This is a genomic window from Lachnoanaerobaculum orale (assembly GCF_003862485.1).
GTDB lineage: Bacteria > Bacillota > Clostridia > Lachnospirales > Lachnospiraceae > Lachnoanaerobaculum > Lachnoanaerobaculum orale.
Window position 1 is genome coordinate 205,278 of record NZ_RRCM01000002.1, and the last position, 57,671, is coordinate 262,948.

The window sequence follows — 57,671 nt, forward strand, 5'->3', positions numbered from 1 at the left end:
TATATCGGGGAAGTACCGTCATAGCTTTTTTCAAATTTATTGTAAAGTCCTGTAATCATATCCACATAGTCAATATTTATTGTTCTTTTGGATGTGACTATATTGCCGCTTGAGCCGCCAATTTTCTTTGTATCAAATACATCCGCATCCTTTGACTTTATTACCACCATAGGTACCTTAGTCATGGCAAGTCTCAAATCATCTTTTGCAAGCACTATTATCCCGTTTGTACCGTTATCTTCTTCAGACTCTATCAGCTCTTTTTGACTTGCACTGCCGAGTGTAAGAAGGTTTATATCAATGTTATATCTCTTTGCGGCATCATCCACACCCTTTTTCAGATTGGAGTACTCGCCCTCATTCTCACTGTCAAGAATAAGTGAAACCTGATACACCTTAGGCGAACTCTCCTTAAGTATAAGGTCGGTCTGTGACAGTATAAAGAGTAAAACTATTGAGAGAAACCATGCTGTCCAAATATATATCTTATTTATCTTCATTTTTCTCTCCGTAAACTATAGCAGGCAGGTGAATAGTAATCTTGGTTCCTTCATCAGGCTCGGACTCTACAAAGAGTCCGTATTCGGCACCGAAGTACAACTTTATTCTCTCATTCACATTCTTGACTCCTATACCTGAACCTCTCTTACTTGGTACAATATCCTTACTTAAAAGTGTAGCCACCACATCCTCACTCATGCCAAGACCGTTATCGGTTATTGTAAAATAAAGCTCATCGTTTTCTTTGAACACTCTTACATCTATTTCACCGTCACCGTCCATAAACTCCATACCGTGGTATATTGCATTCTCTACAAGAGGCTGTAACATAAGCTTAAGTGACGAATACTCCGACACATCCTCGTCCACTTTGATACTGTATTCAAATCTGTTTTTAAAACGCATACTCTGTATCATAAGATAGTTTCTGACATGCTCCACTTCATCTCTTACAGTGATGATATTTTTGCCCTTACTAAGTGATATTCTGAAGAACTTTGCAAGTGCGGTCACAATGCTTACCGCCTTATCGGGCTTTTCATTCTCAATCATCCACACTATTATATCCAAAGTGTTATAAAGGAAATGCGGGTTTATCTGAGACTGTAAAGTATCAAACTCGCTTTTTCTTTTGGCATTGTGTTCCGCCACCAAATCGGACATCAATACCTTTATTCTGCTTAACATATTCCTTATGGAATTGCCCAGATGCTGCACCTCATATGAGCCGCTCGGCAATATCTCCACATTAAGATTGCCGCTTTCTATCTCCCTTACACTGTTATCAAGACGGCTTATAGGATTTGATATTCTGTTTGAAATATAGGCATTTACCATTGCCAGTAGGAATAGAAATAAATCCGCCACAAACAGTACAAACAGTCTAAACTTCATACTGTCCACATTGATTGCGGCGCTTCCCGTTACTCCGACAAGTTTCCAACCTGTATATCCTATAGTCCTTACATTGACTGTGAGTTTCTTTCCGCCTATATTCTCAATACTGATACCGTCTTTTAAACCTGCCGCATACTTGTTGTTTTCCGTAAAGCGCCCTGCATATATCTCATTTTGTCTCGGATGCCAGATAATATCTCCCTTATCGTTTATCAGATAGATATAACCTCCGTTTCCCAGATTTACATTGGAGAACAGCTCCTCAAAGAACATATAGTTTAAGTTTATAAGCAGCACCGCCTGTGTCGCCTTACCCTCACTTGTCACCTCTACGGCTCTTGACATCGACATCACCCATGAGTAGCTGTTTTCATTTTGGTCAAACAGATTTCTGATATGCGGCATTGAAAAATAAATATATTCGCTCTCCGCCATACTCTTTTTGAAAAAATCTCTTTCAGACACATTGATACCGTCTTTAAGTCTAAGCGCCGGCATAGACTCTATAAGAGTGCCGTCTCCGGCTATCAAAGCGATGTCGTCAATCATATTGTCATTGTTGACATATAGCAAATTCATTCCGTTTTTTATATCGTCATCTGATATATCCGTGTTCTTGATTACATTGTAGTAGATGGAATCCGAAATCTTCATAACATTTCTCAGATATGAATCTATGGACTCACCTACCTGACCTATGATACCTGCATTCTCCTCGATAATTGTCTTATTAAGGCTGTCCGTGAACCTTTGAAACATTATAAGGCTTATAAGTGCTATGGCGATAATGGCCGTCACCGTAAAGTATATAAAGATAGAGCTTCTGATACTGAGGTTTTTATTACTGAACTTTTTTATAATTAGTCTCCTGTTCATATCAGCCTTGCTGCCTGTACTTTGACGGTGATACGCCGTACTTTTTCTTGAATACATAGCTGAAATAGTTCTGGTCGGCATAACCTACTTTTTCAGCTATAATATAGGTCTTTTCATCTGTAGTTTTTAAAAGTTCCACAGCCTTTTGCAGTCTCAAATTGGTAAGAAAGTTCACATAGGATATGCCCATTTCTTTTTTAAAGTTTGTAGAAAATCTTGCAACAGATACATGAAGATACTTGCAAAGCTTTTCCAATGAAAGCTCTATATCCGCATAGTTTTCTTCAATATAATTTTTTGCCTCGTCAAGTACTTTCTTTGAGGTTGTGACTCTGTCCTCTCTTATCCTGTGCGCTATATTTATACTGGCCTCAAGCAGCCACTCTCTGAAGCCTCCGGTATCCTTTATCTTATCAAGGAGGTCTATATAGTCTGTAGCCGTCTTTGTAAGTACTGAAAGTTCCAGTCCGTAGTCTTGCACCATACTGATAATAACATTTATTACATTTATCATATATGACTGGTACTGACTTGAATGTGCCTTGGACTCCTTAAGCTTTGAGAAAATTTTTTCCACATAATCTACTATGCTTTCATCACTTCCGAACTTAAGTATATTTATATATTCCTTGGCCTCTATGTCCTCAAACCTGAGTCGTAACGCCTCCACAGGTTGCATATCCTTTATATATATGACTTCTCCCGTGCCTACAATACCTCTGTACCCAAGTGCTTCCTTTGCAAGAGTATATGACTGATGCAACTTTGTAATATCATCCACACTGATTCCGAGCCCTATAGTCAGATTCACTCCTATTACTCTTATAACATCCTTTATCGCCTCAGAGAGTACGGACATTATATAGTTTTTTGACATCTTATCGGGCAGTCCCACTATTACCGCTATACTTGACTCGGAGTACATGGAAAATACTTCCGCCTGTAACTTGTTTTCAAGGTTTTCTATCAAGTTGACCTTTACGGATATCGGAATCAGCTCCTTATTAACTATTGCACTGTCCGTATCATCTATATGAACGGTAGCCACAATATATTTGTCCACATCTTTCAGATTTATATCATACTCGACAAGTGCATAATCAATCTCGCTCTTTCCGATATTTCCATGTATCAGTCCGTTCAAAAACTGCTCTCTGAGTATAGGAATACTTGCAAGATAGCTGCTCTTAAGCTTTTCAATATCTCTTTTTTTGTCCAGCTCGTCATCCAGAGTCTTATGTACTTTCCTAAGTATCTCCGTCAGTTCTACTGCGGATACCGGCTTTAATACATATTCTATTACGCCCATCTTTATAGCTTCTTTGGCATAGTCAAAGTCGTCAAAGCCTGAGAATATAATGGACTTTATAAGCGGATATCTTATATTTATTTCTTTTATCAGCTCAAGTCCGTCCATATAGGGCATTCTTATATCTGTAAATACAAGGTCGGGGTTCAGATTTTCTATCTTTTCAAGTGCCTCCACTCCGTTTTCGGCATCTCCGACCACCAAAAATCCTTCTTCTTCCCAGTTTATCTTCTTTATGATACTCTTTCTGACTTCTTCCTCGTCGTCCACAAGCAGTATTTTATAATGCTCCTTCATATCAGAGTTCCAATACTATGGTAAAAGGTCCGTCGTTCTCAAGTGATACCTTCATATCCGCACCGAAGACTCCGCATTCGGTATGTATATCTGAACTTTTTCCGAGATCAACCATATATTCATAAAGTCTCTTTGCTTCATCAGGCGATCCTGCACCTATAAAGCTCGGTCTGTTGCCCTCTTTGCAGTTTGCAAGCAGCGTAAACTGTGATACCAAAAGCAATTCTCCGCCTACATCTCTTAACGATAAATTGGTTTTGCCGTTTTCATCTTCAAATATTCTAAGCTTTACCAATTTGTTAAAGTATTTTTCCACAACCTTTTCATCGTCGTCTGCGGCTACTCCGACAAGTACCAAAAGCCCTTTATTTATCTTTCCTACTTCTTTTTTGTCTATCTTTACATCCGCATAGTTTACTCTTTGTATTACTAATTTCATATTCCTCCTAAAATGACCTTATATCATCGTCTTCTTTGTTTATTTCAATGGACATTATCTTTACAAAATATCCTCCGTCACCTACAGGTACTTTTACCCTGTCTCCTTTCTTCTTGCCTACTATGGCCTTACCTATAGGAGACTCTATACTGAGTCTGCCCTCAAGTGAATCACCTCTGATAGATGTGACTATTTTGAATTTTTCACTTTCATCGTCGTCTTCAAAGTAAAGTTCCACTTTCTTACCTATTCCGACCTCGTCATCATTTGTCTTATCTTCATATACATGACAAAACCTTAGCATTCTCTCCAAATAGTTGATTCTGCTTTCATTTTTGTTCTTTTCTCTCTTGGCTGCGTAGTACTCAAAGTTCTCAGATAAGTCGCCCTGTGCTCTGGCTTCCTTCACAGCCTCTATAAGCTGCGGTCTTAGCACAAGCTTTCTCTCTTCAATCTCAGCTTCTATCTTTTTTATATCCTCTTTTGTAAGCGCCTCTGCCATAAACCCATCCGTAATATTTTTCTATAAAACAAAAGAGTAGTAAAAAACTACTCTTTTTTAAAACCCAAAGTGACGGCTTTGCTTATTGACGCCTAGCAGAGCTAGGTGGGTTACCTCACCCTGATATCTGTCTTCTACCTATAGCAGCCTGACATCCAAACAGAGCTCTTTGGAATCCCATAAATCATAATGTAGGTTCAAAATTGGCAAAGTTATCGCTCACCCCAGGATTTTTATCTATACTCAGATTATAATACAAATTATAAATTTTTCAATATATTTGACACTGTATTTTGAATTTTCTTTAAATTATTTGAAACAAAAAGGGCCGGAAGCCATACTCAAAGTATTTCTTCCGACCGTAAAATCATAAATTGATAATTCTTCAGATTAAATTATGATTTTTTCTTTTTGAAGATACATAATGCGGCCAATGCGCTTGAGATAAGCATCATCAGTCCGTAGATAGGGGTCTTATCGTCATCCTGTGTCTTCGGAACCGATAAAGCCCTTCTTGTAGCGGATATCGAACTCTTAATATCTCTATTCAGATTTCCCTTATCCGGCTGCGGATTCTTATCCTGAGTATTAGGCTCATCAATAATAATCTGCGGCTTTTCTATTGTATTATTTGTATCCTGAACGGTAACGGTCTTTGTCGGTCTCACACCCAAGGTTCCGTCTGAAGAACCGCCGCCGCTCTTTCTTCCGTTAGATCCTGTAGCTATTGAAGGTGTTGCTATAGGTCTGTTAGGTCTTATTACCAGATCCTGTTCTCTTCCCGGTGTAATAATCTGACTTGGTGTAGCTATTCTACCCGGTGTAATAGGACTCGGTGTCAAAGGATTTATAGGTGTAACAGGGTTTATAGGGTTGATCGGATTTATAGGATTTATAGGGCTTGGTGCTATCGGTGTAGGTGTTACAGGCGGTACCGGTGTGATTACCACACTTGGGTCCTTTCTGTAAATATATGTAACCTCTGTTGTTCCGCTTGTGAACACACCTGTTTCACTTCCCTGTACCAGATATAGGCTGTATCCCGGTATGGTCTTTGCACCTGTTGTATACGGAAGTCCGAGCTTCCTTGTTCCGTCAAGTACTTCATCACTCTCTATAGGAAGTCCTGCAGTATTTACATAATGGGCTATTACGTTTCCTGCATCTTTTCTGCGATATACATATGTCACAGTCTGAGTTGTGCTTGTAAATGTTCCGTTGGCATTACCTGGTACACTTACAAGGTCATAGTTGTCAAATGATTTTGAACTTGAGGTATAGTTATCACCTAATCTCTCGGTACCGTCAAGTACTTCAGGAGTATCAAGAGGTACATTTCCGTCTTCATCCACATGCTCTATTACAACATTTCCGGCATCCTGACGCTTATAGATATAGTTCACTGTTATTGGGCTTACAGTGAATGTTCCGTTTGCGTTACTTGGCACTGTTATAAGAGTGTAGCCCGGAATGTTCTTAGGTGTTGTAGTATAAGGTAATCCTACATTATCCGTTCCCGTAATATTATCCGGTGTCTCAATCCTGTTTCCATGACTGTCAAGATAATTTACTGTTACTCCGCCTGACTGCTTTCTCTTATAGAGATATGTTACACTTTGGCTTCCGTTTACAAATGTTCCTGTAGCGTTAGAAGGCACTGTAGCTATCTCAAAGTCAGAGTAAGTCTCAGGGGTTGTGGTATAAGGCAATCCGAGCTTTCTTGTTCCGTCAAGCACTGTAGGCGTACTTAAGTCGCTGTTGTCATATACCGACTTGTGGTAAACCGTCACATCTCCGGCATCGTTTCTTCTGTAAACATAAGTTACAGTCTGCGGTCCCGGTACGAAGGTACCGTTTTCATTGCTCGGTACGCTTACCAATGTGTAGTTAGGTATTGTCTTTCTTGTAGTTGTATACGGAAGTCCGAGCTTACCTGTACCGCTTTGTGTCTCAGGTATATCTATCTGATTTCCGTCTTCATCTACATAGACGCTTGTAACATCTCCGGCAGGTTTTCTTCTGTACTCATAGATTACAGTCTGCGGTGTGCTTGAGAATGTACCGTTTTTGTTACTTGGCTGTGCTACCAATTCATAATCGGTAATATTCTTCTCCGTTGTAGTATAAGGAAGTCCGTGTTTTCCTGTTCCTCCAAGTACATCGTCATTTGAAAGAGGTGTTCCTGTTCCATGTTCCACATACTTAACTGTTACATTTGCCGCGTCTTTTCTCTTGTAATAGTAATTAACTCTCTGAGTTCCGCTTGCAAAGGTTCCGTTTGCTGCAGGGCTTACAGATACAAAGTCAAAATCATTGATATTCTTTTGTACTGTTGTGAACGGAAGTCCGAGCTGACCTGTTCCGTCAATATTCTCTTGATTAGCTACAACTGCATTTGTACCTTGCTCAAGATAATTTACTACTACATTTCCGGCATCATTTCTTCTGTAATAGTATGTTACAGTCTGATTTCCGGTTGTAAAGGTTCCGTTTGCATTGCTCGGTACGCTTACCAATGTGTAGTTCGGAATATTGTGGTCTGTAGTTGTATATGGAGTTCCAAGCCTTCCGGTACCGCTCAATGTTACATCAGGTACCAACTGTGTTGTTGTACCGTCTATATAGTGATGTACTATAACATTTCCGGCATTCTTTCTCCTGTACTCATACACTACCGTTGTTGTTCCTGTCGCAGGATAGGTTCCTGTGTGGTTTGCAGGTGTCACTACAAGGTCATAGTCCGGTATAGTCTTCGGTGTAGTTGTATATGTAAGTCCCGACTTGCCTGCTCCGCTCATTGTGGTAGGTGTATCAATAGGAGTATTGCTACCCTGCTCTACATATTTTACTACAATATCTCCTACATCCTTTCTCTTGTAGTAGTAGTTGACTGTCTGTGTTCCGCTTGTAAACGTTCCGTTTGCTGCAGGACTTACAGATACAAAATCATAATCATTGATATTCTTTTGTACTGTTGTAAACGCGCTTCCAAGCTTATTAGTTCCGTCAAGTGTCTCCTGAGTTGCAAGTACCGCATTTGTTCCCTGCTCAAGATAATTTACCACTACATTTCCTGCATTCTTTCTCTTGTAGTAGTAGTTGACTGTCTGTGTTCCGCTTGTAAACGTTCCGTTTGCTGCAGGACTTACAGATACAAAATCATAATCATTGATATTCTTTTGTACTGTTGTAAACGCGCTTCCAAGCTTATTAGTTCCGTCAAGTGTCTCCTGAGTATCAAGCACAGTATTTGTTCCCTGCTCAAGATAATTTACCACTACATTTCCCGCATTCTTTCTTCTGTAATAATAGATTACAGTCTGAGGTGTACTTCCGTTTGTAACAGTCGTAGCACCTGTAGAACTTGGTGTTGTAGCTGAACTTGCTCCGCTTACGTCCACACTTACATACTCGTAGTTGGCTATATTTGCCTCCTCGTTGTTAAGGTTTTCGCTCTGTCCGAGTCTTCCGCTACCGTCTATTACAACAGCACTTGGAGAAGTTGATCCTGTAGGTGTAAACAACTCGGTTGTTGTTCCCACTTCATAGTGGTGTACTGTAATATTTGCCGCATTCTTTCTTCTGTAGTAATAATTTACCACCTGATTTCCTGCAACATATGTCACAGTTGTAGCACCGTTTGCAGTATTAGGTGTACTTGCTCCCGCTGCTCCCGTCACATCTACATTCACATACTCGTAGTTGGCTATATCCGCAACTTTGTTTGTAATGTTTTCAGTTAATCCAAGCTTCTCGTTACCGTTAAAGTTCTGAGCACTTGGTGTGCCTCCCGGTGTAGGTGAATACAGCTGTGTGGTTGTTCCCACCTCATAGTGGTTGACTGTTATATTTCCCGCATTCTTTCGTCTGTAGTAGTATGTTACAGTCTGATCTCCTGTAGTAAAGGTTCCTGTAGCGTTTGTCGGTGCAGGTGTCACAAGCTCATAATCACTGAGTTCAGGTACCGAAGTTCTGTCACTTGTTGTATAAGGAAGTCCCAGCTTACCCGTTCCGTCAAGTTCTTCAGGTGAAGGTGATGTCTTTCCTGCCGGTGTATAAAGCTCTGTTGTAGTTCCCAACAAATAGTGATGTACCGTCACCTTTCCTGCATTCTTTCTTCTGTACTCATACACTACCGTTGTTGTTCCTGTTGCAGGATATGTTCCTGTATGGTTTGCAGGTGTCACTACAAGTTCATAGTCTGTTATGGTTTTCGGTGTAGTTGTATATGTGAGTCCCGACTTGCCTGCTCCGCTCATTGTGGTAGGTGTATCAAGAGGAGTATTTGTACCCTGTTCTACATATTTTACTACAACGTCTCCTACATCCTTTCTCTTGTAGTAGTAGTTGACTGTCTGAGTTCCGGTTGTAAATGTTCCGTTTGCTGCAGGACTTACAGATACAAAGTCATAATCATTGATATTCTTTTGTACCGTTGTAAACGCGGTTCCAAGCTTATTTGTTCCGTCAAGTGTTTCCTGAGTTGCAAGTACCGTATTTGTTCCCTGCTCAAGATAATTTACCACTACATTTCCTGCATTCTTTCTCTTGTAGTAGTAGTTGACTGTCTGGGTTCCTGTTGTAAAGGTTCCGTTTGCTGCAGGACTTACAGTTACAAAATCATAATCATTGACATTCTTTTGTACTGTTGTAAATGCGCTTCCAAGCTTATTAGTTCCGTCAAGTGTCTCCTGAGTTGCAAGTACCGTATTTGTTCCCTGCTCGAGATAATTTACCACTACATTTCCTGCATTCTTTCTTCTGTAGTAGTAATTTATCACCTGATTTCCTGCAATATATGTAACAGTTGTAGCACCGTCTGCAGTATTAGGTGTACTTGCTCCCGTTGCTCCGGTTACATCTACATTCACATACTCGTAGTTGGCTATATCCGCAACTTTGTTTGTAATGTTTTCACTTAATCCAAGCTTCTCATTACCGTTAAAGTTTTGAGCACTTGGTGTGCCTCCCGGTGTAGGTGAATACAGCTGTGTGGTTGTTCCCACTTCATAGTGGTTGACTGTTATATTTCCCGCATTCTTTCGTCTGTAGTAGTATGTTACAGTCTGTTCTCCGCTTTGGAATGTTCCTGTAGCATTTGTAGGTGCAGGTGTTACAAGTTAATAATTGCTTAGTGCAGGATCCGATGTCTTATCGGTAGTAGTATAAGGAAGTCCCAGCTTACCCGTTCCGTCAAGTTCCTCAGGTGAAGGTGAAGTCTTTCCTGCCGGTGTGTAAAGCTCTGTTGTGGTTCCCAAAAGGTAGTGGTGTACCGTTACTTTTCCCGCATTCTTTCTCTTGTAATAATATGTAACTTCCTGTACTCCGGTCGTAAATGTTCCTGTAGCGTTTGTAGGTGCAGGTGTTGTAAGCTCAAAGTTTTGAATATCGGCTTCCCTGCTCTGTGTAGTATAAGGAAGTCCGAGCTTCTCGGTTCCGTCAAGCTCCTCAGGTGAAGGTGATGTCTTTCCTGCCGGTGTATAAAGCTCTGTCGTATGTCCTACTTCATAGTGATGTACTATTACCTTTCCCGCATTCTTTCGCTTGTAGTAATAATTCACCGTCTGCTCTCCTGTAGTAAAGGTTCCTGTAGCGTTTGTAGGCCCCGGTGTTACAAGTTCATAATTGCTGAGTGCAGGGTCCGATGCTTTATCGGTAGTAACATATGGAAGACCGAGCTTATTTGTTCCGTCAAGTTCCTCAGGTGAAGGTGATGTCTTTCCTGCCGGTGTATAAAGCTCTGTTGTGGTTCCCACAAGATAGTGGTGTACCGTTACTTTTCCCGCATTCTTTCTCTTGTACTTATAGACTACAGTGGTATCTGTGGTCGCATAAGTTCCTGTCGCATTGGTCGGAAGTTGTGTTGTATCAACTTCGTAGTTCGGGTCTGTTGTAATCGGTGCTGTAGTATAAGGAGTTCCCACACCTGCAGTTGTAGTCACTTCAGGTACAAGTGGATTGTTGTCATCTTCCTTAATATGCTGCACTTTCAAGTTTGAAACATTGTTCTTCAAACCGAGATTCTCAACAGCCTTATGTTTTACCTTGGTTAATGTAAGGTCTTTTTTTGCCCAAGTACTTGTCTGTCCGCTAAACATAGTTGAGTTGTCCGACTGTGTGGAGTCGAAGTCCTGTCCTATAGTGCTGCCTACACTTGGATTTGAGGCGATCATTGTATCGCTTGTAAGCATTTCCGCTACTACAGTGTAACCTCCGGCATTGGTAATCTTGTTTTTGAAAACATAATCACCGTTTGCATCGGTTGTAGTCTCTGCGATTACAGTGCCGTCCTTTATAAGTTTTACAGGTCTGTTTGCTATAAGCACATCTCCCGTATCATACTTTCCGTCATCATTGACATCATAGTATGCTTTTCCGGATACCTCATATTTGATGATTCCGACCTTTGAGTTGATGTTCTCGTTTGCACCGTCTATGTTGTTTCCATACCATGTGGCAATTGAGTTGTTACTTGTATCGTTCTCATCAAGGTTTGATGTATCAGGCATCTTTACTTTATAAGTAAAATACTGTCTGTCATCTCTTGACAGTTTCACTCCCGGATTCATCTCGGCTTTGAACATGGTTACCTGACTCCAGTCGGTAATTGCCGACTCCGATACCCAGTTATTTGCCAAATTCTCAGGAAGTGTTCCCTTAGGTGTATCTGTGGAATAGTACATTGTATATCCCGCAGGAGCCGTCACAGGTCCCTGCAATATGGTTGCAAACTTTGAACCTCGGTCTACATAGTTGCCTGCATAGTCCTTTACCACATTCTTATCTCCCACATACGGGAAGACATCAATGAAGTGTAGGTCCGATGCATCCGCTCCCGAGTTGTTGTATGCCATAATACGATACTGTACTATTTCATCTTTTTCAGCTTTCATCTTTGCACGATATGCACTGTCCGGCTCGGACTCAAGCTTTTCAAGCTTGTTTATGATTACGGACTGCGGAGGTACGAAGTTAAACTTCCACTCGATTCTTGAGAGTCTGTCTGTTGTACTTCCGTTTTCGTTGGAATCATAAATATCAAGATAATTTGTATTGTCTTTTGAATATACGGTATGCGGATCCTTGCTTGTAGGCCTGTCTGTATTATTGCTCCAAGAAAGTATCGCCTCTACCTTATGTTCTCCCGGTGAAAGACTTGAATCAGGCTTAAAATTAACCTTTATGTTGTCTCTCTTAAATATTGACTGCTGTTGCTTCTTAAATGCAAAATTGTTTAAGTCAAATATATAAGCTTTCTTACCTGTACCTGCGTAGTTTGCCACTTCGGTAGGATTTGCATCCAAATCAAAGTATGCATTGGCACCCACTGTGATACTCTCAAAGTTAAGCTCCGGATCTACCAGCATAATAAGCTTGCCGTCTACAACATCTCTGTCCTGACTGAATATGAATGAATTGTCATAATTTACAGTCATCTCATACTGCATTGTATTTCCCGCATATGTAATACTTGATGAAGTACTTCCGTTAATAGTCTGACTGAGCTTATCAAGCTGCATATTTGCATACTCTTCACGCATGATATAAACAGCGTTTGAGCTTATTGTGGTCCAAACACCATTTGAATATGACTGTACTTTACCTGTATTGGTCACATTTGTGGAGCTTGGATTCGGATTGGCCGCCATATTGTTTTTAAGTCTTGTAAACTCCGCATTTGTAAGCTTTGTTTCAAGTACAAGACCGATGGCATCCTGACCGTACTTGGATATCGTCACCTCATCATCAAATATGAGTTTAATACTCTTATAATACTTCGGTGTCATAGAAATCGGCACCGTGTCGGCCTTCATCTGTGTAATATTATTTACAGTCTCAAAAGGTACATTTGCCTGTATAACTTCTTCACTTCCGTCATCATTGACACCGATCAGTTTATTTTGACTGATTTTTGCAAGATTTGCGGCATCAAAGAAGCCGTCCATTACACGTATACCGTAACCTGTAAATTCGGTCTTCTCCCAAGGCTCATCTATAATAGTGTTGATAATTGTTGTAGTATTTTGAGCTACTGTAGGTCCCCAATACTGTCCGCCTGTAATCAAATATTTATGTCTGTACTCAGGATCTACCGGTACGGAATAATTATATTTCAGGTGATACTTGGTTCCCTTTAATTTTTTTACATACTCGTACTCTCTGTATACCTTACCGTTTCTTTCAGTGGTAGGGTCTGTAGTACCGTCATCATTTACAAGTATAGTTTTTACAGGAAAGTACTGTGTAGCCACTGTAGTGTTGGTACCGTACTTCATTGTAATGGTTGTATCAAAGTATGGTAATGTTCTTGTAAAATCTTTGGTAACAGTATTGTCTGCTGCATTGTATGTCCAACCTGCATTGTTCGGTAAAGACGGATCCCATACCGAAGTGCCGGGCAAAGTGATGGTGACCCTTACAGGTCTCCTGTCTACACCTTCTGTAGGTCTGTTTGTAACTTCACCGTTGGTGAGATTCTTTTTACCGTTTTGTATAGTGAACTTTATATCACTTTGAAAATCAGGTGAAAACTTGGTATGTGTGGAATCCACATCACTGTCTACCAGAAATTCTTTAAAAAGATACATCCTCGGATTTGTTACACCGTTATCCGGTGCTTCAATACCTGCCACATAACCTGATTTTGTAAAATTCTCATCATCGCTTGTAAGTTCAACTCCGTCTTTGTCAAATAAAGCTGTCTTAATAGTAAACTGCTCTCCTGCTGCATTCCTTAAGTTCTTAAGTGTAGCACTGAACGGGAATTTCTTAGGCGGACCTGCCGTCAAATTCTTATAGGTTACCTTAATCTTATAGTACTGTGCATCGGAACTGTCTATACTTACGCTCTGTATAAATTCCGCAGGCGATACATCCGACTGTGACGGCTGTTCAAATATATTCTTATCCAAATATATTATTGAATACGGCAGAGTATAACTGCCCACAGTTCCCGATATACCGGTCTGTATACTATAGGACTCTCTCTTACCTATAAGCGAAGAGCTCTGAGTTACCGAATATCCTATTGATGTTGTAACTTGACTACCTATACCTGTAGCATGTGCGTCGATAGGCACCGAGGTAAAGGTAAACACAATTGCCAATAAGAATGACAGTATTCTCATTATATAATTTCTTGTTCTGTTTATAGTTGTTCTCCTTTCATAATAGATTTTATGATCTACCCTATAGCATATGGGCAGTATCACATTATTAAATATAGTAGGCGAAAAATATTTAACAATTCATTATTATACTTTGTATCTTTATATAATTCTATTACTTTTAGTTTAAATCATAAAATTTCATAATAATCACAATGCAATAATAGTAATCATTCTTTATTTTGTGATTATATATAAAACATTAACATATTCTTTCATAAGGCAAAATAAAAAGGTATGTAAACCGCCTGTTTGCATACCTTTTTACATTATTTATCTCTTTTTTTAATTCTATTCAGGATATATCAATCTGTCCTCTTTGATATCTTTCAGTACCTCGTCAAGATACTTTGCAGCCACATACTTTGCCATAGGCAGGTTAATATCAAGGTAATTGCCGCAGTCCTTTGCACAGGCTCCGGGTACTTCACCCTCAAAGTCTTTGATAAATGTAAACATCTCCTTAAGAAGTGACACTATATCCTTTGACTCGTAATCTCCGTTTAAGAGCAGATAAAAACCTGTCCTGCATCCCATCGGCCCGAAGTAGAGTATATTTCCTCCCCACTCCTTATGGTTTCTAAGGAATGTGGCTCCAAGATGCTCTATTGCATGAAGCTCTGCAGTATTGATAACCGGCTCAAAGTTCGGTCTGGTCATTCTTATATCAAATGTCGTAACAACTCTGTCTCCGACCATATCTTTTCTTGATACATATACACCCGGCAAAAGCCTCAAGTGGTCTATTGTAAAACTTGTAATTTTCTCCATATAATCTCCAAACTATATATTTTCTACCTGTAGGTTTCTCATTGCATTGATTATGCAAAGTACGGTAACGCCCACATCTGCGAACACCGCTTCCCACATAGTACCAAAACCTATGGCTGCAAGCAATAAGAAAATCACCTTTACACCTATAGCAAATGCAATATTTTGCTTTGCGATACTCATTGTTCTCTTGGCTACCTTGATACCTCTCACCATATTGTCGAGGTTGTCATCCATTATCACCACATCTGCAGCCTCTATAGCCGCATCCGAACCTATACCGCCCATGGCAATACCTACATCTGCTCTTGCAAGTACCGGAGCGTCATTGATGCCGTCGCCCACATAGGCAAGAGTGTTCTTTTCTGCAAGTATCTCTTCAAGCTTGTCCACCTTATCCTGTGGCAAAAGCTGTGCATATGCATAGTCAAGCCCCACTTCTCTTGCTACGATATCTGCAACTTCTTTTGTATCTCCGGTAAGCATAACATTTTTTTGTATACCGATATTTTTAAGTGCGGCAAGACTTTCCTTGGCGCTCTCTTTTATCCTGTCGTTGATTACTATGGTTCCGAGGAACACATTGTTCCTTGCTACATATACTATAGTTCCGAAGTCGTCACATTTTTCAAACTCGATATTGTTTGATGTCATAAGCTTGTCGTTACCTACAAGCACCGTTTCACCGTCAAGTTTTATACTGATACCCTGACCTGCAACCTCGGTTAAATCACTAAGTCTTTCTGAGAGATTGCCGTCTGAGCCATCTTCTTTAAGCTCCTCATAAGCTTTTTTGATTGAAACCGCTATAGGATGTGATGAATATTCCTCAGCAAATGCCGCATTTTCAAGTAATTCCGCATCCGATACATTGTTCGGATAAATCTTTACCACCTCAAACACTCCTGCCGTAAGAGTACCTGTCTTGTCAAACACAAAGGTCTTTGCACCTGATAAAAGTTCAAGATAATTGCTTCCCTTTATCAGTACACCTATCTTTGATGACGCACCGATTCCGCTGAAGAAGCTGAGCGGTATTGCTATAACAAAGGCACATGGACAGGAAACAACCAAAAATGTCAAGGCTCTGTAAATCCAAGTGGTAAACCCTGTATCCGGGAATATAAAAGGCGGAATAATCGCAAGTGCCAATGCCGCAAAAACCACTATCGGAGTATATACACCGGCAAACTTTGATATGAAGTTCTCAGTCTTTGACTTCTTTGCCGCCGCATTCTCCACAAGATCAAGTATCTTACTTGCGGTAGACTCGCTAAACTCCTTTGTAACCTCAAGACTTAGCAGTCCGTCCTTATTTATACTTCCGCTGTATACATGGTCTCCTACATTCACACTTCTCGGAACCGACTCACCTGTAAGTGCTGAGGTATCAAGCATGGCTCTTCCCGATACCACGATACCGTCAAGCGGAATTATCTCTCCGGCCTTTATCTGTATCTTAGCCCCAATCTCCACATCATACGGATCCACGGTTTCCACGCTGCCGTCTTCTTTTATAAGATTGGCATAGTCCGGTCTGATGTCCATCATATCTGATATTGACTTTCTGGATTTGTTGACTGCAAGTGACTGTAAAAACTCACCCACCATATAAAACAGCATAACTCCTACCGCCTCAGGGTACTCACCTATTATTATGGCACCTACAGTGGCAATAGTCATAAGGAAGTTTTCATCAAAGACCTTTCCTCTTTTTATATTGGAAAACGCCTTCAATAAAACATCTTTTCCTACTATTATATATGCGACTATAAATACTGCAAAGCTGACCCAATGTGAATATTGAAAGCCAAGCTTTGAAATTATGATTGCAATGATATAGAACACCGCAGCCACAATTATTTTCCTTAACATCTTCTTTTGCTTATCGTTCATAATACCCTTCTATATGATTAAGCTTTATGCTCTCTTTACTTCTACATCAGGTTGTTCAACCTTTATTATCTCCATAGCCTTCTCAATGATTTCATTCATCTTCTCAGCCTCGGCTTCCAATGTGCACTTTAATGTCATGAAGTTGATATTTGCACTTGTAATACCCTCAATAGCAGCAAGCTTTCTCTCAAGCTTTGCCGCACAGTCTGCACAATCTAAACCTTCCAACTTATAAACTCTTTTCATTTTCTTTCTCCTTTTTGATGTTCTTTACATATATGAGTTACATGTATGATACCTGTTTCAAATATCTCTTTTACATGTTCATCATCCAACGCATAGTATACTTCTTTACCTTCTCTTCTGGCTCTTACCAACTTGGCTTCTTTTAATGTACTAAGCTGATGTGATACCGCCGACTTTGTCATACCCAATACTTCACAAATATCCAGTACACAAAGTTCGTGTGCATTCAATGACCAAAGTATCTTTATCCTTGTGGGATCTCCAAATACCTTAAACAGCTTTGAAAGTGATTCAATTATCTCAGAGTCAAGCATATCGGTTTTTGCCTTACCTACCGCTTCTTCTCTATCCAAACTTTATACTCCTTTACCTCCTTTAGTTGAATATATACTCAACTGTTATGTCACTATTATAGTTGAATATATGCTCAACTGTCAAGAGGAATTTAAAAATTCCCAAAAAATATAGGCCTTTATTAAGAACCTGAATCCTGAAATAAAAACCTATATATTTTAATATTACTTTGAGAATCTCTCAGCCTGTGACCTTATAAGCTCCACATCGTCAAAGTAGTTTATTCTCATAGCCGCCTTAACCTCTGCAAGTGTATTTGCAGCTTCGTTTCTTGCTATTTCACAATTTTTCTTTAACATCTCATAGATAGCCGGAATATCCTTCTCAAACTCGGCTCTCTTTGCTCTGATAGGTGCCAAAGTATCTTCCATGACATTTGCTAAAAACTTCTTTACCTTCATATCTCCAAGACCGCCTCTTGTATAATGCTCTTTTAGCTCATCAAGTGACTTATACTCCGGTAAAAACTTTTCAAAATCCTCAGGCTTTGAGAAAGCTTCAAGATATGTAAATACGGTATTGCCTTCAAGATGTCCCGGATCGCTTACCTTAATATGAAGCGGATCTGTATACATGGTCTTTATAGCCGCAGCTACAGTTTTCTCGTCGTCGGACAGATAGATACAGTTGCCAAGTGACTTACTCATCTTTGCCTTGCCGTCAGTACCCGGAAGTCTCTTCGCCGCTTCCTCACTCGGAATAAGCGCTTCAGGCTCAACCAAAGTTTCACCGTATACCGAATTGAACTTTCTTACTATCTCTCTGGTCTGCTCAATCATAGGCAGCTGATCTTCACCTACAGGCACTGTAGTCGCCTTAAAAGCCGTTATATCCGATGCCTGTGATATAGGATATGTAAAGAACCCTACCGGTATACTGTTTTCAAAGTTTCTAAGTCCGATCTCGGCCTTAACTGTAGGGTTTCTTTGAAGTCTTGAAACCGTAACAAGATTCATATAGTAAAAGCTCAGCTCTGTAAGCTCAGGTACCATTGACTGTATAAAGATGGTTGACTTTTCAGGGTCAAGTCCGCAAGCCAGATAGTCAAGTACCACCTCTATAATATTCTGTCTTACCTTCTCAGGGTTCTCCATATTGTCGGTAAGTGCCTGTGCATCCGCCACCATTATAAAAATCTTTTTGAACTCTCCCGAATTTTGGAGTTCAACTCTTCTTTTCAGAGAACCTATATAATGTCCCACATGCAGCTTGCCTGTAGGGCGGTCTCCTGTAAGTATTATCTTATCCATTTATTATATCTCCTTTATCTCTAAGTAATGCCACCGTCAATCCGAAAAATATCCACAAAAGCGGTGTCACTACAGGTAAATTCAGGTTTACAACAGCCTGAGTGGCATAGCAGATAACCGCTATTGCAGATGCATACAGATACGGCAATGAAGAAGGATCTCTCAAATCTGTCATCTTGGTTCTAAGCGCCTTCACACTTGGTATTATAAGTCCCAATATATATGCAACAGTGGCTATAGGTCCCAGTGTAAATAAAAACTGTATATACTCATTGTGAGTCGCATCAAAAATCTGTCCTGTAACCGACTGCATCTCTTCATTCCTAAGAAGACTTATATATATACCGAATGTATCCGGACCGCTTCCTACAATCTTATGTAAAAGCGGAAACTTCATATATTCCTCGATAGCGGCTCTCCAAATATAACCTCTGAATGTACCCCATGAATCATTGAATATAAAGTAGTTTGCAAGTGAACCGTATTTGGCAGTAGCCTCGGCTACATTTGAATTTATCTTTACACCTAAGAATATAAGCCCTAAAAATACTACAACCAGTATTCCCAACCATATATATCTGAGTGTCTTTAAAAGTGCTTCATTATCTTTAGCATTTTTCTTATTCTTATAAGCTGCAAAGTACATTGCAATCACCGCTATAAGAAGCAATACTATCACCAAATCCAGATATTTGAAATCGCTGATAAAATCATAAAGACCTGAGATTCCAAGCACCTTATCTGAATATACTGTATTGATAAGCTTTATTATTCTTATTCCCAGCAGGTAGGTAAATATCGTAAGTACAAATCTCCTTACACCTTCCATACTTCTGAAAGCTACAAAAGGCATAATACCGAAGAATGCAGCCAATGTAAGATAACCGTTATCCGATGTACCCATTGCAAGCGCAATAAAGTTCATCAGCATTATCAGGTAGTAAAATACAAGCTTGCCCACAGACTCACCCTTATTCTTGCCGTTATCAAGAGGTGATGTGATAAACAAAGTTCCGGATATCGCAATATAGAATGCCAAAACTGCAGTATATGTATTTATATTTCCGATTGTGGATGTAAATATCGGCCACTGAGCGGCATCTATATTCTCCTTAAAATGAAGTATATCCATATTGAAGTAATCTGTATATCCGAACAGACATATCGGAATACTTATCGCAAGAAATACTGTAAAATACACCTTACTGAATGAGAAGAGTCTGCTTAATATAAAATATATGGCGACATACAGTGATATAAGAAAAAGTCCCGAGTATCTACCGTTTTCTCCCGTTACAGCCTGTCTTATAAACTGCCCTGCAAATAATGTTGACAGTACGGTCATAACCATAAACACCATTATACATATATCCCATATGTCAAACTCTTCTTTAAACCAAGTAAAAAAGTCCTTTGAATTCAGCTTGTCAAAAAAGGTTTTAAAGCCGCCGCCGAATCCGCTTATCACTATCAGAGCAAGTATCATAAGGACGGTCAGTATCACTACAGTATAGAATTTTGTCTGTAGTATATCATAGTAATAATAATTGTAGACCAAAGGGAAGATGGTAAACATGGCAAGCAGCCAAAGTCCAACTATCACATTTGATGCGTTAAGTAATTTTCTCTTAGAATTCATATATCCTCCACATCTATAGCATAAGGAATACCGCTATGGGATTCAGTCTTGATAAAAATACTAAAAACGGACTGCACTCTATCATTGCCGAAAGGCTTGCTCCCATCTTGGTGGTCGAAAATGCGATAATAAAGATACAGACAATCCAATATATTATCAGTCCCGTAGCAAATCCCGCTATTGCACCGAATATCTGGTTGAGTCCTCCAAGTACCGGCAGTCTCGTAAGAAGCCTGTTCCCCTTAAAAAGTATCCCAAGCACCAGCCATACGAATATGAACGATCCTGCAAAACTTATTGCATTTACAGTCATCTGTGTAACATAGCTTGCTATATAGTCTGAAAATGTATACACACCCAGCTTTTCATAGAATTTTCTGTCATCGTTTTTCTTCAAAACATCCTTTACCTTTGTAGGTACATTGAGCTTATCTATTGCCATACTCCTGCCCATATCGGACTCCGTATCGCCCTGCATATTTTGAAGTCCTATCTTTTCATAGATTGTAGTCAAAACAAATTGATTTATCTTAGTATTTTCCTGCAACTGATTTCTTATATATGGATTTACTACATTCAGAGCAATCACACTTGATAACAGCGCCAAGAGGCCTATTGAAAGTTTCAACAGTCCTCTTTGGTATCCGCGCACTATCATCAGAAGTAAGAAGAAAAACACCGATACTTCCAAAAAACTAAAACACATTATATTTTAAAATGCTCCTCTCTCAGTATCAATCTGCCTTCCTTGTCATACTTAGGCTTGAATATCGACTTGAATATTCCCGCCTTTTCCGCCATATCTGCAGCGTGGTCAATCAAGCTTCTGGCATTTTTCTTGTTTAGCGGTGTGCCGTCTTCAAGCATATAGTCGGCTCTTTCTTCTATAGCTTCCATTGCCTTGCCTTCAAGCACACATTCAATCTCTTTTATATAGTCGGCAGCGTACAAAATGAATTCATTCAGTGCCATCGGCCTGTTGTCAGGTGTTATTATCTGAACTTCAGGCACAGCATCATCACTATAGCCTGCTTCTTCCTCATACGCGTCTGTATCAGGTACTTTTACTTTCTCATGCTTTGATGTGATATATTCTAAATCATCCGCATTTTTGAAAATTACATTATCAGGATATGATTCTTCTACAGTAGTCTCATCATCCTCATCTGAATTACCCTCTTCCTGTTCGTCGCTGCTGCCCGGATTATAGAGCTTAATGGACTCTGATTCCTTCAATTCGGATATTTCAAACTTTAAGCTGTCATCTCCGTATATCTTTCTTAGGATTTCTTCCACACTGTCAAAATCAGACTTCTTTGCAGGCTCACTTTCCTTACTTTCCTCTACCTCCGTATTTGTATCTACAATTTCCTCGGTAGTGTTCTTAGGCTTTTCGCTCTCTCTTTCCTTGATTACAATATTTGCAACTATGTTCTTTTTCTTTACAGGAACTTCTTCCTCTCTGAGAACAAGGCTCATACCGTAAAGCAAATCATTTGATGCAAGCAGGCTTTCTATTCCTTCAATAGTGTCTGAGAACACCACTGTCTCTTTGCCGTCTTTTATAAAGTCTATAAGTTCGGCAATTGTTTTGTCATCAAGTTCTCCGGCCTCCACTATGATAAGGTCCTTGCCCTTTATCTTTTCATATGAGTTTTTCACTCCTCTGGAGTTGAGACTTAAGGCCCCTATTTTTAATACTGAACGCTTTATCTTGGTAAGTGTGTTTACTTCCTTCAAAACTTCAATAGCATTTTCAAGTGCCTTTTGTGCCGTTATTCCCTCAACGACTATTGAACCCGGTCTTCTCATCAAAAACTCCTTAGGTTCTCTTTGTTTCGGTGCTCTTGCCTTCATAACCTTACCATGTACCGACAAATCTGTTTCATTTTCATCCGGCACTTCCTCTACACTCTCTTCAATCACTACGGTTTCATCCCCTTTTTGCTCTTTAGGTTCTGCAATATTTTCCTTTATAACCCTCTTCACCTCTTTAGGCTCAGATTCGGCTAAAGGTTTTATACCTTCTATTTTGGCTACAGGCTTATCCGTAGGCTCATTATGCGTCTCTACATCCTGTGTCTCTACATCATTGCTGCCTTCATCCACAATATTATCGTCCGCTTCTTCCACAGTAACGGTAGGCTCTTCTACAATTTCGGTAATCTCAGGTTCTATAACTATCTCACTTGGAGTCTCGCCCTTTTTCACCTTGGTGACAAAGGTTCTCTCCTCCTTGGTGTAGTATACTTCTTCATCGTCAATCACTTCCATCTTGGATTCGCTCTTTACACTGCTTTGTACTACATCTTTTTGCTCTTTTCTCTGTGCAATGACACCTGAAACTGTAGGAACTCCCGTCTCCACTTCCTCATCAAAGTAGCTGTTTATCAAATCGTCATTGTCAAATATCGGAGCCTTCTTTTCAGGCACATAATTTTCCAAAACTTTTGTAGAAGCGGTCTGTGTAACGGTTATATTTTGCTGAGGTTCTTTATTATCAGAATTATCCTCTTTTATCTCCACTTCATTACTTTCAGGTATATCTTTTGAAGCTTCATTTTCCTGACCGACATTACTTAGAGTAGGCACATCTTCAAAGTCATCCTCATATTCAACTTCGGCTCTTTCCATAGAGTCGTTTACATTAGGATAAATCTTTTCCGCCACAAGTTCATTTGCAGGCTCCTCAAAAGTCTTTGATTCAGCCTCGTCACTTATCAGTATATTAGGCTCAATCTCCATATCCTCATGTTCGGCTCTGCTTATATGAGTCTTAGGCAATCCCATACTGTCAAAGTGATTGCTTATTCTTGATTTTCTTCTTTCAGCCATAACAGGCGGAGTGACGAATCTGCTGTGCTTTACCCTCTCAACCTTTTCCATTCTGGCTCTGACTTCTTCATCTATCTCTTCCATTGATGAGGTATTCTTATTTCTGCTCATCTCATCCAGATTGGCTTTTGCAATAGCTATACTTCTCTTTAACTCTAATTCAAATTCCGGGTTCACACTCTCCCCCTTAAATGTAGTCTCTGATATTCTGGTTTCATTTGCTCCCGTATTCCTCGGAAAAAGTTCCGTACTTATAGGAGCACTGTCACTTACATCCGCCTTTTCATTGCCCAGGCTTATAGTGGTCTTTTTGTTCTCCCTCGGCTTATAAGCACTCATATCATCAAGATTCAGACTCGGATAATTTTCTCTGTCTCCGCTCTCATATTTTTCCGCAAGAGTGTTGAGTCTTTCCTCGTAATATTCCTTATTTTCCACCATATCAAGTTGCTTTGAGCTTAGAGGGCAACCTGTAGACTCCTTAAGAGCCGCAGCCTTATCTACATACTCACCTACACCGAAAAGAAGCATTATCTCATCACAGGTCCTGATACAGTCTTCTATTCTGCCTGCCTTTGCATACAGCTGTGCAAGTTCAAACTTCCACTCCTCGTCAGTCTTTTCAATATCGTTATACTTTTCAAGAATTCTTATCTTCTTGTCGATACCCTCGCCCTTTGCATTTGCAATATGGTATTCCATCAGATATTTTCTACTGTCTTGAGGCGATATCTCCGTGTACTCCTTGTAGTACTCCTGTGCCTCTGAAATATCTCCCTCTTTTATTGCAAGCATTACAAGTTTATATAAAACTCTCTTACCTACCGGTGCCCTGTCATAGGACAAAAGCAGTATTTCTCTGGCTTCCTTGTATTCATTATTTTTTTCATAGACCTCAGAAACTGTTGCCAACAAATCTGCTTTATGGACTCTTCTCCAGTCAATTGTATCGGTGATTCTCATAGCCGCCTTATAGTCGCCGCTTTTCACCAATTTGTTCAATTGTTCAACCTTTAAATTAAATTCATATTTATCCATGCTTGCCAAACCTCAAGATTATAATTTTGAACACACTCTTAGAGTGCCCTTCTTCCCTCAAGTGCCCTCAAAAGAGTCACTTCATCAATATATTCCAAATCCCCTCCTACAGGGACTCCGCTTGCTATCCTACTCACCTCTATACCTGTGGGCTTTATAAGTTTCGCTATATACATTGCTGTAGTCTCTCCCTCAAGCGTAGAATTTGTGGCAATAATGACTTCATTCACATCGCCCTCAAGTCTTTTTATAAGTTCTTTTAACTTTATATCCGCCGGACCTATTCCAAGCATCGGTGATATCGCGCCGTGCAGAACATGATACACACCGTTATATTTTCCCGTCTTTTCATATGCCGCCAAATCTCTTGTGTTTTCCACGACCATTATGGTCTTATGATCTCTTCTCTCATTGGCACATATCGGACATATATCCCCGTCAGTTAGGGTACAACATTCCTTGCAATAATGAACATTGCCCTTTGCATCCCTTATCGCATCGGACAGTGAGTTCACCTGTTCACTTGACATTCCTATTATGTGAAAAGCAAGCCTTTGTGCGGACTTTGCTCCTACACCCGGTAGCTTGGAAAGTTCCTCTATAAGCTTGCTGATATGACTGCTATAATAATCCATTAGAACGGCAGCTTCCCTGCTCCGCCTGCGATGCCGCCCATAAGCGCGGAATGTTCTTCTTCCATCTTTCTGAGAGCCTCATTTGTAGCCGCCATTATCAAATCTTCCAACATCTCCACATCGTCAGGGTCTACGACCTCTTTGTCGATAGAAACCTTGGTAACTTCTTTCTTACCTGAAATAGTGATGCTTACAGCACCGCCTCCGGCACTTGCACTAAACTCCTTGCTCTCAAAAGCCGCACTTTGCTCTTCCATCTGTTTTTGCATCTTCTGAGCCTGCTTCATCAACTGATTTATATTTCCCGGCATCATACCTCCGCCGAAACCTCCACGCTTTGCCATAAAATTCTCCTTACTGTTCTATGATAATATCTGTATTGATAACAGATTTTATCTCATCTATTGAAACATATCTTGTATTTCTTACAACCTTATTTTCCCTTAAAGAGACTTCGATTGCAATATCTTTTCCATATTTTTCACTCAAATATGCGTGTAAATCAGATACGGTCCTCTCGGAATTTCCCATATCATAGTACATCTTATTATAAAAGACCACATTGATGCCGCCTGTCTTAATCGGCTCCACCTCGGCTTCCTTATACACACTGCCGGCCTTGCCGCCTATATGCTCCACTATGCTGTTCCAGTCCTTTTTTATAGTCATAAAATCATCATAAGTGGCCTTGGGAAGTTCTATTACTTCTTCCTCTTTAGGTTTGGGAACTTCTTTAGGTGTATCGCTGTTTTGTATTACCGTCCCCACTCTTATGCCGGATTCAAGCTTTGACAATCTCTCCAGCACACTCTCAAGGTTTTCTTCCATCTGCGGTGTCATAAGTCTTATAAACTCAAGTTCGGCAACAACTCTTTTTTGAGTGGCGCTCTTTAACTTGTTTGACAGCTCCGACAGGTTTCTAATATAACGCATAAGAGTCTCTTTGGAAACAGCACCGGCCTTTTCTTTTAAATTTTGTAAGTTTTGCTGTGACATATCCACAAGCGTACTGTCATTTTGAGTGGACTTAAGTATCAATATATTTCTGAGGTACCATAAAAAATCCGTTACAAACTGTCCTATCTCCTTACCGTCTACTACGGCATCGTTTAGGATATTCAAAACATCTATGGTATTACCTGTCATAATCCCGTCCAGTAGACTGTTGAATATACTTATATCCGAAGCTCCCAGTATATCAAGTACCGCATCAAAGGTTATCTTCTCATTTTGTAAGAATGAAATACACTCGTCCAAAAGACTGAGCGCATCTCTCATCGCTCCGTCGGCAGCCTTCGCGATATATTCAACCGCTCTGTCTTCTATATCGACTCCCTCGGCCTTACAAAGCTCCTTAAGCCTCTGTGATATTGTGTCCATACTTATTCGCTTGAAGTCATATCTTTGACATCTTGACAGCACCGTTATAGGTATCTTGTGTACCTCTGTGGTTGCAAGAATAAATATAACATATTGCGGAGGTTCTTCAAGAGTTTTCAAAAGCGCATTGAACGCTCCGCTTGAGAGCATATGTACCTCGTCTATAATGAATACCTTATACTTACCGAAAGTCGGCGGATACTGCACCTGCTCTTTGATATCTCTTATATTGTCCACACCGTTGTTGGAGGCCGCATCTATCTCCACAACATTGATAGAGGTCTCGTTAAGTATTGATTTACAGGTAGGACATTCATTGCAGGGACCCGCCTCTGTCGGATGTTCACAATTCAGCGCTCTTGCCATTATCTTTGCGATACTGGTTTTTCCTGTACCTCTTGTACCGCAAAAAAGGTACGCATGTGATATCCTTCCCGTTTTCAATTGGTTTTTTAATGTCTTTGTTATCGCTTCCTGACCTACTACCTCATCAAAATTTGAAGGTCGAAACTTCCTATATAATGCTGTATAAGCCATTTGCTTCCTTTCTACTTGTCACCGAAGCTTATTCCGACAAGCCTTGCTTCATTTACAAGCGAAGACTCGGGATCCACATATTTTAGCTTACCTGCCGACTCGCTCAGTGATATATCCGTGACCTCCGTACCTTTCAGTACCACAAGTCTGCCGTACTGCCTGTTTAATATAAGCTCTGCACCATGTGCTCCGAGTCTGGTAGCCAATGCCCTGTCATAAGGGTTCGGAGCTCCGCCTCTTTGTGTATGTCCCGGAACGGTCACTCTGACCTCCACACCTGTCTCCTGACTTAGGATATCACCTATTTCATAGCTGATAGACGGGTATCTGTCCGCATTCTTTAATCTTTTCTTTTTAAGTTCCTTCTTTGAAAGAGCCGCATCTTCTTTTGAGATTGCTCCCTCGGCTACCGCAAGTATTGTAAATCTCTTGCCCTCGGCCTCTCTAAGCTTTATGGCATCCGCAATCTTTTTGATATCATAAGGTATCTCAGGTATCAGTATAATATCCGCACCGCCTGCAAGTCCTGCATAAAGTGTAAGCCAACCTACCTTATGTCCCATTACTTCCACAATAAACACTCTGCTGTGTGAAGCCGCTGTGGTATGTATACAGTCGATAGCATTGGTAGCTATATCCACCGCACTTTGAAAACCGAAGGTCATATCCGTGCCGTACAGATCATTGTCTATGGTCTTTGGCAGTCCGATAACATTCAGTCCCTCTTCACTTAAAAGATTGGCCGTCTTTTGCGAACCGTTACCTCCGAGTACTACAAGACAATCAAGTTTCAGCTTCTTATAAGTAGACTTCATTGCCTCCACCTTATCCATGCCGTTTTCATCAGGCTCTCTCATAAGTTTGAAAGGCTGACGGCTGGTTCCAAGCATAGTACCTCCTGTGGTCAATATACCTGAAAAATCCGAGGGTTTCATCACCCTGTACTCTTCATACATCAGTCCTCTGTATCCGTTCAGAAAACCTGTTATCTCCACTTCTTTATCAGATTTGTATAGACTCTTTGCCACACCGCGCATTGTTGCGTTCAGTGCCTGACAATCTCCTCCACTGGTTAGCATACCAACTCTTAGCATATATAACTCCTTTTGCACAAAGTCGAAACAAAATTACTGCCTCAAAATTTAAGCATTGTCTTTAATTATAACCTAATTTTATTCATTATACAACAAAAAAAGCCCTTCCCAATAGCTCACTGTCTATCAAGTAGGACCTTCACTGCGCCTTCAGGGACTCGAACCCTGGACAAATAGATTAAGAGTCTACTGCTCTACCAACTGAGCTAAAGGCGCTTGTTTTAAGTTTTTGTGTTCGCTGTTCGCTGAACACTCCGATATAATACAATACATACAAACATATGTCAACACTTTTTCAAAAAAAAATTTAAAATTTTTAAAAAAGTCTTTCAGCCCTGTTTTTAAAGCTTTAAACGGCTTACAATGTTCTATATGGTGGCAAGTTTTATTACTTTACTATATAATAGATGAGAGAAAATCTTATCTAAGGAGATCGTCATGGAATTTAGACAATTGGAAGCCTTTGTGGCTACAGCAGAACTGAAAAGTTTCTCACAGGCGGCAAAGTATTTATATTTATCACAATCAACAGTAAGTTCACATATACAAAATCTTGAGGATGACCTCGGCAAGAAGCTGCTTCTTCGTACTACAAAGTCAATTACTCTGACCTCTGAGGGGGAAGCCTTCCTTGCATATGCCAGAAAGATAGTGGAGACCAAGGATCAGGCCATACTATCTTTGCAACAGACAACAAAGAAATTGATACACCTAGGAGCTTCCTCCATTCCGTCCACATACCTTTTGCCGCAGATAATATCCGAATTCAGGCAAAAACATCCCGAGGTACATTTCAGTATTTGGCAGGGCGGCAGCGATGAAATAGGTGAACTTTTACAAAACGGCAGTGTGGACATAGCATTTACAGGCAAGGATGTAAGTTCTCCGATGTGTGAAAGTATAAGGGTGTGCAGCGATCACCTTATGCTTGTCACACCTGCTACTGATGAATACCGACAGCTCAAGGAAAGCAATGCAAAAATATCCGATATATTGAAACACCCTATGATACTTAGGGCAAACGGTTCAGGTACACAGTTTATTGCAAGTAAGCTGCTTGAAAGCCTAGGAATAAAGAAGACTGAGTTGAATGTAGTTGTACAGACAAACGACCTTGAATCTATAAAGCATATGATAGTGGGCGGTGTAGGTATCAGTATATGTTCAAGATTTTCTGTTCAAAATCTTTTAGGAAGTAATCAGATAATTACCTATCCTCTTGAAAGTGCCAAAACCAGATATTTTTCACTGCATTGCATGAACTCCAAAAAGATAGTCCCTGAAATCAAGCTGTTTATAGATTATATACAGGAACTGATATCCGAGAAAAAATTTGAAAACAGTTGATAATATTAAAGACCGGCATACACCGGTCTTTATGCTTCTTAGAATGTAAGTCTCATCTTATACCAGATGGTATCTCCGTGATTTGACTGTGATATGCCCTCATCCTTATATCCGAATTCCTCATAGAATAATCTGAGTCCGTCTTTACAGGTAAGTACAATTCCCTTTCGTCCCCTTGCCTTACAATCCTCTATTACCTTGTTCATCACCTGTTTTGCAAGGCCTTGACCTCTGTAAGATTTTTCAGTAACTACCGAAAATATCATCTGCCACTCTCCGTCTTTTTTATGCATTGAGGCGTCATCGTACATAATATCTGTCAGATCTTCTTCATCCGTAGCCATACCGTTTATAAAACTCTTTATAATGCCGTCCTCCTCCAAAATCCAAAAGCACTCAGGAAAGCTCTCCATTCTCTTTTTTATACTTTCCCTGCTTGCAGCCTCAGCCTTCGGATAAGATGCCGCCTCTATCGTTGCCAGTCTATCCAAATCATCAGCCTTTACATGTCTTATCATAAACCCTCCTTTAATTCATATAAAATTCTTGGACTTTTATCTTCCAAATATATTATACCAAGTTTTTTAAAGTTTTGCCTCTCTATGGCCCTTTGCATGGTTTTATTGTCCTCATGTGTATCTATCCTAAGCAAATTTACTTTCCCCTTTGCAAAGTCCACTATCCGCTCTACAATACCTCTTTTACTTCCATCACTTGCGACTCTGTGTATCACTCCGTACTCGACTTTTGAAGGACAAATGGCCTCATATTCTTTTTCAAATTCTATTGTAAATACAAAGCAGGCAAATATATGACCCTCATCCTCCATTACATAACATCTTTGATTTTTTATATCGTCTTTTGTAAGAGATTTTTCAGGCCTGTTATCTCCCCATTGATTAGGATTTCCGTGGGCTTTCATATATGCTCTTGCATACTCGTATATCTCAAATATTCTGTCAGCATCCAAGGCAGTCGCCAATCTGATATTCATTATTCCTCCCAATTTTCTTATAAAAACAGGCATATCATAGCCTCGCTACAATATGCCTTATATCTTTACGGTCCTACCGAAACCTTGATTCCAAGCTGTCCGTACGGCCACAGAATATCCATTACATTATCACTTACAGCCACACATCCCGCTGTAGGTATACCCTTTTGATAGTTGCCGTGAATCATTATCGCTCCGCCAAGTGCGGTATTCCACGGAGGGCATACTTTCCTGTCAATCGCACTGTATATAGCATCCTTCTCGGCCTGAGAGATGATACCCGCCTCAAATCCTCTGTCGGCAGCCGCCTTGTCCGGATAAGAAAGTCCGAGCGAAAGATGATATGCACTCTTGTCATTTCTTACACAGATATAGTAATCACCGTTCGGAGTGGTTCTGTCTCCCTGCTTTTGCTTTGTTCCGTTGGCTGAAAACTCTCCAAGGCTGCAAGGCCACTTTCCTACAACCTTATTGTCGGCTATCAGTGTAAGTTCTTTGTTCATCTTACTTACATAAATTCTTGTAGACGGCTCACTCTGAACCGGTGTGTAATTGCTTGTGCTGACCTTCCTTACCGAAGCGGCATATGCACTGAAGCTCATCAAACCGATAAGCATTGATAAAATAAGCAATGCCACAAAACTTTTTCTCTTTTTCATAAAATTCCTTTCCTAAAAATTACTTTATAAACATCGCATCCCCGAAGCTGAAGAATCTGTACTTCTCCTTCACAGCCTCTTCGTATGCATGTAAAATATTTTCTCTGCCTGCCAATGCGCTCACAAGCATCACCAAAGTGGACTCAGGTAAATGGAAGTTTGTAATAAGCGCATCCAACACCTTAAACTTATATCCCGGATATATAAAGATTTCAGTCCAACCCGATTTCTCCTCAAGATGTCCGTTCTCATCCGCCGCACTCTCTACGGTTCTGGTGCTTGTAGTCCCCACACATATGACTCTTTTCCCGTTTGCCTTTGTGCTGTTGATTATATCCGCAGCCTCTTTTGAAATCTGAAAAAACTCCGAATGCATATGGTGATCGTTTACATCACTCACCTTCACAGGTCTGAATGTTCCAAGTCCGACATGAAGTGTCACCTTGGCAAGTCTGATTCCTTTTTCCTCTATTCTCTTAAGCAATTCCTTCGTAAAATGCAGTCCTGCCGTAGGAGCCGCCGCCGAACCCTCATTCTTTGCGTATACGGTCTGATACCTGTTTTTATCCTTAAGAGTATGTGTAATATAGGGAGGAAGCGGCATGGTTCCAAGCTTGTCAAGTATCTCCTCAAAGATACCGTCAAACTCAAACTCTATGATTCTGTTTCCCTCTTCCACGATATCGCTTATAGTTCCTATAAGCAAACCGTCACCGAATTCAATTACCGCACCGACCTTGCACTTTTTCCCCGGTTTTACAAGACATTCCCAAGCGGTCTTTGACTTTCTCTTAAGCAGCAATATTTCTATAGCCGCACCGGTGTCTTTTTTTACTCCCATAAGCCTTGCAGGTATTACCTTGGTCTCATTAAGTACCAGACAATCTCCCTCGTCCAGGTAGTCTATAATGTCATAGAAGTGCTTATGTGTAATCTCACCTGTATTCTTATCAAGTACCAAAAGTCTTGAAGACGCTCTGTCCTCAAGCGGGTCCTGTGCTATAAGTTCCTCCGGCAAATCATACCAAAAATCCTTTACATCCATCTTAGTTACCGCTCTTTGTCTCTGCTATGGATATATTAGCCTCGTTCTTTGTGGTCTCAGTGATACTCTCTACCGTGCTTTCTTCCTCACTTGACTCGGCACTTGAAGTTTCGGCTGCAGCGCTTGTCTCGGCAGCTGATGCAGACTCATTTGTTGAAGCGTTCTTAACCCAGATAGAGTAAAGTGTACCAAGCTGAATATCGCTTGTTACGGCTGCTGCAAGGTCCTTTCTCATCTGTGCATCAAGTGCAATGATATCCTCGGACTTTGAAACCTCATCCACATACTTCTTTTCGTCCTCGGTCATCTTGTCGTTTTCCACCATATAGAAAGCGTCCTTAGGATTTTCCATCACATATGCCCAAGTAAGCATAGGCGCCTTTGTATCAATATCGTGGAACTTTACATTTGAACTGATAAATACAACATATGAGTTCGGCTCATATCCCTTTGTCACATAGGTAACTGTATCATCAAACGACTCATAAACCTTGGCTTCATCGTTAAGCTTTGTTTGTAAATCTGCAAGTCCGTCCTCATCACTTCTTCCGAATACATTGTACATTCTTCTTGCATCCGCATTGACCTTTGAGTACTGATAGTTCTTTACAAGCTCCACTATACCCGGAATCGGATCCTTTTGCATGCCGTAGGTCTTATAATCGGATAACTTCTTTTCCTCTTCAGACATTGTAGACTCAGGTACCGTAGTTGTCGCCTCACTGCTTTGAGTTGTTGTAGCGACATTCTTGCTGCATCCTGTAGCTACCGCCATCATTACCGCCATCATACCCAGCCCTGTTATTATTTTTCTATTCTTCATAACTTCCTCTTTATACTAATAATACTGTTTAAACTGCTTTTATACACAGACCTGCCTTTGCAAAATCCATATAGACTTAAAAACATACTTCTATAATTTTATCAAATTTCGAAATAAAAATCACCTATCAATTTATTATAAAAAATGATATAATTTTCTAATATTTGTGATACCGATGTTTATTTGCATCAGGCGTCATAATATCAATGTTGTATCAATAGCGTATCGGATAACGCATCAGACTCCGACTCTGAAGATGGTGGGTTCGATTCCCACTTGATACATTTTAAGGAGTAATATGTTAAAGGACGAAGTTTTAAAAATATTGCTTTCAAGCGGCAGCCATGTATCAGGTCAAGATATCTCAAATAAGCTTGGGGTATCAAGAACCGCTGTATGGAAAGCCGTCACCGCACTGAAAAATGACGGCTATGATATCGAGTCGGTCAACAATAAGGGATATCTACTTACCAAGAATAAAAGTATTTTAAACGAAGCTGAGATAGAAACCTGTATGCATCTGTATGACTGCAAGGTTTTCCCTAAGATTTTGTATTTTAACAGTATAGACTCCACCAATACCTATGCCAAAAAGGCGGCGGACTTAATCCCTTCGGATTTTCTTGTCGTAGCGGATACTCAGACCCTTGGCAGAGGCAGACTTGGCAGAAGTTGGAGTTCTCCAAGCTCTACAGGTATCTATATGAGTCTTTGTATAAGGCCGAATATTTCACTTGAAAAGGCTTCTATGATCACCCTTATCACGGCTATGGCAATCTGTGATGCGATAGAGGAACTTTACAATATATCTCCTCTTATAAAGTGGCCGAATGACATTGTTATCAATTCAAAGAAAATCTGCGGCATACTTACCGAAATGAGCTGTGATATGGACGGTATAAAATATATTATATCGGGAGTCGGAATAAATGTATATGATACCGAATTCCCCGACGATATAAAGGATACCGCTTCTTCACTCTTACTTGAAACCGGTACAAAAACGGACAGAGCCAAAATAATTTCAAGTGCCATATATCATTTCTATGAAGACCTTGATACTTTTATGCAGACTGAGGATATGAGCATTCTAAAATCAAAGTATGAGAGTCGTTTGGCCAATATCGGAAGAGAGGTCATGATACTTGATCCTAAGGGCGAGTACCCTGCCACGGCACTTGGAATTGATGAGACCGGAGCCTTAATTGTAAATGCAAACGGGAAAATAAAAAGAATAATAAGCGGCGAAGTAAGCGTCAGGGGAATCTACGGATATACATAAAAAAATAACCCTTGTAAATTCAAGGGTTAAACTTAAAGCTGCTGACGGGACTCGGACCCGTGACCTCCTCACTACCAATGAGGTGCGCTACCACCTGTGCCACAGCAGCATTTATATCATATTAGCATAAAGATAAATAGCTGTCAATATATGTGCCGCAACTTTAGCCACCTTGACTTTTATCTTAAAGATGCTACTCTTATAAAAAAGGAGGTACTATGTTTAATATAACGGACAATAGAATTTATATGAATGATGATGCGGGCAAGATGATTGCCGAGGTCACATTCCCCAGCTTAGATGACAATACAATAATTATAGACCACACCTTTGTGGATGACAGCCTAAGAGGGCAGGGTATAGCCGCCAAGCTTATGCTTGAGGTAATAAACTATGCAAAAACTCATAATAAAAAGATAAAAGCGAGCTGTTCATATGCCGTAAAGTGGTTTGATAAAAACAAGGATGAGTATAAGGATATCTATGTAGAATAATATAAAGCATATTTTTTGCATATGTTTTATTATTTACTTGATTTACCTATTACCTACCTGTATAATAGGATTATAAATAAAGGTAGGTAATAATATGAAGATTTCAACAAAGGGACGATATTCACTGCTTGTAATGATTGACTTGACTGAGAATCAGTCTGATGATTTTATACCGCTTCGTGATATCGCCAAGAGACAGGATATATCGGAAAAGTACCTTGAAAGCATTATAAAACTACTTGTAAAAAACAAGCTTCTTGTAGGCTTAAGAGGCAAGGGAGGCGGCTATAAACTGACCAAGAGACCAAGCGACATCACGGTGGGTGAGGTACTTAGAATTGCAGAAGAAAATATAATGATTGATGAAGAAGATACCGACAGTATGTATCGCACCAGCGAATACCGTACTATAGATATGTGGAGCAGGCTCTCAAAGATGATCAACAACTTCTTTGACAGTATATCCATTGCGGATTTGATAGTGGAAGATCCGGGAAACGACTTTATCATCTAAAAAAAAGGTTTTACCCTATACATTGTATCCGGTAAAACCTTTTTTAATATATTATTTCTCTGCAGCTATCTTTGCTATCTCAACAATCACATCAATAGCCTTCTTTATAGACTCAACACTGACAAATTCAAATCTGCCGTGGAAGTTTTCACCGCCTGCAAAGATATTCGGAGTCGGCAGTCCCATAAATGATATCTTGGAACCGTCCGTTCCGCCTCTGATAGGCGCCTTGTTCACCTCTATTCCTAAGACTTCCATAGCCTTTGTCGCAATATCCACGCTTCTTGTGTCCTTCTTTATGATGTCAGCCATATTCCGGTACTCGTCATGCATGGAAAGCTTCACTCTTTCAATATCATATCTCTCATTGATATCCTCACAAACCTTCTTCACAATATACTTTTTATTCTCAAAAAGAGTCTTGTCATGGTCTCTGATAATATATGTCAGACTTGCATTCTCCACATTTCCGTGAGCCTCTATCAAATGTATAAAGCCCTCTCTGTTCTCGGTCTTTTCAGGCACACATATAGAAGGCATTGCATTTTGAATCTCTCTTGAAATAGTGAGAGCATTTATCATCTTATTCTTTGCATCTCCCGGATGTACGCTCTTACCAAGTATATCAATCTTAGCTTCCGCAGCATTGAAGCACTCAAACTGAAGCTCACCTACCGCACTGCCGTCCATAGTATAGGCAAAGTCACAGCCGAAATCTTTTACATCAAAGTGATCGGCACCTACACCTACCTCCTCGTCACAGCCGAAAGCCACACGAATCTTACCGTGCTTTATCTGCGGATTGTTTATCAGATACTCCATGGCGGACACAATCTCACATACACCGGCCTTATCGTCGGCACCGAGCAGTGTAGTACCGTCAGTAGTAATAAGAGTCTGTCCGATATAATTTTTCAAATTCGGGAACTCCTGCGGCGAAAGCACAAACCCACTGTCTCCAAGTACAATATCCTTGCCGTCATAATTTTCGTGAATCTGCGGTGAAATATTCTCCGCATTGAAGTCGGCGGTATCCACATGTGCAATGAATCCTATTACAGGAGCATTTTCCACATTGGCAGGAAGGGTCGCAGTAAGGAATGCGTTCTTTTCATTTATCTTCACATCTACAAGGCCTATCTCCTTTAACTCCTCGCTAAGATCTTTTAAAAACTCCATCTGTGAAGGTGTGGACGGAATCACTACACCTGCCTTAGTATCATCCGATCTTGTATTCTTCTTAACATAACCTAAAAATCTGTCTAAAAATTTCTCCATATCTTCCTTTCTATAATCTCACTTCAAATATATTCTGATCTTTGCATACGGATTCCAATATACTCTTTATATAGACTGAAGTAAAGCTCTCAGGCTGTTCTTCCCAAAGCTTTATTCCTTCTTCAAATTCGTCGACATCAAAAATCTCACCTGCAAAATATTTCTCATTCATTTTTACAAAGGCCTTACCCATTTTTTCAATATCCGACTCACTTATATCCTCAAACCCATGTGTCTTAAACAGCCTTACAAGCTGCCTTTCTCCGACACCGTCAAACTCATGCCTACTGATACTTTTAAAACCGTCTACCGCTTCAACTTCCAAAGACTGTGTCAAATATTTAAAACTCTTACCGTCATATAAAATATTTGCAAAGTGATTTGGCGCGACCGCCAGTGAGGATGTAACTATTTCCGCCACACCCCTGTCTTCAATATGTTGGATATGCATATGACCGCTTAAGTTCAATTTTACATTGTACTTCTTGTAAATCTCTTCTATCCTTTGCGCATTCTTTATCATAAAACCTTCGGTAAACATAAAATTATGCTCCAAAAGATTTTGATGACTGACTCCAAGTATATGTACATCAGGCTTTGATATCTCCTTTAATACATTCTCAAGCCAAATAAGCGCTTCTTCACCTAAATAATTTTGACTGTATGAGTTTGTATCAAGCATTATAACATAGAGACTTTCAGAAAGCTTTGCCACATAGCTTGCAGAAGACTTATCAAAATACTCTGCCCTATCGTATCCGCAGTTATGATAAATCTCTTGAAACTCCTCAGCGGATACGCTCTCCACCTTATAGACCTCACTGCCGTGAAATCCCATACATCTTTCATGATTTATATCGTGATTGCCGGGTATCAGATACACAGGTACTCCTGCACAAACTATATTATCAAGCTTTGCAGCCAGTTCTATATGACTTATCCTTTCACTGTTGAATGTCAGATCTCCAAGCAAAAGCAGCGCATCAGGCTTTCTTTTTATAACTTCAAGCACAAATGCATCCACAATCTCTTCTATATATGTCATCACCTTGCCGTCGCCCTTAGACATCACATTGCAAAAGGCCTCTCCACCGTCATTGATACTCTTTGAAAGATAGTGAAGATCTGTAGCCACCATAATATTCAAAGTTTCTTCACTCATACAAAATTCCTCTTAATCATAGCTTTCCAAGAATGAATGCTTAATGCCGTTCTTCTTATATGCTATCACCGTATCCAGGCTGACATTCTCCACACTCCTGAAAATATTCTTCTCAATATACGGATTCTTTGCAGCCAACTCCCTTATAAGTTTCTTTACCTCGGCTCTCATAGAGCCCTTATCACCTGTCTCAGATATGGAGCAGTTATCTGTAAGCCTGCAGGCACATCTGATAAAATTCAGTTCATTATACTTTGCCCAATGTATTATATCGTCTTCCCTTATCAGATAGAGCGGTCTGATAAGTTCCATTCCCTCAAAATTGGTGGAATGAAGCTTGGGCATCATTGTCTGTATCTGAGCCCCATATAACATACCCATTACTATAGTCTCTATAACATCGTCAAAATGATGTCCCAGCGCAATCTTGTTGCAACCCAGTTCCTTAGCCTTGGCATAGAGATGTCCTCTTCTCATCCTCGCACACAGATAACATGGAGACTTCTCATCCTCCGCCACAATATCATATATGGAAGATTCAAACACTGTTATAGGCACATCCAAAATCTTTGCATTGTCAAGTATTGTCTGATAATTGATATCGTCATATCCGGGATTCATCACTAAAAATACAAGCTCAAAGTTTTTCTTGCCGTGACGAAGCAGCTCCTGAAAAAGTTTTGCCATAAGCATGGAGTCCTTGCCCCCTGATATACAAACCGCAATCTTGTCGCCGTCTTTTATCAGCTCATACTCATTGATTGCCGCAGTGAACTTTCTCCAAATACTCTTTCGAAACTTCTTTATTATGCTTCTTTCAATATCCCTTGCTTTATTATCAGCCTTACGGCTTTCACTCTCATTTTTTAAAAACTCGTTCAGCTTAAGCTTCATATAGGCTTCATATCCGCCGTTTAGATTGTATACATTCTCATAGCCCAAGCTCTCAAGTTCTTCACTCAGATATTCGGTCTTATTACCTGTAGCACAGACCAGACATATCTCATCACTTTTATCAAACTCCTCAATCCTTTTTAGCAATTCATCTTCAGCTATATTTACAGAGCCCGGTATATTGCCTCTTACAAACTCATGCTCAGGTCTTATGTCAATCACCGTAACATCCGGCTTCTCAAGCAGCTTCTCTATAACAATTTCCATCAAATCTGTTTCCTTACTATCAAGTAGTCGTCATTATTCCTATAATACGGGCAGGTGGTGTAGTCGCTGCTCCTCATCCTGATGTAGTCGTCCTCATCCATATCCACATCACATATATAACCTTCCTCATCTTCGTCATATATATAATTTATGCAAAAATCGCAAATCATAGTATTACCTGTTCTTTTTCACTTCTCTTTTATAGTCCTCAGGAGCATACTCCCTAAGCCAAATCTCCTCTGCCATCTCCAAAAGCTTGCTGCCGCTAAGCACCGCCTCAAATGCCAAATACTGTGCGGCTCTCTCACTCCTTGACAGCGGCACCTTAAGAGTCGGTGGAGACTTAAAGATTATATCATTATAATTACTTTCCATCATCATCCTCATCGCTTTACCTGCTTAGGTTCAAGTATAGCATATATAGTTAATGCATACAAATATAATAAAAAGAGCCCCTCAGGGCTCTTAAAAATCATTATATCAATCAGCCTTCCTTAGAAAACTCATCCTTACCTACTCCGCAGAGTGGGCAAACAAAATCATCAGGGAGATCTTCCCACTTTGTTCCAGGAGCTATTCCGTTATCAGGATCTCCTACTGTCTCATCATATTCCCATCCGCAAACATCACATACATATTTCATAAATTACACCTCTGCCTTCCATAAACCATGTAAATTACAATACTCATAAGCTGCTACCAACTTCTCACCTTCCTGTAAAACAAACTCAGCATGTGGCTTATCCTCAGGTGTAAGTCCCTTATACTGCTTACCAAGATTTGTCTCAATCATGATAAACTGAATATAATGCTCAGGTGTCATAGGGTGATCAACACTACCTACATTAACAACAACCTTATTTCCTTCAACTGTAACTACCGGTACGTGCTTCTCCTTAGCCGCGTCTGTTGTATTGGCCTTTAAAAGCTGCATCTCATCACCACAGCAAGTAAGTGTACCGCCACCGTTAACTACTACTGAAACAATCTTTCCACAGTGTGCACAACGATAAAACATATTTCCTCCTTATTTCTTTGCCTTTAACAAATCTCTTATTTCCTCAAGAAGAACAACATCATCTGCCTTTTTAGGAGCCTCTACCTTCACTTCCTCTTTCTTCTTAAACTTCTCTATAAGTCTTACAAATATGAAGATACAGAATGCAATTATAAAGAAATTAACTACATTTTGGATGAAAGAACCATAAGCAATGGCATTCTCAGCTATATCACCATGTTTAGGAGTTATAACATACTTCAAATCAGTGAAGTTTAAGCCTCCTATCAAGATTGATATGATAGGCATAATCAAATCATTTACCAAAGATGTGACAATCTTACCAAAGGCTCCACCTATGATAACACCTATCGCCATGTCCAAAACATTGCCCTTAAAAGCAAACTCTTTAAAATCCTTTAACATTTGTCCTCCTATATTCTTCGGTCATGCGTGAGCTTAATATAAACCAAATAACTGATTTAATTTTGCACAACCTCAATGTGCTATTATTATGTACCATATTAAAGAAAATGTCAAGTACTAATAATAAGAATTATTCTTGTTTTTGAAAATATACATAATAAAAACACTCCCAACACTTTACATATAACCTTAAACCTGTAACAAAAAAGAGAGACACTCTCCCTTAGGAAAGTATCCCTCTCGCATTAGATTTATCAGATGCCATGAGGCTTCGCTACGCTCCACCTCAAGCCTATAAAACCTATAAATTATCTGAGATTATTCCTCAAGACGAACCCAATCTACTGTGTAGTTAGATGTCTTAACCTTGTAATCATCTCCGTCCTTCTTTGTACCGCTCTTAACCATAGCACCTGTTGTGTTAACAACATATGCCTTAGCTCCTGTAGGAAGGTTGTTGAACTTGTACTCTGTGTAATCCAAGTCACCGTTTGACTTGAAGTGCTGTGTAGCACTTGTGCTGTATGAAGCAAGAGCATCAGCTACACTTGACTTAGTAATAAGCTGATTGTTGCTGTTAAGTACAACAACCTCTATCTTGTTATCACTGTCAGCTGTAGTAAGCTTACCACCAATGTAGAGCTTGTGGTCGTTCATACCGATAAGACCTGCACCCTTCTTAGAACCGTTCTTCTCGAACTCGAATGTAAGCTTCTCGCCGTCAAGATCAACGCTCTGCTTACCTGTCTTCATAGAACCGTCATCGCTGCTTCCGAAGTAATATGCTCTAAGCTCTCCTGATCTGAATAAGCTGTCGTTAGCCTGTACAAATCTGGTGTAGTTGTCCGCTGTATCGTATCTGTTCTCATCGTCAAGCTTATCAACGATATCCTTTTGACTGTAGGCTGTACCTGTCTGCTGCATCTGAAGTACTACGAAACCGCTGATCATTCTACCATAGTTATCGAATGCATACTTCTTACCGTTGATAGTCTTGATCTGGTTTGTAACAAGCTTTCCGTTACCGTCTGAGTAGTACCAGTAGTCTGAACCGTCCTCATACTTATCCTTCTGGAGATAGTATCCAGGAGTTACCTTGAACCAACCCTTTGTATATCTAGCACCATCCTCAGGTGTTGAGTAGTTCATGAATGAGTTAGAGTATGTTGCAATACCCTGCTTACCGCCATCCTTAACAGATGTGTTAGATGTTGTAGCCTGTGTTACCCAACCTGCGTTCATACGTCCGTACTCATCGAAGCCGTACTTTCTACCGTTGATTGTCTTACCTGTCTGATCCTTCTCCTTCTTACCTGAAGCCTTGAAGTAGAACCATCTTGTCTGATCCTCATCCCAGTAGTTGTCACCAGGCTGAGCATCTGTTGCCTGATCGTCTCTTATAGCGATCTCTCTCCATCCTTCAGCCATAGAACCGTCGTTCTCATCACCGAAGTAGTACTGAGAATCCTGCCAAGCGTTGTCATCGTACTGAGTCTCGCCGTCTTTTACCCAACCGTACTGCATCTTACCGTCAGTATTGAATGTGTACTTCTTACCGTTGATAGTCTTAAGAGAAACATCACCTGAAGCTGAATCGTTTCTCTTGTAAGCCTTACCGTTAGCTCCGAAGTAATACCACCACTGATTTGGCTCGTTCTCGTCGCCTGCGTTCTCGTTGTCAACAGCTACCCAACGATTTGTAACCATAACACCGTTTACATCAACGTAGTATGTATCATCGTTGTCGTCGATAAGTGAATCAACAGCCATCTCGCCGTTGTCATCAAGATAGTACCAGTAATCACCTGACTTCTGCCACTGCTCTGTTACCTTCTCTTCGTTTCTGTTATAATATACCCATGTACCGTTCTCCTGTTGCCAGCCTGTAGCAGCAAATGCTGTCATAGCTCCACCAACTGAAAGAACAGCTGCTGCTGAAATTAATGCAGCAATCTTTGTTTGCTTTCTCATAATGAATGCATCTCCTTTTTGAAATCCTTTTAAAAATCTAATGCGTCCTTTGGGTAAAGGTTCTTTGTTAAGTCCTTTCCTTTAAGACACTCGTAGTATATAACTTTATTTTATATGTTACAATATATTTTCTTTTTCTGATTTCTTACGAAAATATTACAAAACTTTATTTCTACTACGAATCTGTGTACTTATCCTATCTATTGTGCTAATATGTTCAATATATGTAATATTTTATTATTTTTGAACTTGCATAAGGAGTACTTATGAATAAATACGCTTATTTACTTAGAGAAATATTTGAATGTAATACAATCACTCAAAGAGAACTGGCACAAAAGATGTCACTTTCACTTGGCAGTGTCAACACTCTTATAAAGGAAGCACTCACGCTCGGCTATATAAAAAAGTGTGACAACATGACCGTTCTGACCTCATCGGGACTTGACTACTTGGATACATTTAAGGTGGACAGAGCAATTATAATGGCGGCAGGCTTCGGTTCAAGGTTTGTTCCGCTTACATTCGAGACTCCGAAAGGTCTGCTTGAGGTCTTTGGCGAAAGGATGATTGAACGCCAGATAAAACAGCTTCATGATGTAGGCATCTATGATATCGTTATTGTGGTGGGTTATCTTAAGGAGCATTTTGACTATCTTATAGATAAGTACAATGTAAAGCTTGTATACAATCCGGTCTACTCCTGCAAGAATAATATTTCCACCTTGCACTATGCCGCAGAGTATATAAAAGACTCTAATGTCTACATATTATCTTCGGACAACTGGATGCGTGAAAATATGTATCACCGCTATGAGCCTTACTCATGGTATTCTTCTATATATATGGAAGGAAACACAAATGAGTGGGTTCTTAAGTTTAACAAAAAGCGTGAGATAACAGATATAATGGTAGGCGGTAAGGATGCCTATGTAATGTACGGCCCTGTTTATTTCAGTAAAGACTTTTCAAATGCATTTATGCCTATACTTGAAAAGGCGTTTTTTACTCCGGGAAGTGATGACTGGTACTGGGAAAATGTTTTGATGAATGAGATAAAGGCTAAGAATAATGATTTACCTGCAATTCATATCAATCCTCAACCTGATAATCAGGTCTATGAGTTTGAAAATCTTGAAGAACTTCGTGCATTTGATGACAGGTATAAGGAAAACAGCGGCAATGTCGCACTGGAGCTTATCGCAAAGGTCTTTGATATTCCGCAGAGTCATATAAAAGGTCTGCGTACGCTTAAGGCGGGAATGACCAATAAATCCTTCTTATTTGAGGTGGATAATCAAAGCTATATTTGCAGAATCCCCGGCAAGGGTACAGATGTGCTTATAGACAGGAAGCATGAGTACGACTCATATATGGCGGTAAAGGACTTACATATCACAGAAAAAATAATCTACTTTGACAGAGAAAGCGGCTACAAGATTTCAAAGTTCTATGACGGCTCAAGAAATGCCGACCCTGAGAATAAGGAGGAAATGGGCAGATGTATGGAACTTTTAAAGAGTCTGCACGATAAGAATATAAAGGTTGATCACAGCTTTGATATTGCAGAGAGAATAGAGTATTATACCAAGCTTTGTAATGAAAGCGGCGGAATATCTTTTGAGGACGTATCTTTTGTCCAAAAGAATATGAAGATATTACTGGATATGCTTGATCAGATGAAATCACATAAATGTCTTTGCCATATTGACAGTGTTGCAGACAACTTTATCATCACATCTGATAACAGGATAAAGCTTATTGACTGGGAATACGCCGGCATGGCTGAGCCTATAATAGATGTGGCTATGTGTTCCATCTATTCCTACTACAATAAAGATGAAGCGAACGCACTTTTGGAAAGTTACCTTCAAAGAAGACCTACCGACTTAGAGTATAAAAAGCTCTATGCATATATGGCTCTGAGCGGTTATCTTTGGTCATTGTGGACTGTATATAAGTCAAATATCGGGGAGGAATTCGGTGAGTACTCTCTGAAAATGTACAGATACGCAAAGGACTTCTTTGTGGAGGCAATGAGAGATTAGCTCAAAATGAAGAGGCAAGGAGCCCTAACTCCTTGCCTCTTCTCTTGCGTGCCTACATCGGCAACACCTAATATGCTTCTTAGCTGCCTTTATTATAGGGTACCTATCTATATTTAGTCAAGTGTTTTTCTTAATCCATGCTTACGCTTATTCCGCCTCTTCTTTCACTTGGCTGGATAAGCACTGTTACCTGATCGTTTCCAAGCCACTCGAAAGTATATGACTCACCTGATGCCTGTCCTATAAAGGTCTTCCACGATATATCAGCTCTTATCTGCGGATCTCCCATACCGTTTTTACTGAACCAGCATATTACGGCGTCAGGGTCTACAGCGATGCTGTCCATAGATTTTACATTTGATAAAACTAAAGGATTGCCGTCAGACAGCAGTGCCACATAGGCATCATTACCTCTGCCGACAAGTGTTGTGGTGGCAAGACCTTTTTGTGAAAGTACACCGATTCCCAAAAATCTCACGGAGTATTCACAGTCGTTGGTAAATGCCAAAATATTTTCAGACTCCACAGATACGGTCTCACCTATAGCCAGCTTGTATACCACTACATGCTGTCCGTAGTTTGCATAGTATGTTGTGGAATTGCCGTGCATATTCACCTTCATAAGAGGTATGTTCTCACCTGTAACTCTTCTTACCAGCTGTCCGAATATCGCCTGTCCTATACTGCCTCCCGGTCCAAGTATCATCTTCTCAAAAGAATAATTCTTTGCTCCGGCATTTTCACCTGCTATAAAGGCGCCTGCCTTTGCAATCAATGTATCATTACCCTCACAGGTAACCTTAAGTGTCAACTCGTTAATAACTTCAAATGTCAGCATACTTCCTCCTTATTCGACTGCTACTCCATAAAATTCACAAAGACCTGCCAGATCTTTGTTTACTCCGTTTCCTATTGCATTAAACTTCCATGCACCGTTATGCAAATATATCTCGCCCATCATCATGGAATTGATATTGTTATAATATTCCTCCACCAAAAACGACGCCAGCTCGGTATTGTTTAGCGGATCTACTATCTGAATATAGGCATCCTTTAACATACTGAAATTCAGTGAGTTTTCGAGTGCATCATTGATGGTCATTACAAAAACTATCTTGGCTACCGCCGGATTCAAGATAGCTGTGTCTATATCAAATACTTCCAATACATTTGCAGTCTCCACATTCTTAAACAATACACTTTTTTCAGGGCTGCTTTCCTGACCGTAGAATACAAAATAGTCATCGCCTACAACTTTTCCGTTTCCTGACAGCAAAAATGCCGATACATCCACATCACAGGCGGGATTTTTCACATTCCACCCGAAGTTTACCTTTATCTTATTTGAACTTAAGTTAAGAGGCACCTTCTGCCCCTTTGAAACCCTCTTTGTAAGACTTGGCAATATAATATGTTTTGACGAATTACTTTGTCCGCTACATGCCGCATGTACACCGCCTTGACCGTACGCAGTCGGCCTTACAACATTTTTGGCTGCAGTACCTGACTGCACATTACTTCTTGTGACACCGGTATTTTGTGAAGATGCACTATCTTTTTTCTTATAATATGAAGTATTCAAGATTTCTACATTTTCACTTGTAAGTACTATACCCTTTTTTTGATTCAAGCTTTCCAAATCACTTGCACCGATCGGTTTTGTAATATTCATTACAAAAGTACTCATGTTCACCTCTCTTTCTTAACCTACATCAAGACCTGAGTGATACGAATAATTTCCGATACCGGCAAGTAATCTGTGAAAATCCGTGTCCTCCAGCCTTTCAGGCATTATTTCTATATTTAAAAGTTTAAATATTTCCTCACATCTCTCAATACATCTGTCAAACAGCTCAGGGAAGCTTTCTTTTGAGTATATTCCCTTATCCCAAGGATTTATCCAAATCTCATGATTCAGATTGAAAGTCTTCTTAACATCAGGTATATCATCCGAAAGTATCTTTTGTGATACTATAGGTGCTTTCAAGAAAATATTCTCTATTGCATTTATTCTGATCTTTTTTCTGCCTGTGGGATCCGCCAATGTCCTTACACCGAATCTCATTGCAAGCACCGACCTGTGCACCATTGCAGGTGTTACTCTGAAGTTGTTTTTATATGTTATCGGGTAGTATGTCTTATTGATCACTCTTGCAAGAAAGTCCGAGACAAACTGTATCTCAAAGCCGTTTAGCGCAAGTGTCGCAGCCTGATTGAACTCCGAAGTCTTCTTTTTCTTATATTTTAATAAAAGCAATGTATCTATATCGTTCTCAAGTGCCGCGTGCATACCGTATACATAAGCACTGTTTTTGCCCGTCTCATGTCCGATTCTGGCATATACATACGGGTGGCAAATATAATCTCCCACGTAGTGACACAGAAATCCCGCAATATAGCTTATTGCCTGTTGTTTCTTTTGTGCCGACTCCATACTCTGTATCTCATACATTGCATTTGCAAAGAAATCGTTTACATGGCTTTCATGCATATAGGAGCCTACATTCCTGTAGTCTCTGTGTCTTAGTATCGGTATATTATAAAAGAACATATCCGGACCTTGCAGCCCAAGCTGATACAACCATCTGTATTTGGAGATGATATGCTTTAACCCCGAGTTTTCAAGCTGTCCGTATGCCTTTACTCCCAAGATATAATGTGTTGTAAATCCCGGCATCTTCACTCCTTAGTATATTCATAGACCTTCGTCAAATAGTAATCTGAAAAAAGTCCCTCATATTCATTAAAAGTATTTTTCATATTTAATTTCTTATGTGCAAAGCCTATATCAGCAAGTTCAATCATACCTTTGTCAAATTCAGTATCACCTGCCGCAAATATTCTTTCACCTTTATATTCATTTATAAAGCGTCTTACCGTATCGGCCTTGTTTAATTTCTTAGGCATTATATAAAGTTTTTCTTTATTATATAAAACTTCCACCAAAGTGGGGTTCAACTCAGACTTAAGATCTTTTACCACAGCCTTAATATCATCACATTTTGTAAATATAAAAAGGTTGTCTATATTTCTGCATTCAAATATTCTTCTTCTATCTTTTTCCAGCATTTTGAATGCTTTTTGTCTTTCAACGGCTGAATCCTCTATGATTTCAAGGCTCTTTAAATACCATTCATTATCCGATACTCCGTTCTTTAAAAGCTGACCGCCGTTTGCACATAGTACATACTTTGGAAGTATACTTAGGTTTATCCTTTCATACTGCGTATATGTTCTTGTAGTAACAGGGACTATAAGCAGTCTTTCATGGAGTTTTTTCAAAAGTTCATAGGAGTACTTTGACATAAAGCTGTTATCTTCTCCTTTATAAACTTCCACACTTATCCTTTTCTTTATATCCGTTTTCCTCGAATAAATCAAAGTATTATCCAAATCTGTAAATAAAATATCCATGAAGACAGTTTAACACTTTTTTATAAAATAGTCATTTTAAAAAATTTTGAAGTATGCAGCAAAAAGACCCCGGGATTTTCTCCCGAGGTCTTAATTTTATTTTTCTTTTCTTCTAAGCAATACGATTGATCCACATGATATTATCAAAAGTATGAAGTATCCGAAAGTATTTCTATTGTCTGAAGTCTTCGGTACCGATAAAGCTTTTCTTGTAGATTTTGTATTGACATCAGCCTTAGGCTTATCAATAATGATCAAAGGTATTTCAGGATTGTTTAATTCAGGCTTGTCAATCTGTGACTTAACATCATTATTATTCACTACAGTAGCCTTTGCAGGTCTTACGGTTGAGTCGCCGCCTCTTCCTCCTCTGCTGCTGTTGGAGCGTGTCGCTATAGATGATGTGGCTCTAGGCCTTATTGTAAAGTCTCTGTTCCAATCTCTAGGGTCTACTATAGTGCTTGGTGTTGCAAGCTTTACGTTCTCAGCTCCCGGAGTGATTACCACACTCGGATCCTTCACATATATATATGTGATCTCAACAGGATTTTCTCCGAATATACCGCTTGGGCTGCCTGATACCAAGTCTAAATGATAACCCGGTATGTACTTTTCGCTTGTCTCATATGGGAGTCCAAGCTTTCTTGTTCCGTCAAAGAATTCATCACTCTCTATCGGGAAGCCTGCCGAATTGATGTAACGGGCAATTACATTTCCTGCATTCTTTCTGCGATAGATATAATCTACTCTTTGTGTCCCCGGATCAAACACTCCGTTTGCATTAGCCGGCATACTTACAAGGTCGTAATAGTCAAACGACTTAACCTCTGAAGTATAAGGCATTCCGATCTGTTCGCTACCGTTTAACACCACGGTATTTGCAAGCTCGGTATTTCCGTCTTCATCAAGATACCTGATAATAACGTTTCCGGCATCCTGACGCTTATAAATATAATCAACTGTAATATCAGATGTTCCAAATACTCCGTTTGCATTGTTAGGAACGGCTACAAGGTCATAGTAGCGAATGTTCTTTTGTGGAGTAGTATATGGAAGACCCAGCTTATTTGCTCCCGGTAATACTTCGGTAGTTTCTATTCTGTTTCCGTGAGTATCATAGTAGTTGGCTGTGATATCACCTGCATCATCTCTCTTGTACTCATAGGTGATGACATAGTTGACACCAGGAGTAAATGTTCCCGTATTGTTTGCAGGTGTAGGATTTACCACTGTAAAGTTGGTTATACTTACAGGACTTGTAGTATACGGCAATCCCGACTTACTTGTTCCCGAGAAGAATTCATCAGGTGCCAATGTATTTCCTGTACCTGCTTCCACATAATGAACTAATACATCTCCCGCATCATCTCTTCTGTAGTAGTATGTAACTTCTCTGTTTCCGTTTGTAGGATAGATATCCGCATATCCGTTCGGATGAACGTCAATTACGGAATAGTACTGTACGCTTCCCGGATTTGTACTGTATGAAAGTCCGGCCTTTCCTGCTCCCGGAAGATATTCATCACGCAGCAATGAATTGGTCGTTCCTATTTCATAGTGATGTACGGTTACATTTCCCGCATCATCTCTTCTATAGTAGTAAGTAATCTCTCTAAGTCCGCTTGCCGGATATGTTCCCGTGTAATCTGTAGGTTGGGCATTTACTACAGTGTAGAACTGTATACTCTTAGCACTTGTACTATATGTAAGTCCAGACTTTTCGGCTCCTGAGAAGAACTCATCCTGTGAAAGCGTTGCATTGGTTCCGTCTTCAAGATAATGTACCTTTACATCTCCCGCATCATCTCTTCTGTATCTGTAATAAACTTCAACAGGTGTATTGCCGAATGTAACTACAGGGTTTACAGGCGAACTTACCAAGTGGAAATGTGGGAAGGTCTTACTCTGTGTTGTATAGGTAAGTCCCAGCTTGTTGGTTCCGTCAAGTACTACGGCTGACGGTGTTCCGCCAGGAATTGCCGAGTACAACTCATTTCCCGTACCGTCATCTATATAGTGAACAGTTATAGATGATCCGTTATCTCTCTCATAGTAGTAGCTTATCTCCTGCGGTGCAGTAGTGAATGTAAGCAATGTAGGGCTTGGTGCCTGATACAGATGATAATTCATTATCTGCGCCGATCTGTCCTGTGACTGATAGGTAAGTCCAAGCTTTCTTGTACCGTCTATAACCTCAGGTCCCGGGGCAGCTCCCACTGTAGGTGAATAGAGTTCCGTAGTGGTTCCTCTCTCATAGTGGTGAACCGTTATATTGCCTGCATTCTTTCTTCTATATGAATATGTTACAGTAGTCGTACCGTCACCGAATACTCCGGATGTAGGTGTACTGCTGCTTATAAAGTCATAATTGTCTACAGGAAGCTGACTGCTGCTCCAAGCCAAGCCTTCTTTATTCGCACCTGACAATACTGTAGGGGTATTTACCATGGTGCTGCTTCCAAGACTCTCAGGTCTTGTCAAATTCTCTCCTGTATCAATATCTATATATTTTATAGTGACATCAGGTGAAGTATTTCTCTCATAGTAGTAGGTAACGGTCTTTGGTGTAGCATCAAATGTTCCGCTTGTAGGGCCTTGCGGTGTACCTACCAAATGATAGTGAGGTATTGCATAACTTCCGACCGTACTTATATCTCTCCTGTATGTCTGATACGGCTTACCCATCTGTCTTGCACCCGAAAGCACTTCAGCTGCCGGTGTGGCTGTGGATGATGTGGCATACAGCTCTGTGGTCGTTCCCGTCTCGTAGTGGTGAACAGTTACATCACCTGCATTTCTTCTTACATAGTGATAGGTTACTGTAGTATCTGCGGTATAACTTCCGTTGGCGTTTGCCGGAAGATTTGCAGTATCCACTTCAAAGTTAGGATCTGTTGTTATAGGAGCTGTAGTATATCTTGTATCCCTAGGCTCTCTTGTAATCACATCAGCTGCAAGATTGCCTCCGTCCTCATCCTTTATATGCTTAACTGTCAAATTATAAAAATCAGTCTTTAAGCCGAGGTTTTTTATAGCTGTAGGATTATCTCTTGTAAGATTTATCGCTACGCTTGACCAAGGTGAATTTGGTATCGGCGTCTGATCCGCATTAAGTACAGATGCTCTTGTAACAAATGAGGTGAAATCGTTTCCTATAACTGCGGCACTGCTTGGTACATTAGGTACGGCAAAGCTGTCGCTTGTAAGATTCTCTACATAGAGCTTATAGTTTCCTTCATTGCTGAGCTTATTTGTAAAGCTTATGTTTCCGTTTGCATCAGTTCTTCCCGACTCAACCACACTCTCGGTACCTGCCGCGTCAAGCTTTACAAGTACATAAGGTCTGTCGGCTATGTTAAGGTCGGTAGTGTCATATGTTCCGTTACCGTTTAAGTCATAGAATGCATGAGTTGCGATATTGTACTTATGTGTACCTACCTGTGAATCTGTGAACTCATTTGCACCGTCAATGTTGTTGCCTCTCCATGAAGCCACCGAGTTGTTGGCTGTATCTGTAGCCGCATTATCCTTTGTATCAGGCATTTCAACTTTATAGTTGAATGTAACTTCCTCGTTTGCAACTACACTCTGACCGCTCTTTAAATCCGCCTTAAACATTGTTACCGCGGACCAGTCACTGATACTTGAAGCCGGCACCCATCTGGCATTTACATTACCGTTTATATTGTCACTTGGAGTGTCTGTAGAATAATAAATGTCAAACTTACTGTTGTTTACAGTTACTCCCGATATGGCCTTAGGATATATCTTTGAACCTCTGTCATGGTAAACTCCGCTTCCGTCTTTGACAATGAACTTGTCGCCTGCGTACGGGAAAACATCTATTACATGGAGATCCTGTACAGGATCGTTTGTGTTGTTCCAAACTCTTACCTGATAATCTAAGATATCTCCCTTATCGGCTTTCATCTTGGTCTGATAAACACTCTCTGTAGAAAGTTTTACTTTCTTTCCGAGCACCATCGCCTGTGGAGGTACAAAGGTATAGTTATATGTTATTGTAGAAAGTCTGTCTGTTGTATTGCCGTTGTTATTGGCGTCATACGGGTCTAGGTAATCTGCGGTATCTGATGAATATATAACTCCCGGAGCCGCGCTTGATGCGGCTGTAGTGTTATTATCCCAGCTCAGTATTACCTTTATCTCATGTGGACCTCCGTCCATACCCGCTGTAGGCTTGAACGAAATATTCAAATGATCAATTTTGTTCTGTGTATAGTTTCCGTAACCTGCAAATGTGGAACCCGGGAATGTCAGTCCTGTAAGTTCAAACTCGTACGCTGTCTTTCCTACATTCCCTTTATAATTAGGTATAACCGTAGGAGTAGGATTAACAGTAAATAAATTAGCAGTCATCTGCGGCTGCACACTGTCAAACGCGAGGTCCGAATCGACTACAACTACCATCTTAGGATTTACGGCAGCTCTCGGGTCCCAAAGTATACTGTTATACCAGATACGTGGTGTTATTTTTATAGTTCCTCCGACACTTACCGTACTTGTAGCGGAGGTACCGTTTATACTCATTCCGATATTTTGAAGGTGCATATTTGCATACGGATTTCTTAAATATGCATCCGCCAATGAATAACCCAGTTCCTGACCGGCTGCATTTCTTACTCTACCGAAGTTTCTTACAAGCTTCCAATATACATCATTGACATGCGCATTCAAATCGTTGATGAAAGCTGTATGTGTGGCAGGTGTAAGCTGTGTCTGAACGATAAGACCTACCGCATCCTCATCAAACTGTGAGATAGTTATATCATCATCAAAGACAAGTCTGAAATACCTGTACTCAGGCGGTGTTGTCAATGTGGTAGCTACGGAGTTTGCTCTGTAGTCTGTAGCATTGCTCACCTGAACAGGTGTAATATTTGTAGCAATAGGGGTCCATGTGGTTCCGTTGTCGGATCCTACAAGCTTATTGTGTGAGAGTTTTGCAAGTTCTGTCGCAGTGAATCTTTCAGGTCTGACTCTCAGTTCATATCCTGTAAGAAGGCTTCTTGCCTGTGGCTCATCCTCTATCATTCTGAATGTAACACTGCTTGCAGTCTGCGGTCTTGCTCCACCGAACTGATCCACACTTACCAAGTAGTTGTATTTATAGTCCGCATCCCTCGGTACAAGATAACCGCCATCACCAAGCAATGTCTTTTTTATACGAATTCTTCTTACATATGAAACATGGTAGTATAACTCACCACTTCTTCTTGTGGAAGCATCCAATGTACCGTCATCATTTACCAGTGTGGTTACCTGTTGCATAGTTATCTTTGTCCATGTATTAGCTAAAGTAACAGGTTGATTTCCGTCCCACTTAAGTGAGAAAGGCGGTTGCACTATAGTTGCAAGTCCTCTGTCAACTGTCTGTGTAATGGTTCTATCCGTACTGTTATATGTCCAATCGGAGTTGTTCGGAAGTGACGGATCCCATACTGCTGTAGCAGGAAGAGTGATCTTAAACTGAACCTTTCTCTTATCCATACCTGCACCTGTTCCGGCAGGTACCAGTGATACACCGTCATTTGCAGTGTTTGCAGGACCGCTGTAGCCGAAACCGCTCAAACTCGATACAAAGTCTGTAGAGAGTCTGTCATGAGCGGCATTTGTAGCTTCATCCGATATATATTCACTTTTTCTGTTGTTATTTGCAACTGCGGATGTATCAGCTGATGAAATTCCTACAGGATATGCCTTTGCAACAAACTGGTCGTTTGAGCTTGCAAGCGGCGCATCTGTAGCAGGATTTTTACCCGCTTCAAAAAGCTTTACCGGAATATGGAATGTCTCACCGTTTTGCACTGCAGAATTCTTTAGAGTTGCCTTTACAGGTACTGCAGCGTATCCTGTATCAAGTCTTGAATAGTTTATCTTTATAATATAGTAATTCGGATCGCTGTTTATAATATTTACACTGGTGGCTCCTGACGCCAGAGTAACATCATTTACGGCAGGCGCTGCAAATATATTCTTATCCAGATATACATATGAAAAAGGATTGTACAGTGTGGACACCGCTCCCGAGAGCGTATTTGTCACATAGTATGACTCTTTTTGCGCTACCAAAGATGAAGTCTGCCCGGATAAACCGTACCTCACATCTGTAGTGACTGCACTACCTGCACCTGTCGCATATACGTCGCCTGGCGGCGGCAGTACTGACAGTATCAGTGCGAAAAATAATAACAAAAAATATTTTAACGATTTTTTTGCCATAATACCTCCATTGTTTATTTTTTGTTTTACATAAAAACGATCCAAAAAAATTTGGAAAGTTTATGAATATCTTATATGTAAAACAAAGTGAATTTGTTGTTGTATGTTCTTAACCGTCATGCTAACTTAAGCATTATACATGGAAATATTTTATCATTTTTTAGGAATGATTACTATAGTTATTTTTTAATAAACTTTTACTAATATCTAACTTTTAATGTAAGATTTATTTTTATCGGTATTATAAGTTTAAAAAAACCCCCGGTTTTTAGCCGGGGGAGAAAATTATCTGTCTTCTTTTTTCTTTAATACAAGTGATATTGCAGCTGCCAGTGAGCTTATAAGGATGAAGAAGTAGCCTCTTACATCTTTGCTGTCGGCAGTCTTCGGAACCGACATCGCTCTTCTTGTATCCGGAACTATAGTCGCCTTCTGTGGTGTAGGCTTCTTAGTATCGGTTACAGGCTTGTCTATTACAGGTACTACAGTATCAATTGCGTTCTTTGATTGTCCGTTGTTTGTTGTAACAGTCTTTGCAGGTCTTACATTGGCATCGCCAAAGCTTCCACTTCCTCCTCGACTTCCGTTAGAAGATGTTGCGATAGAAGGTGTAGCTATAGGTCTGTTAGGTCTGATAACAAGATCCTGATCTCTACCCGGAGTAATTATCTGACTCGGTGTAGCTATTCTTGACGGTGTTATCGGACTTGGTGTTATCGGATTAATCGGACTAGGACTAATCGGTGTTATCGGACTTATAGGGCTAGGCGTTATCGGATTAACCGGATTTATAGGTGTTATCGGTGTAACAGGGCTTATCGGGTTAATCGGACTCGGTGCTATCGGAGTAGGTGTCACAGGAGGTACCGGTGTGATAACCACACTTGGGTTCTTTCTGTAGATATATGTCACTTCAATGGTTCCGTTTGTGAATATACCTGTTTCTCTTCCCTGTACAAGGTACAGGCTGTACCCTGTGATATCCTTTTGGGTAGTGTTATATGTGAGTCCCAAGCTTCTCGCACCGTCAAGTACTTCGTCACTTTCTATAGGGAATCCTGCAGTATTTATATAATGGGCAATTACATTTCCTGCATCTTTTCTTCTATATACATATGTGACACTCTGATCTGTACTTGTAAATGTTCCGTTTGCGTTTGTCGGTACACTTACCAAGTCATAATTATCAAAACTCTTAGCACTTGTAGTGTATGGAAGACCAAGCTTCTCACTACCGTCCATTACCTCAGGAGTATCAAGAGGTACGTTTCCGTTCTCATCGATATGCTCTACCGTTACAGTTCCGGCATCTTTACGCTTATAGATATAATCTACTGTAATAGGTGCCACTGTAAATGTTCCGTTTGCATTTGCCGGTACACTTATCAAGTCATAATTTGCAATAACCTTAGGTGTTGTAGTATAAGGCAATCCTACATTATCAGTTCCCGTAATATTATCAGGTGTATCAATGCTGTTTCCATGATTATCAAGATAATTTACTCTTACTCCACCTGACTGTTTTCTCTTATACAGATATGTTACAGTCTGAGTACCGCTTGCAAATGTACCGTTTGCGTTTGCCGGCACACTGCTTATCTCAAAGTCCGCATAACTTTCAGGACTTGTAGTATATGGCAATCCGAGCTTTCTTGTTCCGTCCAGTACGTTCGGTGCGGTCAGATCGCTGTTGTCATATACCGACTTATGGTAAACTGTCACATTTCCGGCATCACTTCTTCTGTAGACATAAGTTACAGTCTGCGTTCCTGATGTGAATACACCGTTTGCGTTAAGAGGTGTGCTCACCAATGTGAAGTTCGGTATGGTTCTTGCTGTTGTAGTATAAGGAAGTCCAAGCTTTCCGACTCCTGACTGAACATCAGGTGTTGAAATAACATTACCCTCATCATCTACATAAACTGTTGTTACATCTCCTGCCGGTTTTCTTCTATATTCATATATTACAGTCTGAGAACCTGCGGTAAATGTACCGTTCTTATTAGCCGGCTGAGCAACCAACTCATAATCTGTGATGTTCTCTTCATTTGTAGTATATGGAAGTCCGAGTTTTCCGGCTCCGCTTAGAACGAAGTCACTGTGAAGTGATGTTCCTGTTCCCTGCTCAAGATATTTTACAGTAACATCTCCCGCATCATTTCTGGTGTAGTAGTATGTTACCACTGTTGTTCCGCTTGCAGGATAATTTCCGCTATGGTTTGTAGGTATAGCATTTACCACAGTGTAGTTTGCCACAGCCGCAGGGCTTGTAGTGTATGTAAGTCCCGACTTGCCTACTCCGCTTAAGTTTTCATCAGGTGATACCTGTGTAGTAGTTCCTGCTTCATAGTGGTGAACCAATACATTTCCTGCATCATTTCTTCTGTACTCGTAGATTACAGTCTGCGCTCCTGTTGTAAATGTACCGTTCTTATTGGCCGGCTGAGCTACCAGTGTGAAATGCTGAATACTCTGATCGTTGGTTGTATAAGGAAGACCAAGCTTACCTGTACCGCTTAAGCTCTCGTCAGCCGCCACAGATGTGGTAGTTCCCTGCTCATAGTGATGTACTGTAACATCTCCTGCGTTATTTCTTGTGTAGTAGTATGTTACTACTGTGGTTCCGGTACTTGGGTATATTCCGGTGTGATCCGCAGGTATCGCACTTACTACCGTATAGTTGGCTACACTTGCCGGGCTTGTAGTATATGTAAGTCCCATCTTACCTACACCACTTAGGTTTTCATCAGCCGATACGGATGTGGTAGTTCCCTGCTCATAATGATGTACCAAAACATTTCCTGCATTTTTTCTTCTGTACTTGTAAATTAAAGTCTGCGGGTTTGTACCATGTGTAAGATTTGTTGTACCTGTTGCACTTGGCGTGGTCGCGCTTGGTGCTCCGCTTGTATCTACTCCTACATACTCAAAGTTGGCTATATTTGCTTCCTTATTTGTAAAGCTTTCAGTCACTCCGAGTTTTCCGCTTCCTGAAACTACCACTGCACTTGGTGTACCTCCTGTAGGAGAGTAAAGCTCTGTTGTAGTTCCGTCCTCATAGTGATGTACCGTAATGTCGGCCGCATCTTTTCTTCTGTAGTAATAATTTACTACCTGATTGCCTGCCACATATGTAACTGTGGTTGCTCCTGTAGTTGTATTCGGAGTGTTGGCTCCACTTGCTCCTGTTACGTCTACTCTAACAAACTCATAGTTATCGATATCGGCTTCCTTATTTGTAAGGTCTTCACTAAGTCCGAGCTTTCCGGCACCGTTAAATACCTCCGCACTTGGAGTTGTGGATCCGCCATGCTTATAAAGCTGTGTTGTAGTTCCGTCTATATAGTGGTTGACTGTGATATTTCCGGCGTTCTTACGTTTGTACTCATAAGTTACTGTAATATCACTGCCTGCCGGCGGATAGTTACCTGTATGACCTGTAGGTGTTGCACTTACCAAGTCATAGTTTGTAAATGTATTCGGTGTTGTTGTATACGGTAATCCAAGTTTTCCGGCTCCGCTCATTGTATCAGGTGATTGAAGCGGTGTATTGGTTCCCTGCTCTACATATTTTACTATAACATTTCCGGCATCTTTTCGTCTGTACTTGTAGATAACTGTCTGTGCAGTTGTTCCATGTGTAAGGGTTGTTGCTCCTGTGCTGCTTGGGCTTGTAGCTGAAGGTGCTCCGCTTACATCTACACTTACATATTCAAAGTTTGCAATATTTGCAGCCTGATTTGTAAGGTTCTCAGGTAATCCGAGTTTTCCTGTTCCTGAGATTGTAACCGCACCCGGTGTACCTCCTGTAGGAGAATACAGTTCGGTTGTAGTTCCGTCCTCATAGTGATGTACTGTTATATTTGCCGCATTCTTTCTTCTGTATCTATAGATTACAGTCTGTGTTCCGGTCTGATATACGACATTTGTCTGGCCTGAGCCTCCGGTTGCTGTAAGTCCCGGTGCTCCGCTTGTATCGACACTGACATATTCATAGTTGTCTATGTCGGCTTCTCTGTTTACAAATGTTTCACTCAGTCCAAGCTTTCCTGTTCCGTCAAATACCTCAGCACTTGGAGCTGCGGCTCCTGTAGGCTTATACAATTCACTTGACTGTCCTACTTCATAGTGATGTACGGTAATATTACCTGCG

44 protein-coding genes, 3 tRNA genes and 1 other RNA gene (2 of these 48 cut by a window edge) are annotated in these 57,671 nt (G+C 40.3%); 6 read left to right on the top strand and 42 right to left on the bottom strand.

Annotated features, from left to right (window positions below; translation table 11 throughout):
- The 21 genes from EHW90_RS11080 to EHW90_RS11185 form a co-directional block, all read right to left on the bottom strand.
- On the bottom strand, positions 1-500 hold the 5' portion of the coding sequence (locus EHW90_RS11080) for a hypothetical protein (RefSeq protein ID WP_124952819.1). Its footprint begins 466 nt before the window's first position; the window shows 500 of its 966 coding nt (coding positions 1-500); the start codon lies at positions 498-500; its stop codon lies beyond the left edge, outside the window.
- A complete protein-coding gene (locus tag EHW90_RS11085; protein ID WP_124952820.1) occupies positions 487-2,274 on the bottom strand; it encodes a cache domain-containing sensor histidine kinase in 1,788 nt (595 codons plus the stop codon). Before EHW90_RS11085 ends, EHW90_RS11080 begins: the two co-directional genes overlap by 14 nt.
- Position 2,275: 1 nt before the next feature.
- Entirely contained in the window at positions 2,276-3,880 is a 1,605-nt protein-coding gene (locus EHW90_RS11090) for a response regulator (protein WP_124952821.1), read from the bottom strand.
- Position 3,881: 1 nt separating this feature from the next.
- A complete protein-coding gene (dtd, locus tag EHW90_RS11095; protein WP_124952822.1) occupies positions 3,882-4,319 on the bottom strand; it encodes a D-aminoacyl-tRNA deacylase in 438 nt (145 codons plus the stop codon).
- A 7-nt stretch (positions 4,320-4,326) separates the two neighbouring features.
- Positions 4,327-4,821 carry a transcription elongation factor GreA gene (gene greA / locus EHW90_RS11100; RefSeq protein ID WP_124952823.1) on the bottom strand — a complete coding sequence of 165 codons (495 nt, stop codon included), beginning with the start codon at positions 4,819-4,821 and terminating at the stop codon, positions 4,327-4,329.
- Between the two features lie 57 nt (positions 4,822-4,878).
- Positions 4,879-5,055, bottom strand: a non-coding RNA gene (gene ssrS, locus EHW90_RS11105) — 6S RNA.
- Positions 5,056-5,216: 161 nt separating this feature from the next.
- On the bottom strand, positions 5,217-9,827 hold the full coding sequence (locus EHW90_RS11110) for a MucBP domain-containing protein (RefSeq protein WP_124952824.1): 4,611 nt from the start codon (positions 9,825-9,827) through the stop codon (positions 5,217-5,219).
- A 114-nt stretch (positions 9,828-9,941) separates the two neighbouring features.
- Positions 9,942-13,949 carry a MucBP domain-containing protein gene (locus EHW90_RS11120; RefSeq protein WP_124952825.1) on the bottom strand — a complete coding sequence of 1,336 codons (4,008 nt, stop codon included), beginning with the start codon at positions 13,947-13,949 and terminating at the stop codon, positions 9,942-9,944.
- 330 nt (positions 13,950-14,279) lie between these two features.
- Positions 14,280-14,759 (bottom strand): S-ribosylhomocysteine lyase, encoded by a 480-nt coding sequence (locus tag EHW90_RS11125; protein ID WP_124952826.1) that lies wholly within the window; start codon positions 14,757-14,759, stop codon positions 14,280-14,282.
- Positions 14,760-14,771: 12 nt separating this feature from the next.
- A complete protein-coding gene (locus EHW90_RS11130) occupies positions 14,772-16,655 on the bottom strand; it encodes a heavy metal translocating P-type ATPase (RefSeq protein ID WP_124952827.1) in 1,884 nt (627 codons plus the stop codon).
- A 24-nt stretch (positions 16,656-16,679) separates the two neighbouring features.
- Positions 16,680-16,901 (bottom strand): cation transporter, encoded by a 222-nt coding sequence (locus EHW90_RS11135; RefSeq protein WP_060930946.1) that lies wholly within the window; start codon positions 16,899-16,901, stop codon positions 16,680-16,682.
- Positions 16,898-17,254, bottom strand: coding sequence for an ArsR/SmtB family transcription factor (locus EHW90_RS11140; protein ID WP_124952828.1), 357 nt, complete (start codon positions 17,252-17,254; stop codon positions 16,898-16,900). The genes EHW90_RS11135 and EHW90_RS11140 overlap by 4 nt, the downstream gene beginning before the upstream one ends.
- Before the next feature lie 165 nt (positions 17,255-17,419).
- Positions 17,420-18,505, bottom strand: a complete 1,086-nt coding sequence (gene trpS, locus EHW90_RS11145; RefSeq protein WP_009446148.1) for a tryptophan--tRNA ligase — start codon at positions 18,503-18,505, stop codon at positions 17,420-17,422.
- Positions 18,498-20,144: an O-antigen ligase family protein gene (locus EHW90_RS11150; RefSeq protein ID WP_124952829.1), complete on the bottom strand. Its 1,647-nt coding sequence runs from the start codon at positions 20,142-20,144 to the stop codon at positions 18,498-18,500. Before EHW90_RS11150 ends, trpS begins: the two co-directional genes overlap by 8 nt.
- Before the next feature lie 13 nt (positions 20,145-20,157).
- Positions 20,158-20,772 carry a CvpA family protein gene (locus tag EHW90_RS11155; protein WP_243113992.1) on the bottom strand — a complete coding sequence of 205 codons (615 nt, stop codon included), beginning with the start codon at positions 20,770-20,772 and terminating at the stop codon, positions 20,158-20,160.
- A 77-nt stretch (positions 20,773-20,849) separates the two neighbouring features.
- Entirely contained in the window at positions 20,850-24,017 is a 3,168-nt protein-coding gene (locus tag EHW90_RS11160; RefSeq protein ID WP_124952830.1) for a tetratricopeptide repeat protein, read from the bottom strand.
- A gap of 38 nt (positions 24,018-24,055) precedes the next feature.
- The gene (gene recR / locus EHW90_RS11165) at positions 24,056-24,652 is read right to left on the bottom strand and encodes a recombination mediator RecR (RefSeq protein WP_009446144.1); all 597 of its coding nucleotides are present in this window, start codon (positions 24,650-24,652) and stop codon (positions 24,056-24,058) included.
- Positions 24,652-24,996, bottom strand: a complete 345-nt coding sequence (locus EHW90_RS11170) for a YbaB/EbfC family nucleoid-associated protein (protein WP_009446143.1) — start codon at positions 24,994-24,996, stop codon at positions 24,652-24,654. The genes recR and EHW90_RS11170 overlap by 1 nt, the downstream gene beginning before the upstream one ends.
- A 10-nt stretch (positions 24,997-25,006) precedes the next feature.
- Positions 25,007-26,569, bottom strand: coding sequence for a DNA polymerase III subunit gamma/tau (gene dnaX / locus EHW90_RS11175; protein ID WP_124952831.1), 1,563 nt, complete (start codon positions 26,567-26,569; stop codon positions 25,007-25,009).
- 11 nt (positions 26,570-26,580) lie between these two features.
- Complete coding sequence (locus EHW90_RS11180) at positions 26,581-27,663, bottom strand: 6-phosphofructokinase (RefSeq protein WP_124952832.1); 1,083 nt, start codon at positions 27,661-27,663, stop codon at positions 26,581-26,583.
- A 143-nt stretch (positions 27,664-27,806) separates the two neighbouring features.
- Positions 27,807-27,879, bottom strand: a tRNA-Lys gene (locus tag EHW90_RS11185).
- A gap of 222 nt (positions 27,880-28,101) precedes the next feature.
- Here EHW90_RS11185 and EHW90_RS11190 point away from each other — a divergent pair.
- Positions 28,102-29,010 (top strand): selenium metabolism-associated LysR family transcriptional regulator, encoded by a 909-nt coding sequence (locus tag EHW90_RS11190; protein WP_124952833.1) that lies wholly within the window; start codon positions 28,102-28,104, stop codon positions 29,008-29,010.
- 38 nt (positions 29,011-29,048) lie between these two features.
- Here the strand turns inward: EHW90_RS11190 and EHW90_RS11195 are convergent, their stop codons facing one another.
- The 5 genes from EHW90_RS11195 to EHW90_RS11215 all read right to left on the bottom strand — a co-directional run bounded on the left by EHW90_RS11195 (position 29,049) and on the right by EHW90_RS11215 (position 32,531).
- Positions 29,049-29,528, bottom strand: a complete 480-nt coding sequence (locus EHW90_RS11195) for a GNAT family N-acetyltransferase (protein ID WP_124952834.1) — start codon at positions 29,526-29,528, stop codon at positions 29,049-29,051.
- Complete coding sequence (locus tag EHW90_RS11200) at positions 29,525-30,004, bottom strand: GNAT family N-acetyltransferase (RefSeq protein ID WP_124952835.1); 480 nt, start codon at positions 30,002-30,004, stop codon at positions 29,525-29,527. Before EHW90_RS11200 ends, EHW90_RS11195 begins: the two co-directional genes overlap by 4 nt.
- A 65-nt stretch (positions 30,005-30,069) precedes the next feature.
- Positions 30,070-30,663: a L,D-transpeptidase family protein gene (locus EHW90_RS11205; protein WP_124952836.1), complete on the bottom strand. Its 594-nt coding sequence runs from the start codon at positions 30,661-30,663 to the stop codon at positions 30,070-30,072.
- A 19-nt stretch (positions 30,664-30,682) separates the two neighbouring features.
- Positions 30,683-31,708: a tRNA preQ1(34) S-adenosylmethionine ribosyltransferase-isomerase QueA gene (gene queA / locus EHW90_RS11210; RefSeq protein WP_124952837.1), complete on the bottom strand. Its 1,026-nt coding sequence runs from the start codon at positions 31,706-31,708 to the stop codon at positions 30,683-30,685.
- 1 nt (position 31,709) lies between these two features.
- Positions 31,710-32,531 (bottom strand): hypothetical protein, encoded by an 822-nt coding sequence (locus EHW90_RS11215; protein ID WP_124952838.1) that lies wholly within the window; start codon positions 32,529-32,531, stop codon positions 31,710-31,712.
- A gap of 211 nt (positions 32,532-32,742) precedes the next feature.
- Between EHW90_RS11215 and EHW90_RS11220 the strand changes: the two genes are divergently transcribed.
- Together EHW90_RS11220 and EHW90_RS11225 are read left to right on the top strand one after the other, a co-directional pair.
- Positions 32,743-32,815: transfer RNA gene (locus EHW90_RS11220), tRNA-Arg, on the top strand.
- A gap of 14 nt (positions 32,816-32,829) precedes the next feature.
- Positions 32,830-33,813 carry a biotin--[acetyl-CoA-carboxylase] ligase gene (locus tag EHW90_RS11225; protein WP_124952839.1) on the top strand — a complete coding sequence of 328 codons (984 nt, stop codon included), beginning with the start codon at positions 32,830-32,832 and terminating at the stop codon, positions 33,811-33,813.
- 36 nt (positions 33,814-33,849) lie between these two features.
- On the opposite strand, the gene EHW90_RS11230 is transcribed toward EHW90_RS11225, so the two are convergent.
- Positions 33,850-33,922 (bottom strand) — tRNA-Thr (locus EHW90_RS11230).
- Between the two features lie 109 nt (positions 33,923-34,031).
- Here EHW90_RS11230 and EHW90_RS11235 point away from each other — a divergent pair.
- Both EHW90_RS11235 and EHW90_RS11240 read left to right on the top strand, forming a co-directional pair.
- Positions 34,032-34,307 (top strand): GNAT family N-acetyltransferase, encoded by a 276-nt coding sequence (locus EHW90_RS11235; protein WP_124952840.1) that lies wholly within the window; start codon positions 34,032-34,034, stop codon positions 34,305-34,307.
- Positions 34,308-34,401: 94 nt separating this feature from the next.
- Positions 34,402-34,821: an RrF2 family transcriptional regulator gene (locus tag EHW90_RS11240; RefSeq protein WP_009446129.1), complete on the top strand. Its 420-nt coding sequence runs from the start codon at positions 34,402-34,404 to the stop codon at positions 34,819-34,821.
- 51 nt (positions 34,822-34,872) lie between these two features.
- On the opposite strand, the gene pepT is transcribed toward EHW90_RS11240, so the two are convergent.
- The 9 genes from pepT to EHW90_RS11280 form a co-directional block, all read right to left on the bottom strand.
- Positions 34,873-36,099 (bottom strand): peptidase T, encoded by a 1,227-nt coding sequence (gene pepT / locus EHW90_RS11245; RefSeq protein WP_124952841.1) that lies wholly within the window; start codon positions 36,097-36,099, stop codon positions 34,873-34,875.
- Positions 36,100-36,109: 10 nt separating this feature from the next.
- Positions 36,110-37,261 (bottom strand): metallophosphoesterase, encoded by a 1,152-nt coding sequence (locus EHW90_RS11250; protein WP_124952842.1) that lies wholly within the window; start codon positions 37,259-37,261, stop codon positions 36,110-36,112.
- 12 nt (positions 37,262-37,273) lie between these two features.
- Positions 37,274-38,422 (bottom strand): rhodanese-like domain-containing protein, encoded by a 1,149-nt coding sequence (locus EHW90_RS11255; RefSeq protein WP_124952843.1) that lies wholly within the window; start codon positions 38,420-38,422, stop codon positions 37,274-37,276.
- Entirely contained in the window at positions 38,422-38,592 is a 171-nt protein-coding gene (locus EHW90_RS13295) for a DUF6472 family protein (protein WP_167456756.1), read from the bottom strand. Before EHW90_RS13295 ends, EHW90_RS11255 begins: the two co-directional genes overlap by 1 nt.
- A gap of 4 nt (positions 38,593-38,596) precedes the next feature.
- Complete coding sequence (locus EHW90_RS11260; protein WP_243113994.1) at positions 38,597-38,809, bottom strand: hypothetical protein; 213 nt, start codon at positions 38,807-38,809, stop codon at positions 38,597-38,599.
- A 97-nt stretch (positions 38,810-38,906) separates the two neighbouring features.
- A complete protein-coding gene (locus EHW90_RS11265) occupies positions 38,907-39,065 on the bottom strand; it encodes a rubredoxin (RefSeq protein ID WP_040458062.1) in 159 nt (52 codons plus the stop codon).
- A gap of 3 nt (positions 39,066-39,068) precedes the next feature.
- Positions 39,069-39,440 (bottom strand): desulfoferrodoxin family protein, encoded by a 372-nt coding sequence (locus EHW90_RS11270; protein ID WP_009446120.1) that lies wholly within the window; start codon positions 39,438-39,440, stop codon positions 39,069-39,071.
- 9 nt (positions 39,441-39,449) lie between these two features.
- Positions 39,450-39,845 (bottom strand): large-conductance mechanosensitive channel protein MscL, encoded by a 396-nt coding sequence (gene mscL, locus EHW90_RS11275; RefSeq protein WP_124952844.1) that lies wholly within the window; start codon positions 39,843-39,845, stop codon positions 39,450-39,452.
- A 318-nt stretch (positions 39,846-40,163) separates the two neighbouring features.
- Entirely contained in the window at positions 40,164-41,816 is a 1,653-nt protein-coding gene (locus EHW90_RS11280; protein WP_124952845.1) for a cell wall-binding protein, read from the bottom strand.
- 266 nt (positions 41,817-42,082) lie between these two features.
- Here EHW90_RS11280 and EHW90_RS11285 point away from each other — a divergent pair, with 266 nt between their 5' ends.
- On the top strand, positions 42,083-43,864 hold the full coding sequence (locus EHW90_RS11285; protein ID WP_124952846.1) for a sugar phosphate nucleotidyltransferase: 1,782 nt from the start codon (positions 42,083-42,085) through the stop codon (positions 43,862-43,864).
- A gap of 130 nt (positions 43,865-43,994) precedes the next feature.
- Here the strand turns inward: EHW90_RS11285 and EHW90_RS11290 are convergent, their stop codons facing one another.
- From EHW90_RS11290 to EHW90_RS13300, 6 genes are all read right to left on the bottom strand, one after another.
- Positions 43,995-44,702: an AIM24 family protein gene (locus tag EHW90_RS11290; RefSeq protein WP_124952847.1), complete on the bottom strand. Its 708-nt coding sequence runs from the start codon at positions 44,700-44,702 to the stop codon at positions 43,995-43,997.
- A 9-nt stretch (positions 44,703-44,711) separates the two neighbouring features.
- Positions 44,712-45,551, bottom strand: a complete 840-nt coding sequence (locus EHW90_RS11295) for a TerD family protein (RefSeq protein ID WP_124952848.1) — start codon at positions 45,549-45,551, stop codon at positions 44,712-44,714.
- 15 nt (positions 45,552-45,566) lie between these two features.
- Positions 45,567-46,541 carry a zinc dependent phospholipase C family protein gene (locus EHW90_RS11300; protein WP_124952849.1) on the bottom strand — a complete coding sequence of 325 codons (975 nt, stop codon included), beginning with the start codon at positions 46,539-46,541 and terminating at the stop codon, positions 45,567-45,569.
- Positions 46,542-46,543: 2 nt separating this feature from the next.
- Positions 46,544-47,278, bottom strand: coding sequence for an HAD family hydrolase (locus tag EHW90_RS11305; RefSeq protein ID WP_124952850.1), 735 nt, complete (start codon positions 47,276-47,278; stop codon positions 46,544-46,546).
- 96 nt (positions 47,279-47,374) lie between these two features.
- Positions 47,375-53,518 (bottom strand): MucBP domain-containing protein, encoded by a 6,144-nt coding sequence (locus tag EHW90_RS11310; protein ID WP_124952851.1) that lies wholly within the window; start codon positions 53,516-53,518, stop codon positions 47,375-47,377.
- A 285-nt stretch (positions 53,519-53,803) separates the two neighbouring features.
- Positions 53,804-57,671, bottom strand: the 3' portion of a protein-coding gene (locus EHW90_RS13300; protein WP_167456757.1) for a MucBP domain-containing protein. The gene runs 4,286 nt beyond the window's last position; the window shows 3,868 of its 8,154 coding nt (coding positions 4,287-8,154); the start codon falls outside the window, past its right edge; its stop codon occupies positions 53,804-53,806.

Coding starts and splice junctions, on each gene's coding strand:
- EHW90_RS11085 (WP_124952820.1), bottom strand. CDS start 2,274: ATGAACAGGAGACTAATTATAAAAAAGTTCAGTAATAAAAACCTCAGT.
- EHW90_RS11090 (WP_124952821.1), bottom strand. CDS start 3,880: ATGAAGGAGCATTATAAAATACTGCTTGTGGACGACGAGGAAGAAGTC.
- dtd (WP_124952822.1), bottom strand. CDS start 4,319: ATGAAATTAGTAATACAAAGAGTAAACTATGCGGATGTAAAGATAGAC.
- greA (WP_124952823.1), bottom strand. CDS start 4,821: ATGGCAGAGGCGCTTACAAAAGAGGATATAAAAAAGATAGAAGCTGAG.
- EHW90_RS11120 (WP_124952825.1), bottom strand. CDS start 13,949: ATGAGAATACTGTCATTCTTATTGGCAATTGTGTTTACCTTTACCTCG.
- EHW90_RS11125 (WP_124952826.1), bottom strand. CDS start 14,759: ATGGAGAAAATTACAAGTTTTACAATAGACCACTTGAGGCTTTTGCCG.
- EHW90_RS11130 (WP_124952827.1), bottom strand. CDS start 16,655: ATGAACGATAAGCAAAAGAAGATGTTAAGGAAAATAATTGTGGCTGCG.
- EHW90_RS11135 (WP_060930946.1), bottom strand. CDS start 16,901: ATGAAAAGAGTTTATAAGTTGGAAGGTTTAGATTGTGCAGACTGTGCG.
- trpS (WP_009446148.1), bottom strand. CDS start 18,505: ATGGATAAGATAATACTTACAGGAGACCGCCCTACAGGCAAGCTGCAT.
- EHW90_RS11150 (WP_124952829.1), bottom strand. CDS start 20,144: ATGAATTCTAAGAGAAAATTACTTAACGCATCAAATGTGATAGTTGGA.
- EHW90_RS11160 (WP_124952830.1), bottom strand. CDS start 24,017: ATGGATAAATATGAATTTAATTTAAAGGTTGAACAATTGAACAAATTG.
- recR (WP_009446144.1), bottom strand. CDS start 24,652: ATGGATTATTATAGCAGTCATATCAGCAAGCTTATAGAGGAACTTTCC.
- EHW90_RS11170 (WP_009446143.1), bottom strand. CDS start 24,996: ATGGCAAAGCGTGGAGGTTTCGGCGGAGGTATGATGCCGGGAAATATA.
- dnaX (WP_124952831.1), bottom strand. CDS start 26,569: ATGGCTTATACAGCATTATATAGGAAGTTTCGACCTTCAAATTTTGAT.
- EHW90_RS11180 (WP_124952832.1), bottom strand. CDS start 27,663: ATGCTAAGAGTTGGTATGCTAACCAGTGGAGGAGATTGTCAGGCACTG.
- EHW90_RS11190 (WP_124952833.1), top strand. CDS start 28,102: ATGGAATTTAGACAATTGGAAGCCTTTGTGGCTACAGCAGAACTGAAA.
- EHW90_RS11195 (WP_124952834.1), bottom strand. CDS start 29,528: ATGATAAGACATGTAAAGGCTGATGATTTGGATAGACTGGCAACGATA.
- EHW90_RS11200 (WP_124952835.1), bottom strand. CDS start 30,004: ATGAATATCAGATTGGCGACTGCCTTGGATGCTGACAGAATATTTGAG.
- EHW90_RS11205 (WP_124952836.1), bottom strand. CDS start 30,663: ATGAAAAAGAGAAAAAGTTTTGTGGCATTGCTTATTTTATCAATGCTT.
- queA (WP_124952837.1), bottom strand. CDS start 31,708: ATGGATGTAAAGGATTTTTGGTATGATTTGCCGGAGGAACTTATAGCA.
- EHW90_RS11215 (WP_124952838.1), bottom strand. CDS start 32,531: ATGAAGAATAGAAAAATAATAACAGGGCTGGGTATGATGGCGGTAATG.
- EHW90_RS11225 (WP_124952839.1), top strand. CDS start 32,830: ATGTTAAAGGACGAAGTTTTAAAAATATTGCTTTCAAGCGGCAGCCAT.
- EHW90_RS11235 (WP_124952840.1), top strand. CDS start 34,032: ATGTTTAATATAACGGACAATAGAATTTATATGAATGATGATGCGGGC.
- EHW90_RS11240 (WP_009446129.1), top strand. CDS start 34,402: ATGAAGATTTCAACAAAGGGACGATATTCACTGCTTGTAATGATTGAC.
- pepT (WP_124952841.1), bottom strand. CDS start 36,099: ATGGAGAAATTTTTAGACAGATTTTTAGGTTATGTTAAGAAGAATACA.
- EHW90_RS11250 (WP_124952842.1), bottom strand. CDS start 37,261: ATGAGTGAAGAAACTTTGAATATTATGGTGGCTACAGATCTTCACTAT.
- EHW90_RS11255 (WP_124952843.1), bottom strand. CDS start 38,422: ATGGAAATTGTTATAGAGAAGCTGCTTGAGAAGCCGGATGTTACGGTG.
- EHW90_RS13295 (WP_167456756.1), bottom strand. CDS start 38,592: ATGATTTGCGATTTTTGCATAAATTATATATATGACGAAGATGAGGAA.
- EHW90_RS11260 (WP_243113994.1), bottom strand. CDS start 38,809: ATGAGGATGATGATGGAAAGTAATTATAATGATATAATCTTTAAGTCT.
- EHW90_RS11265 (WP_040458062.1), bottom strand. CDS start 39,065: ATGAAATATGTATGTGATGTTTGCGGATGGGAATATGATGAGACAGTA.
- EHW90_RS11270 (WP_009446120.1), bottom strand. CDS start 39,440: ATGTTTTATCGTTGTGCACACTGTGGAAAGATTGTTTCAGTAGTAGTT.
- mscL (WP_124952844.1), bottom strand. CDS start 39,845: ATGTTAAAGGATTTTAAAGAGTTTGCTTTTAAGGGCAATGTTTTGGAC.
- EHW90_RS11280 (WP_124952845.1), bottom strand. CDS start 41,816: ATGAGAAAGCAAACAAAGATTGCTGCATTAATTTCAGCAGCAGCTGTT.
- EHW90_RS11285 (WP_124952846.1), top strand. CDS start 42,083: ATGAATAAATACGCTTATTTACTTAGAGAAATATTTGAATGTAATACA.
- EHW90_RS11290 (WP_124952847.1), bottom strand. CDS start 44,702: ATGCTGACATTTGAAGTTATTAACGAGTTGACACTTAAGGTTACCTGT.
- EHW90_RS11295 (WP_124952848.1), bottom strand. CDS start 45,551: ATGAGTACTTTTGTAATGAATATTACAAAACCGATCGGTGCAAGTGAT.
- EHW90_RS11300 (WP_124952849.1), bottom strand. CDS start 46,541: ATGCCGGGATTTACAACACATTATATCTTGGGAGTAAAGGCATACGGA.
- EHW90_RS11305 (WP_124952850.1), bottom strand. CDS start 47,278: ATGGATATTTTATTTACAGATTTGGATAATACTTTGATTTATTCGAGG.
- EHW90_RS11310 (WP_124952851.1), bottom strand. CDS start 53,518: ATGGCAAAAAAATCGTTAAAATATTTTTTGTTATTATTTTTCGCACTG.